Below are 57,671 nucleotides of genomic sequence, written 5' to 3'. Positions count from 1 at the left end.
CGAAAATCCAACGCCGTCAGTCACGAAAAGACTTGCCAGATTGATCTAACAGACTTCTCCAACGTCATTTGACCAGAAGCCCCCATCACTCACGTATTTTTTCACGTAATTGATGGGATGCTTCACAGTAAACACTCTTACGGAATGGGATGTGCTGCATTCAGGGCATTTCGTTCTGCCTGAAGTTCCGCGCCTTTTTTAGGGGTCGCCCGAGCCGTTTTAATGTCGTCTGCCGTAAAGCTAGGTGAAGGTTTGGTGTCTCCCAAAGAGGCAACATATGTCAGAACGGCGGAGATGTCGTCGTCAGAAAGGGTTTTCAACGAGGGCATGAACCCTGCATATGTGACGCCACCAGCTTGAATAGGCCCATGGAGGCCATTTAGAACAACGTCTGCCAGATATGTCTTGCCTTCAGGTGAGGAAGCGATTTTGTCAATGCGGCCTTTTAGCACGGGAAACTGCCCCGGCATGCCGACACCTCCTGCCTGATGACAGACAGAGCAATTGGCATTGTAGATCGCAGCACCATCTGATGCGGCCTTGGCAGAACCCGCCAGAACCGGGACAGTTGCCATAACGCCAGCAAGAAGAAGCAGGCTACGTTTAATCATGATGATTTCCCAACAATCACAGATGTAGAACAGTTACAGATTAGCGCACCTGTACCAAAACGCCAGATGGTGTCGATATCGGCTTATGCCGGGCTGCTTACGTCTCAGTACATAGTAGGATGGTACATCCATACGGAGCGAACCAAGTGCCATAAGCCCCAAGTTGAGCAGGCTACTTTAAACTGGGGCTAACTGACGACACACCGTCGTTTGTTCAATAGCTGCATAACAAGCAAAAATCTTCCGGCACAAGACGAAACAAGAAATTCTGTTGCCGTTTATTCACTCATCGCCCAGCCATATTACAGTGTATTATTTCCGTTTGTTCTTATTCCGTTTTTCTGCGCTTTTGCTTTCTTTTGTCGTATCGTGGACAAGTTGTTTGGTTTGTGGGGGAGTGTCAGCAGTCGCTTCGGTTAGACAAATGGACCCAGCCAGTTGCAGGATCGTGCTGATCCCTTTTTCAAAATCTGCAATATTCAAGCGTCGACGGCCCAGAACTGCGGCAAATTGGACTTGCATATCCGCATAAGCCTGCGTCATGGACCATAAAGTGAACATGAAGTGGGTTGAATCAACGGGCGCGCATAGTCCCTGTTTATGCCAATAATCAAAAACAACAGCTTTCTGCTCAACGTGCTCGCGCAATGTGCTATCAAGAAACGCGCGAACCCTCTCCCCTCCCGCCAGAAGTTCATGCATGAAAAGGCGTGATGCGTCTGGTTTACTGCGGGAAAATGCCATTTTCGAGCGAATATAGCCTTCCAGCCCCACTGCCGGTGTATGCTTGACGGAAATCCATTGATCAGCATCTGCCAGCCATCCTACCAGCAAACGTTGCAATGTGGCCCGGTACAGTTCTTCCTTGCTGCCAAAGTAATAAAGGATATTTGCCTTGGGGAGATCACACGCCTTGGCAATATCGTCTATCCGTGCGCCTGCAAAACCATAAGCCGAGAATATTTTCTCGGCAGCATTGAGAATTTGCTGAGTGTTATTACGTCGAGGGACACCGGGATTTCGCGGTAGGTCAGCTTTCTTTGTCACAGTGCCAAGAACCTTCAGAGCAAATGTATCTTTGCCATGTGATTAGCACTGAATCTTGCTACTGGGGTAGATGGAAAGCATAGGCGCTGGTTAGGCAACTCAAGCTTGGCGGTGCCCCTCCCTCAGGAGGCGACGTCAGCCAGCAGAACTTCTGAATCTTCCTTGGCGATGACAGTGAGCTCTGTAACGCTTTCAAGAGCCACGGCATCTCCTTCATGGAGAGTTTCGCCTTCAATAGTCACGCACCCAGACACCACCAGGAAATAAAGGTCGCGCCCGGGTGTGGTGCTGTACGCTGCGCCTTCCCTGCTCGGAATGGCCGCATGTAGAAGCCGCGCGCGCGCGTTTAACGCGATTGGTGCTCCCTCAACACTAGTTTCCTGTTCTTCCGGATCATCTTCTGGAAATCCGGAAGCAATGATCTGGAAGCCGCCATCCTCGTATTCTGAAAAAGAAGGACGCTTTTCCTGTGCTGGCGTTGTCCCCTCTATATCCGGGTGGAACCAGAACTGAATAAAGGATGCTCCTTGCTCCCCAGCTTTCCACTGCAATGTTGAGCAGCCCGTCCCTGTACTGATGAGATGGAGCCCTTTTGCGCGAATATCTTCTGCGGGAAAATCATCCACGGCCGTTGTGAGTGTGCCTGAGCGAACCCACGTCACGATATCAACAGCAGTTTCCGGCCCGATCTGATAAGAAGTGCGCGGCAGCAACGTAGCATTATTGACGGCTCGCAAGCGTCCTTCATGCGTATGGGCCGGGTCCTGATAATCAGCAAACGCAAAGTAGCAGCGAAGGATCTGGCCTCCAGAATGGCTTGTTCCTAGTGTGTCGGATCGTCTTATTGTCATCATTGGTATGATCTTATGCGTGCTTTTTGGGTGCTTTTTCCGGGTAGATATCTTGCCATCCACCTCCAATTGCACGGTAGAGATTGGCCACAGAGACAGCGACATGGGCTGTAGCATCCGCCAAAGCGCTCTGGGATGAAAGAAGCGCGTTCTGTAAAGTCAGAACATTCAGGAAGTCTGCTGCGCCCTGTATATACTGGGCTTTAGCCGTATCAACTGCAATTTCATTCTCATGCACGGCTTCAGCCAGTTCATCCCGTCGCCTTTGGGCTGCCGTAAAATCGGCCATGGCATCATCAATTTCCTGCCACGCTTTCAGAACGGTGCGTTGGAAAAGTGTTGCTGCTTCTTTCTGCTGGGCACGGCGCAAGTGGAGTTGGCCAGTCAAGCGCCCCCCTTCAAAAATAGGGAGCGTTGCTGTTGGACCAAACCCATACTGGCGAGACGCCCATGAGCCAAGCCCACTGAACTGCAATGCCTGAATATCCAGACTGCCCGAGAGCGTGACACGAGGGAAGAAGTCTGCAATGGCAACGCCAATGCTGGCTGTGGCTGCGTGCAGGCGGTCAGCCGCCATTCTGATATCTGGCCGACGTTCAGCCAGCTCTGAAGGCAGCCCTACCGGCACCGTAGCAGGTACAAGTGGAATATTGCCCGGTTTACCGAGTTCGGCGTCCAAAGCGCCCGGTTCACGCGCCACAAGAAAGCTTAGGGCATTCAGGCTATGTGTGGCCTGTGCCTTGAGGGGCGCAAGGCGTGATGTAAATGTATGCAGTTGCCCCGTTGCTTCTGCCACATCCAGCCGTGTGGCTGCGCCCTGCTGAAAGCGTAAGGTGGTTAGTTTTACGCTGTTGTTGGCTATGTCAATATTATGTTCCAGGATGCCAATCTGCGTCTGCGTCGCGCGCAGATCAATATAATCCTGCGCGGTTTCTGCCATAAGCGAGACCAGAATATCGCGACGCATTTCTTCCGTTGCGTGCATGGCTGCCGTCGCAGCTTCTACCTGTCGGCGAACATGACCCCAGAAATCGACTTCCCATGAAGCGTTCATGCCATATTGTGGCAGGTTGAAAGAAGGATTTCCCACGCTACCAGGTAACGCGGTAGGGCCAAACCCCTGCGTACCTGATGCAATGGTTCCGGCCCCTTCCCGCTCCATGGTCCCCAGCAGCCCTAAAACACCATTGGTACTGGCTCGTTCCCGTCCGTAAGAGGCGTTGGCTTCTGCGTGAGGAAACTGGGCTGCGCTGGCAATCCGTTTTTCTGCCTGACTTTGCATCAGGCGCAGGCTGGCTGCCTTGAGATCCAGATTGGATGCAGCAACCTCATTTTCCAATTGTGTTAACACGGGGTCATTAAAGACCCGCCACCAAGCCGGATCAGTGGATGCCGTGACAACCTGACTTTCTGCAGGGGGCTGTGTTGAACGCCAAGTGGTTGGCGCATGGACTTCAGGCTTGTGATAATCAGGCCCAACGGTACAGCCAGCAAGTGCAAGAGCGGAAAAGCCAGCAAGAAGGAAGCGTTTCATCATCTTACTGCCAGACATAACGGCTGTCATTGGCATGCGCCCCTTCAGGGGAAGAAGCCGTATCAATATTTGCCTCAACCGACATCCCCACGCGTACTTTTTCGGCAAGGGGTTGGCCGGGATCAAAAGTCAGTTTGACAGGGATACGCTGCACTACCTTGGTAAAATTCCCGGTTGCATTGTCTGGTTGAATGGGTGCAAACGCCACACCCGTTGCCGGAGCAAGTGAGTCAACATGAGCTTTAAGCGGTTGCCCGGGAAATGTATCCACCCAGATGGTCGCGCGCTGGCCTGTCTTGACTTTCGTCAATTGTGTTTCCTGAAAGTTGGCCAGAACGTAAGCGGCATGTGTGGGGACAACGGCCAGAATACCTGTGCCCGGATGCACATAATTCCCTACGCGTACCCCACGTTCGCCAACCACGCCGTCAATGGGTGCCGGAATGGTGCAATAGGAAAGGTTCAGTTCGGCCTGCTTCGCGTCGCCCTGCGCGCGCAGAAGAACACCTCGTGCCCGTTCAAGTTGTGCTTTCAAAACAGCTACCTGCCGGATGGAGGCATCAACCGCTGCCTGATCCCGGGCAATCGCTGCTTGTGCTTCTCTTTCCTGCGCTTCCGAATGCTGCTTCTGTTCGATGGTTCCTGCCCCGCCAGACGACAGATTGCGATATCGGGTTGCGTTCTGGCGAGCAAACGTCAGTTCCGCCTCATCGGCCTGTACAGCGGCGCGCGCTTGCGCGATAACAGAATCCTGCCGGGATATTTCAGCTTCCAGATTGGCAACATCACCCTGTGCCGCAAGAACATTGCCTCTCGCCACGTCAAGGGCCGCACGGTAGTCATCGTCCTCAATATGAGCAAGTTCTTCGCCGACGTGAACCTGCTCGTTATCCTGCGCGATCACCCGGTCAATACGTCCCGATACCTTAGGGGCAACAGTAGGAAAATCCGCTGTGACATAGGCATCGTTGGTATATTGATTTATGCCGTCACCGTTGATCAACCGTGTGCCGCCCCAGGCAAGGAGAGCAAGCACACCGGCGGCGCAACCGGCATAAAGAAGTGGTTTTTTGTAAATCATGATCGGTAATTCCGGATTAGCGTGCTGGGGTGGTTGGGGATGGCGCACGCGGAGGATAGACCCGGCGTGGCAGAACAAGGTTCATGGCGGCATAACCAAGACACACCCAGATCAGCAGATAGTAGATATCGTTCAGAGCCAGAACGAGAGATTGCTCATGGACATAGGTGTGGAAGACCTGCAGCGTGTTGTGGGCTACATGCGTGCTATCAGGTGATGTGGCGGAAAGCTGCTGGTTGATGGGATCACCCATGCCCTGCAAGGCAAGACCGTGAGTGCCATGATGATCAAGCAACATGGTGGAATGATACTGCTCGCGCCGACGGCTGAGTGCTGCAAACAGGGCAAAGGCAACAGCATTGGCCAAGCCCTTAAGCATGTTCACCATGCCCGAAATAAATGGACCATCCGCTGGCCCCATAGCCATGGTGGCCAGCATAAGTGTCGGGATGACGGTCATTGGCTGGCCAAAAACCTGAAGGATCTGGATGGGGTAAAAATTATCCCTCACCCAATCTACGGTGAGCCATGTTCCAAGCCACGCGGCTGTTGCCAGACAACACATTCCGCCAGCGAGCACGAAACGGCAATCCACTTTTCGGCTGTTGCAGATGGCAGCAATCAGCGGGAGCATGATAAGCTGTGGCAACGCAACTACCAAAGAAACCGGCGCCGCCTGTATAGGTCGATATCCACGTACCGCTTCCAGATAAGTGGCTGGAATGTCGCCCATAATAGCGCAGATGGCGAGAATGCCGACAAGTGAAAGCAAGGCTGCCTGAATGTTGCGCGAACGCCAGTACTGAATACGGAAATAAGGGCTGGGATGAAACGCCTCGTTGATGACAAATACGATGAACGCTGCTCCCCCCCACAATGCCAGATCAGTAATAATGGGAGAGCGGAACCAATCCAGGCGGTCGCCCTGATACAAAACAATCACCAGCGAGCAGATGGCTGGCAGACCGACAAGCAGACCGAACCAGTTGAATTTCTGGAACCGTTCAAAATGCATGGGGTCACGCGGCAGGCCGTAGGCCATCATCGCGATTGCAAGTGCTGCGGTGGGAATGATCTCCCAATAAAGCCAATGCCAGCCAACATGTTCGAACCAGAAGGCCTCCAGTGGCAATCCAAGGTTAGGCCCGAAAGTGGCGCTCATCGCATACCCACCAATGCCGAATACCCGGATCTCAGGGGGGAGATATTTCAGCATGACGGTCATCAACACAGGCGGTAGGCATCCGCCAGCCAAGCCCTGAAAGGCACGGAGAATACACAGCGACGTCACATCCGGCATGAATGGCGCGGGAATGGAAAACAACGCCATGATTGCCGTCATGAAGATGGAGAAACGGTAGATGGAAAACGTCATGTAGAACCATGGCGTAAAAGCCATGGCGGCAATATTGAAGGCCTCATAAATGGCGATAACCCAGGTTCCTTCATCGTGGCCGATATGCATGGCGCCACGAATGTCAGAAAGCCCGATTTCCGTTACATGCTCATTAAAACCAGCAACATGCACGGCAAGCAGCATGCCCAGACAACCAATGATTGTGCGCAGGCCAAAAGGCGGAATATATGAAGGCCGTGGTGGTGCCGCATGGATGATCGGCTCACCAGCAGCCTGTGCTGGAGTGACAGTATTCATGGAGCCACATGTTCCTGACCTTAAATGGCAGGACAACCCCTATTTCCGGAAAGCGACGACTTCGATTTTCGGAAGGGAAAGTTCTGGTCATTCCATCTGGCAACGTCTATTTCTGAAAGGATGAAAGGTTACGATCTCGACCTCCTGCGTTATCTTCAGGTGCTTGTTGAAGAGAAAAGCGTTTCTCTCGCGGCGCGTCGCCTGAAAGTCAGCGAACCTGCCATGAGCCGCCAACTGGCAAAGCTGCGGAAAGTCTTTGCTGACCCCATTCTGGTTCAGGCAGGACGGCGGATGATCCCGTCCACGTTTGCATCCGGTATTCTGGGGCGCGTTCAGGAACTGGTGCAGAACGCAGATACGCTGATCCAAACCCGTGCGCTGGCCAATCTGGCGAACATGAGCCCCACATTTACCATCCGCGCGAATGATCTTGTTGTGGCAGCACTTGCACTGCCCTTATTGCAGGCATTGAAAAAAGACTGCCCCAGCAGTGAAGTCATCTGGGCACCGGAGATTGAAACAGCCGCATCCGATCCCTTACGTGAAGGTGGTATTGACCTCTACATTGGCGCAACGGAATTGATGAAGCCTGAAATCCGGCGCCAGACACTCTTCCGGGACCGTATGCAGGGGTTGGTTCGTAAAGGGCATCCTATTCTGGATGCCCCGGTCACGCCCGAAAGCATGGTGCGTTATGATTATATCAGTGTCTCTCGTCGCGGACGGGCACATGGGCCTATTGATTGGGTATTGCGCAATCAGTTCGGTCTCACCCGCAATGTTCCCATGGTGGTGCCCAACTATCACTGCATGATTGAAAGTATGAAAAATACGGATCTTATTCTCGCGTTGCCGAGCATTGTCATTGATCATATATCGCTTGATGCACTTTCGTTGGCGTCGTTTGAGTTCCCCCTCTCTCTTCCTAATGTGGAAGCTTTTCAGGCGTGGCATCCGCGGCGTGATATGGATCCCATTCATCGTTGGCTTAGGGAAACATTGTTTCGCGTTTCTCGGCACGTATTTGGGAAAAGCAGCTTTTAAAGCATGCCGTGATGTTGGATTGGCTACTCATTGCAGATAATCAGAATATATAGTCCTAAAAAGCCAATTAAAAAAGATGTTTTCATGAAGCAATAACCATAATGCAGGCATATTTAATATAATAACGGTGTGAATAATATATAATTAATTTCCATAATAAGCGGTAATTGTGGGGAAGTTATCATGCTTCCTCTTCATTGAGGTTGTTTTATTTTCCACAATGTTACGGTAGAGAACTGTTGTGTGGTAAAAAGGCACCACACCCCAATGCTATAGGGGCGTGTCATAAAACTTTAAAAAAAGTCCTGTTTTTTCAAGTGTAAGGAGGGGCCGCGTTAAAACATTCGTTCTATGGAACCCGAGCCCAGCATGCAGAAATTTTTGGCCACATCCGCGTTAATCGGCTTTGCAACACTACCTTTTGCAAATGCGTTTGCCGCAGATACGCTGAGCCCTTCCTCTTCCACCAAGCCGCAGGCGCGGTCTGTCAAACCGGCAGTAGCGGCTGCGTCTTCTTCTCAGCCATCGATGATGGGGTCGACAGCGCCGACGGATCAGGCGCCTGAGAACCTTGATGTAAAAGGGGCGCGGCATCGGTCAGTGGGCGGCGGTCTGATGATCAAGGAAGACGCGGCCAAGTCACGCTCCACCGTCACATCCGAATTCATCCAGAAACAGGCCCCCGGCCTGAACCCCATGCAGCTTATTGAAATGCTGCCAGGCGTGAATACCACCTCCACCGACCCGATGGGACTTTCCGGCGGCCATGTCAGCATGCGCGGCCTGACCGAAAGCCAGATCGGCTTCACGCTGGAAGGCTTCCCCATCAACGATATCGGCAACTATGCCGTTTATCCGCAGGAAATCGTCGATCCGGAAAACCTGCGCACCATCAATGTGGAACAGGGCTCCGCCGATCTCGACAGCCCGCACATCAGCGCCACGGGTGGTGCGGTGAACATGTATCTGCTGGACCCCAAGGAGCGTCTGGGCGGCAAGATTGTCGGCTCCTACGGCAACTATAACGCCCGCCGTATTTTCGGCCGTCTTGATACGGGTTATGTCGGCCACACCAATGTGCGCGGCTATGTATCTTTCTCTGATGCTGTCGAGCAGTCCTGGCGCGGTCCGGGCGGCCAGAACAAGCTGCACGGTGAGACAAAATGGGTCAGCGAATGGGGCAAAGGCAACAAGATCTCCTTCTCTCTGGTGGGCAACCAGTCAACGGGCGTGCTGTTCCCCACCACCTATATGGATACGTGGCAGCAGAAGGGCATTCACAATGCCTACGCCTCAAAATGGGATCCTAAAAACCCCAGCTCCAACTATTATCAGTTGCACCGCAACCCCTTCACCAACATCTACGCCAGTGCGCCCTCCACCTTCACCCTGACCGACAACCTGACCCTGACCGAAACCCCCTATTTCTGGTATGGTAACGGCAATGGCGGCGGCGCCTACAGTGAAAGCCTGACAAAGCAGCAGTACGGGTCCCAGGCCATGACGGGCTCCATTGGTCCCTACAATGCGTCCAACACCAGTTCTCTGCTGCTGTATAATCCGTCAAACACGCAGACCTACCGCCCCGGCGCGGTCACCAAGCTGTCCCTGCATACGGGTATCAACCGTCTGTCCATCGGGTACTGGTTTGAATATTCCAAGCAGATCCAGACAGGTCCCTACAGCCTGATCGATTATGCTACCGGCAAACCTGAAGATCTTCTGGGTGGCGGCCCCAACCTGGTGCTCGCCAACGGGCAGACGGCACAGTATCGTGACACGCTGACCCAGACGCGCATTCACACCATGTTCATTGCGGACAGTCTTTCGCTTCTGCACAACCGTCTGACGCTGGAAGCGGGCCTGAAATATACGGTCGTCAACCGGCAGGGCCACAACTTCCTGCCAGACACCTCAACGGGGCCCTATATCAATGGCTCCTGGCAGCAGCCCCTGCCCGCCGCCTCCATCCGCTTCAAGATCAATGACGAAAACCAGCTGTTTGCGTCTTCAACCACAAACTTCCGTATTCCCATGAATACGTCACTCTATGATTCCGGCGCCTATTATGCGGGCAGCGGCTATTCCACCCATGCCAACGCCAACATGAAGCCCGAAATCTCCATTTCTGAAGAATTCGGCTGGCGTTATCAGGGACCGCTGGTGATGAGCTCCATCACCTATTTCCACTACAACTTCACCAACCGCCTGTATCAGCAGACCGTCACCATGGCCAATGGCGACTATTACAGCCAGAGCATCAATGGCGGGAACTCCCATGCTGATGGTGTGGATGTTGAAGTGGGCACCCGTCCCATCCTCTACCACCTGCGTCCGTATTTTTCGGCGGAATACATCAACGCCCGCACAGACAGCAACGTGGCCGCCGGCAGCGGAAGCGACTATGTATTCAGCAAGGGCAAGTTTGCGCCGCAGACCCCCAAATACTCACTGGCCTTCAATCTTGATTACGATGACGGGCACTTCTTTGCGGGATACGGCCTGAAATACATCGCCAAGCAGTATTCCACCTTCAACAATGACCAGCATATTCCGGGCTATCTGACCATGAACGTCAATGCCGGTTACCGCTTCAAGGACTGGGGGATCATGAAATCTCCCACCCTGCGCCTGAACCTGCGCAACATCACGGACCGCCACTATCTTGGCTATGTGAACGGCACCGCCGCCAACGCTCTGGCCACCACCGGCGTGTATGGCACCAAGATCAAGGGAGGCAGCAGCACCTACTCCATCGCAGCCCCCTTCATGGTCATGGGCAGTGCAAGCGTCGATTTCTAAAACGACGTCAACACACAAAAATGCCGGGGAAAAACCCCGGCATTTTTTATAAATAGAGAAAAACATAGATTTTTTTTGAAAGAAATTAACATTATGCCCAGAAAGGTTTCGTGTCTCTAAATTTTTTCCAGGCATGCTCAAGGGCATGCAATGCCGCTTTTCTGCGTTTTTTATTCAGGCTTCTGACTGAAGAGACGATTGAATAGATTTTAGTATGTGTTTTTCCTATCTCTTTTAATAAAGTGTCGGCGATAGCTGTATCGTTGATTTCTCCAAGATAGTGTTGCTGTTTTTTACAATGATCCATGTACGGTTTTACGTTTTTTCTAGCGTAAAAATTGGAAAAATAGCTTGCACTATAACGCAGTTTTTTTAAGGTTTTTCTAAGAGTGTGAAGTTCTTCTGCTGATAGGCGGCGGATATAGCTTCCCTGTTTTGTTATTTTATGATCAAGCGGTTTAAGAAGGTCTGGAACAAGAGTGTGCAAAGGTGTTCTCAGGAACATTTTTTTGCCAAGGAGGGGGTGACCTTCTATCCACGCCGAAAGTGAAATTATCAAGATTGTTAACGGTTTGGACTTTAGTTCCTGATGTAATAACTCATGAGATTTTCTTCTTTCTTCTTGTGCGATATCAATCAGAATTTTTTTAAGGCTACTGTCAGCAATTTCCATTAACATGTTTGGAAGCGTATCCTGACAAAATACATCCCAATCACGCGCCTTGCCCAGTAAGCGTCCGATACGACGCAACTCTTTCTGGAAATGCTTAAGAGTATGATCGTCCTCATAATGGGCGAACAAGCGCAGGATCGTCCGAACCTGACGGATTGCGACCCGCATCTGATGGATGCCCTCCATCTCGCTTTGTTCTACAGCAGGCAGATTCAGTATTATTCCGTTCAGGCCTGTTCTCGCCAAACTCCGAAACCCTCCGAGCAAGGTAATTTTCCGGCTTAAGTTTTGAAATTTTGTTTTTTTCGAAGGGGGCGCCGATCCCGTTAGTAGGAAATATCCTCTTTCTGCCTTTGAGAGAACGCCCAGGCGGAGCGGATTATCAGCCATAACTTTTAAAGCAAGATCATAAAGAGCTGTCACTGGCCCCCTTTTGAGCTCCAGTTCTAGTTCCTGAAGATCAGTAGCCTTCTCTCCGCTCCGAAGGACTCCGTCATCAAGGGAACATTCCACTAATGCCCCGTTATGTTCAAACGTATGGACTGTTCTGCGAATGTCGGTCGTCCAGACCGGAGCCAGTTTTCCTCTGAAATCCTTCCTCCAGTTCCGTAAAGGCGTGCCTGAAAGCAGATCAAGGTCAGGTTGTTCTGAAGTCACATGCCATTCCCATTCTTTGCGATGGAAATTCAACTGACGTTTGCTCTGCTGAGTTTTCAAGGTCTGAACATACTGCCCACCGGTCTGTCTGACCCGCAGAGAGAAGCCGACCTGCAACAGGTCAAGCTCTGGTGTATCATAATAGGCTGTTACCTGATGCATCTGAGCAGGTGCCGTTCCTGCGGCTTTTAATGCAATGGTATTCTCAAGCAAAGGATATGCATTAGATGGGAAAAGAAACTTCACTTCAATTTCCAACGGAACTGACGCTTTACTGGGAGCCATGGCTTTAATACGGCCCGCTACCAGACCGCTTTCCTGTTCATTTAAAGGAGATCATGAACAGCAAACGTCTCCGTTACAATCGGATGGCAACGGCGCAAAGATTTTCTTCGGAATGAGACTGCGATTGCAGTAGGAAGATCAATCCATACCCCTCAAGCTATTGTATTTAATGGATATATAAGGGCGGTGACTGGAAAACCGTATGACCGTGGATGGAGCCATGATTGCTCCATCGCTTGACATGATCGGCACTTTGCCGCAACAGCGTTGCACGTTGGTTCCGCTTCATAGATACGTCTGTAAAGCGGCTAAGAGGGAATGTGACAAGGCTCCTGATCAAAGGGAGCTACAAGCACAGCCGCCCCCGCGACCGTGACCGGAAAGATCGCTCTATGCCACTGACCAATCGTCGGGAAGGCGGGTGATCGTTGGGGAAACCCTGATTCCGCAAGCCGGGAGACCTGCCAGCAGACTATTCAACGGGCAGCCGGGGTGTGCTGCAACCGGTTGGACGTTTCTTGCTGCCCTTGACAGCTAGAGTTCCGCCCGTGGTGCCCCAGGTTGCAAGCAAGGCTGGGTCATGACCGCAAAACTCTTTGTTTGCACAACGTGCCGTGCGGGTGAGCCCGTAGTGGAAGGGCAGCCGGTGCCGGGAAGACGTCTTTATACCCTTCTTACCTCCCAAAGCCTACCCTCCGGCCTGGAAATCATTCCTGTGGAATGTCTCTCCGCCTGCAACAATGGGTGTGTGATTGCCTTAAGTGCTTCTGGCCGATGGAGCTACGTATATGGCAGGCTGACGGAACAGGATGTCCCTGACATTCTTGCCGGGGCGGAAGCCTATGCCGCTACACCTGATGGTCTGGTGCCCTGGCGGCAACGCCCACAGATATTTCGCAAACAAAGTCTTGCCCGCCTTCCTCCGCAGGAGAATTGAGATGACAGCCATGCCACACGTCGGAACAGGCCAGAGTACCCTTGAAAAAATTCCGGTAACCATCATTACCGGCTTTCTAGGCGCAGGTAAGACCACCTTGATTCGCCACCTCATGAGTCATCCTCAAGGGCGACGGTTAGCTGTTCTGGTCAATGAATTCGGGACGTTGGGGGTAGATGGAGAAATTCTCAAATCCTGCGCCGATGAAAACTGTCCTGCCGAAAATATTCTTGAACTGGCAAATGGCTGTATTTGTTGCACGGTGGCAGATGATTTTATTCCTACGGTCGAACGGCTTATGGCGCTTCCCGAACGGCCCGACCACATTCTGATAGAAACATCCGGTCTGGCACTCCCCAAACCGTTATTGAAGGCGTTTGACTGGCCTACTATCCGTTCTCGTATCACGGTAGATGGCGTTATCACGCTGGCCGATGCAGAGGCGGTAGCCGAGGGGCGTTTTGCTCCAGACACAGAGGCGGTGGATGCACAGCGGCAAGCCGACGATAGCTTGGACCATGACACACCTCTGGCTGAGGTGTTTGAAGACCAGCTTGCCTGTGCCGACCTTGTCCTCCTTACCAAGGCCGATCTGGTCGATGAGACCTGCCTTAACCGCGCACGGGATATGATCAATTCGCTTACTTCGCGTACCCTGCCCATTATTCCAATCAAGGATGGAACGATTGATCCGCAGGTTGTTCTTGGCCTCAATGCCCAGGCTGAGAACGATCTGGCTGCACGGCCATCTCACCATGATGGCGAAGACGACCACGAGCATGAAGACTTTGACAGCGTGGTGATTGATCTACCGGAAGTCACCGATCCTGCTGCCTTGGTTGACGCGGTACGCTCGCTTGCCCGCACTCAGCATATCCTGCGTGTGAAAGGCTACGTCGCCGTTGTCGGGAAGCCGATGCGGATGGTGTTGCAAGGTGTGGGAGAACGTGTGCGCACGCAGTATGATCGTCCTTGGGGTAAGGAAGCCCGGCGAACGCGCCTTGTGGTGATCGCGGAGCATGATCACGTTGATGCTGCTGCAATCCGTGCCATGCTGACAGGACAGACGCCCCGGAAGGGCTGACCCGCATGCATGTGATCTTCCGAGAAAAGCACGGTCTGGAAGAGACGGAAACGCCTGTCGATCTGGGGCAGAGTCCGGCGGATTTAGTGGTGCTCTCCTTTTCTGATAGTGATCTTGGTGCGTTTGCTGCCGGGTGGCATGCTTCCAAAGGAGGTCTCCCCTCCTTAAGGCTGGCCAATCTTGCGGCCTTACGGCATCCGCTCTCGGTAGATACCTATATTGAAAGCACTCTTGTTCAGGCCAAAGGGATCTTAATTCGCCTGATTGGCGGTGCCAGTTATTGGCAGTATGGGCTGACGCAGGTTGAACAACTGGCGCGCGAAAAAAATATTGCTCTTGCCGTGCTCGCGGCAGACGGACGGGCGGATCCAAGCCTGTCTGCCTGCTCCACTGTGTCTGAAAGCGTCCTGCATGAAGTGACAACCCTGTGTGACATAGGCGGAGCCGAGGCTGCACAGTCAGTTCTTGCTCACTTGGCTGTGGCGGCTGGCCTGAAAGCTAGGTGCGATGTCCCCCCCCGGGTCATACCTGATGCAGGTTGGTATGACCCGGATGTAGGCGTTGTCTCGTGCGTTTCGCGCAGCGCTGCCCCGTTGGCTGTGGTGACGTTTTATCGCGCTTATTTAACCGCTGCGGATACAGAGCCCGTTGACGCGCTGATCAAGGCATTGCGCGAACGGGGTTTTCACGCAATGGGGCTGTTTGCCTCTTCCCTCAAGCATCCTCAGGCGGCCCACTGGATAGACAAGACCCTCCGTGAAAACGCTGCGGCACTTATCATCAATGCGACAGCCTTTTCTGCCCGGGGCGAAGATGGACGTTCACCTCTTGATGCAACGGGATGTCTGGTTTTTCAGGTTGCGCTCTCCACGGCAAGACAACAGGATTGGGCAAGAGCCGAGCGCGGCCTTTCTCCGGCTGATCTTGCCATGCATGTTGTCCTGCCCGAAGTGGATGGGCGTATATTCGCGGGTGTCATCAGTTTTAAAGCTGTTGAAGAACAAGATTCTGACCTTCAGTTTTCCCGTGTCGTGCATCGGGCTGATGCCAACCGTATTGCGGCTGTGGCAGATCGCGTTACCGCGTGGCACAGACTCGGCTCAACGCCTCTGGCGCAGCAAACACTTGCGATTGTGCTTTCAACTTATCCCGGACGGCCGGAGCAGTTGGCTCACGCAGTAGGATTGGATGGACTGGCTTCAACAGACGCTATTCTAGTCGCTCTGCGGCAGGCAGGGTACGCCGCATCTTCAAAGATACCCCCGTTGGCTCAGGTCCTTCAGCAGACTAAGCAGACCTGGCCTCTGGAGGCCTACTACACCGCGTTGAGCGGCTTGCCGTCAGAATTGCAACGTGACCTGAAAGCCTCATGGGGAGACGCTAAAGATGATCCCCTGGTGCAGGGTGGTGCATTCCATTTTCCGGCGGTTCGTTTGGGTGCAATCTTCGTGGCCCTGCAACCGGAACGCGGGAGTTTATGCCAACGGGAAAACGACTATCACGACCTGACACGCGTCCCCCGACATTCTTACGTCGCTTTCTATTTGTGGTTAAGGGCTCAGGGTGTGCATGCGCTGGTGCATATGGGTGCACATGGCACGCTGGAATGGTTACCGGGCAAGGCTGTCGCACTCTCCAGCACCTGTTGGCCGGAAGCGCTGATCGGCTCACTTCCTGTTATCTATCCCTTCATTGTCAATGACCCGGGAGAAGCAGCGCAGGCCAAGCGACGGATTGGAGCCGTAACACTTGGCCATCTTCCTCCTCCTCAACGATCCAGTTCCCTGCCGGAGGGACTGCTACGGCTGGAACGCTTACTTGACGAATATTCCACGGCTGAAGGCCTAGACCCGGCACGTCGTGACAGGCTGATAAGCGCGATACGGGCGGAGGCGCGGGCCAGTCGAGTGGAGCAGGATCTAGGCCTTCCGGCCAACGCAGCCGCAGCAGAAGCAATCGTGCGCATTGATCGCTTTGTATGCGACATAAAGGAAAGTCAGTTTGGTGATGGCCTGCATATCTATGGCCAAGGCTTCGGCGAACGTGAAGGTCTGCTGACGGCGTTGGCGGGCCGTCAGGTTGCACCGGGCCCATCAGGATCTCCCCATCGGGGGCGGGCCGATGTTCTGCCTACTGGCCGTAACCTGTATGCAATTGACCCAAGGAGCGTGCCAAGCCGTGTTGCGCATGCGCAGGGCGTGCGTTTGGCTGAGGAATTGCTACGTCGCCATTTGCAAGATCATGGGGACTGGCCGCAAGGGCTGGTTGTTGATCTGTGGGGTTCTGCCACCATGCGCACCGCTGGTGAGGAATTTGCCATGGCGCTCCATCTGGCCGGGCTTGCCCCGCAATGGGATGCGGGTTCGGATCGTGTTGCGGGTTTTGAAATTTTGCCCCCTGCCCTTCTGGGCCGTCCACGTATTGATGTCACGCTGCGCGTGTCAGGGCTGTTCAGAGATGTCTTTCCCGGTCTGGCGCAGATGTTTGAAGTCGCGACCGCCGCATTGGCAGAACGAGACGAACCGGAGGCTGAAAATCCTTACCGGATGCGCGGCCCTCGTGTTTTTGGCCCCCGGCCGGGAAGCTACGGGCTGGCCATGGAGGGAGTGCTGGAAAACTATAGTGAGGACGGTCGCAATGCTGCGGGAGAGGCATGGCTGAGTGCCTCTGAATGGGCCATTGCAGCCAACGGAAACATATATCAGGACCGAGCCGCATTGGAAAAACGACTATCTTCAACGGATAGTGTTGTCCATGTTCAGGATCTTGCCGAAACGGACCTTCTTCTTTCATCCGACTATGCGGCCCATAAAGCTGGTCCCGCTGCTGCCATGGCCCACATAGGCAATGTAGCCCCCACTCTGTATCATATCGACGCCACACAGCCACAAACACCGCGTGCCCGCCTGCTGCGTGAAGAGATTGCCAGAGTTGTTCGAGCCCGTGCCGGTAATCCGCAGTGGGCCAATGGCATGATGCGTCATGGCTTTCGGGGGGCGGCGGAAATTGCCGCAACGCTTGATAATCTGGCTGCCTTTGCAAATTTGACCCGTGACGTGCCAGTTCACCTCTTTGATATTTATTATCAGGCCACGTTAGGCCGGGATGATCTGGTAGCGTTTATGGCGCAGGAAAATCCGGGAGCACTAACTGCTATACGCGAGCGTTTTCATGCCCTTGCTGAGGCAGGTTTGTGGAACACGCGAAGCAACATCATTGCAGCCAGCCTGCAGGGCACACCATGAGCACGCTGATCGTGAAAGGATGGTGCCCAGGGGGACTGCGCCCCATGCTGTCGGGCGATGGACTTCTCGTGCGTGTGAAGCCCCTGATCGGGCGTCTGACGCAAACGCAGGCTGCTGGTATTGCCTATCTGGCTGACCAGTGTGGCAATGGGCTTATTGATTTATCCGCTCGCGCAACACTGACTATTCGTGGTGTAACCGACCAGACTTATGATCGGCTGATAACTGGCCTAAAAGAACTCAATCTGATTGATCCCACACCCGAAGCAGAGGCGAGGCGCAATTGTATTGTGACGCCCTATTGGGAAAACGGGGACGGTACAGCAGAACTAGCCGAAGGACTGGCCAAAGCATTGCAGGGACAACAGGGGTTCCGCCTGCCCGGCAAGTTTGGATTTGCTCTTGATACGGGCCCCTTCCCTGTGCTGCGCGCCGTTTCGGCAGATATTCGGATTGAACGCGACACGAACGGCATGCTCCTTTGTCGTCCCGATGGAGCAGATACCGGAGCGCATGTCACGCCGGATAGTTTGGTCCAAACAGCTATTTCCCTCGCTGAATGGTTTGTGACCACGGGCGGGCGCACTCGCATGGCCGCACATCTAGCCGACGGCGCTGTCCTACCCTCTGCCTTTACGGTTATGAAAGAGGCTTCGCATAGAAAAATACCTCAGCCGGTTCCTCATGTTTCTTCTGCCGGTGTGCTGGTTGGTTTCGCGTTTGGGCAGCTACAAGCAGTCACACTTGGAGCGCTTGCCACACACTCTCCTTTGCGTCTCACTCCGTGGCGTATGTTGCTGCTGGAGGGGCAGACACAAGCACCGGCCTTGAATGATATCATTACCAGCCAAAATGATCCGTTGCTGCGTGTGGCCGCCTGCACAGGTGCCCCCGGTTGTTCTCAGGCCTTGCTGCCTACGCGTCACTTGGCCCATGCTTTGGCCCCTTACGTGCCGCAGGGGCAGAGCCTGCATATCTCTGGCTGCTCAAAAGGGTGTGCCCATCCGAATGCAGCGTCTGTGACACTTGTCGCTCAGGAACGTGGTTTTGCTCTTGTCCGAAACGGGAATGCCTGCGCTGCATCCTATGAACGTACGTTCTCTCCTGCAATGCTATTAGAAGACCCTGATGCCCTATTCCTATGAAACCAATGGTTCGGTTATTTACCGTCACTCCTTCGCTATCATTCGTAAGGAAGCCAATCTGGCGCGGTTCAGCCCAGAAGAAGAACGGGTTGCTGTAAGAATGATTCATGCGGCTGGAATGGTTGGTCTTGAGGAGTATCTGGTTTTTTCGCCCAAGATGGCCGTCACCGCACGCGCTGCACTTGAAGCAGGAGCCCCTGTTCTGTGTGATGCCCGTATGGTTAGCGAAGGTATCACCCGCGCCCGTCTCCCGGCGGATAATGCCGTTCTCTGCACATTGCATGATCCCTCCATTCCTGCTCTTGCCTCACAAATGAATAATACGCGTTCGGCGGCAGCACTGGAGCTGTGGCGCCCTCATCTGGCGGGAGCGGTGGTGGCGATAGGGAATGCCCCTACCGCCCTCTTTCATTTGCTCAATATGCTGGAAGATCCCTCCTGCCCGCGTCCTGCGGCCATTATTGGTTGCCCGGTGGGTTTTGTTGGAGCGGCGGAATCAAAGGAGGCTCTTGCTACAACGCCTGATCTATCTTTTTTGACCGTGCGTGGACGGCTGGGTGGATCGGCAATGACCGTGGCGGCAGTCAACGCCTTGGCCAGTCGAGCGGAATAAGCAGATGGCTGGTAAAATTATCTGTGCAGGCTTGGGGCCCGGAGCACCAGACCTGCTAAGTGTAAGAGCTGATCGTGTGATCCGTTCTGCCCGACATATCGCATATTTTCATAAGGCGGGTCACAGGGGACAGGCGCGGCAGATTGTTGACGGCATGCTGATGCCAGACGCGATGGAATATCCGATGGAATATCCCGTCACGACTGAACTTCCGGTGGCCAGCGTAGCGTATCGTCATGCGCTGGCAGAGTTTTATGACAGGTGGGCTGACAGGCTGGCTGATCTGGGATGTAAGCATGAAGTGGTGATTCTGTGCGAAGGAGACCCGTTTTTTTATGGCTCCTTCATGCATCTGCATATTCGTTTGCAAGACCGTGCCGCGATTGAGGTCATCCCCGGTATTACCGGCATGACAGGCTGCTGGAACGCCATTGGCACTCCCATGACATGGGGGGATGACGTCCTGACAGTGTTGACCGGCACAATGCTGGAGCGGGATCTGGTAGAACACATGCAGACTGCCGATGCGCTGGTGGTCATGAAAACGGGTAGAAATCTTCCCAAGATCTGTCGTGCGCTGATGCAGGCCGGCCGTCTGCATGACGCTTGGCTGGTTGAACGTGGCACCATGCCGAACCAGAAGATTATCCGTCTGGCAGACGCAGATCCTAACAATTGCCCTTATTTTGCAACGGTGCTGGTGCATGGACAGGGGCGCAGGCCTGACTTTGAAAAAAAGGCCGCGCAATGACAGGAACCTTGATTGTTGCCGGGCTCGGGCCCGGCGATGAAGCGCTCATAACGCCAGAAGTGACCGTTGCCCTTGCTGAAGCGACGGATGTGGTGGGCTATATTCCCTATGTAGCGCGCATTGCTGAACGTGAGGGGCTGACGCTGCACGCTACGGACAACCGCGTTGAACTGGAGCGCGCTACGCACGCACTGGAAATGGCCGCTTCAGGTCGTAAAGTTGTGGTTGTGTCGTCAGGTGATCCCGGCGTTTTCGCCATGGCTGCCGCAGTATTCGAAGCCATGGAACGTGCCCCACATCTGTCTAAGGTAGACGTTCGTATTTTACCGGGTATCACCGCGATGTTGGCGGCCGCCGCCAAGATAGGCGCACCGCTTGGTCATGATTTTTGTGCCATAAATCTTTCGGATAATCTCAAGCCTTGGGCCATTGTTGAGCGAAGGCTCCGTCTTGCAGCACAAGCAGATTTTGCAATGGCGTTTTATAATCCGCGCTCTGCAAGCCGTCCGCATCAATTCACGCAAACGCTTGATATTCTAAGGGAAGAGTGCGGGCCGGAACGGATTATTCTGTTTGCGCGTGCTGTCACCACTCCTCAGGAACAGATCAGGGCAACAACACTGGGAGAAGCGCGTCCTGAAATGGCCGACATGCGTACGGTGGTTCTGCTAGGGAATGCCTCAACACGGTCTATCGGGCGGTATGTTTATACACCAAGGCATGCAGGATGACCCAGCCACTTCATAACGTCCTCTGGCGTGCGGGCAATGACACGCGGCGGCATAACAGGCCGATCGATCAGAATGACGGGCAAACCCAATGCCCGCGCCGCGTCAAGCTTGGCACGGGCGCCCATGCCGCCAGCATTTTTTGCAACAACATGGGTTATGCAATGGTGTTGCATAAGAGCCGTGTCGCCTTCCTCCGTAAACGGGCCACGCGCAATAACGACATTCGCATTGGCCAACGGCAGCGGAGCCTCTGGGGAGTCAACCAGACGCAGCAGATATTCATGCTGTGGGCGCGTAGCAAACACACGGATCAACTGTTTACCGATAGCCAGAAAGACCTTGGCGGGCATAACGGGCAAGGCTGCAACAGCATTGACCACGTCTGGCACCGTAAGCCAGTTATCTCCCTGCTTCGGTATCCAGGGGGCGCGCTCAAACGCAAGCAGAGGAACGTCAACTTTAGCACAGGCAGTAATTGCGTGTTTGCTCATCTGGGCAGCAAAAGGATGGGTCGCGTCAATTACACGAGTTATGCCTGTGTCGCGCAGATAAGCCGCCAACCCTTCCGGGCCGCCAAACCCACCAACGCGCACAGGCAGAGGTTGCTGACGTGGGGCAGCGGTTCTGCCGGCGTAGGAAAATATGGCATCCACGCCGGCCTGCGCCAGAAGACGCGCCATCAGACTGGCTTCTGTGGTGCCGCCCAGCAAAAGAACGCGCATTATGGCTAACTCCCCGGCTGCCCCTTGGCTTATCATCATCGGTCTTGGTGAAGACGGAATGGCAGGTTTACCCGCAGCGCGCCAGACTGAACTAGCCAACGCTGAGCTGATTTTTGGTGGCCCCCGTCATCTGGCATTGATTAATGCGGGCGACCGTGGCTGCCCATGGCCGGTCCCATTTTCCATTGATCCCGTTCTGGCTGCCCGTGGTCGGAAGGTCGTTGTGCTGGCATCAGGAGACCCCTTCTGGTTTGGTGCTGGCACCCGTCTTGCAGCTAACCTCTCACCAGAAGAATGGATTGCGCATCCGGCTCCCTCCACTTTCTCTCTTGCGGCGAGCAGGCTGGGGTGGGCGCTGGAGCATGTGGCGTGCATAGCCCTGCATGCGGCACCATTTGAACGGTTAAAGCCCGTTCTACATTCCAAAGGGCGTATCATCTGCTTGATACGAGATGGCTCTGCTGTTGGTTCCTTGGCCAAATGGCTTACGGAACAGGGCTTTGGGTCCTCAACGCTCCACATAATGGAGGCACTGGGCGGACCGCAGGAACGTATTCGCACTGTGATATGTCAGCAGTTTGCTTATACTGATGTAAGAGCTCCCGTTGCTGTCGCGCTTACTTTGTGTGGTCCTGCGGGACTAAGTCGTGCGTCCGGCCTGCCAGACAATACGTTTCTCCATGATGGACAGATTACGAAACGGCCTATCCGCGCTCTCACCCTTTCCACGCTAGCTCCCCGACCGGGAGATCTGTTGTGGGATATCGGTGCAGGGTCCGGATCAATCTCTCTGGAATGGTGCCTGGCGAGTGGACAAGCTATTGCTGTAGAACCGCGAGCAGATCGTGCAGCAAATATTCGCGCGTCAGCCAGTGCCTTAGGTCTAGAGCCGGTCATTCAGGTGGTGGAAGGTCGGGCACCGCAGATACTTCACGATCTACCGACACCCGATGCCGTATTTATTGGCGGTGGTGCCAGCTCTGCAATGCTGGAGTATGTGTGGGAAAATGTTCCTTCGGGCACGCGCATTGTAGCCAATGGCGTGACGCTGGAGACAGAAGCGCTCCTGGCCACATGGTATGGGCACAAGGGGGGAGATCTTTTGCGGATAGAATTGGCAAATGCTGCCCCTTTAGGGACTATGCAGGGCTGGATTCCGGCGCGTCCCATCGTGCAATGGAACATCGTAAGATGAAAGTTGCTGGTTTTGGTTTTCGGGAGGCAGCTACCCTCACCTCGCTCAGGAACGCATTGGATGCAGCACGCGGCCACGAAAGCGTTGGGGCTGTGGCCACGCTTGCGCACAAGGCATGCACGCCAGTGTTTATCGCGCTGGCTGAAGAACTGGGCGTGCCTGTTCGTGCAATCGCAATGGAAACGCTGGCAGGCATCAGCACGCCTACCCGCTCAGAGCGAATCATGCTGCGTTTTGGAACTGGTTGTATTGCAGAAGCTACGGCATTGGCTGGTGCCGGGTTTGGGGCGCGTCTGATGGTGCGTCGTACTGTTTCAACCGATGGCATGACAACCGCGGCTATTGCGGAATTAGCATGATCAAGTATGGCCGGAAATCTGACTCAGAAGGACACCATGGCATGACTGTTCACTTCATTGGTGCCGGACCAGGAGCCCCAGACCTGATTACCCTGCGTGGACGCGATCTGATAGCAGCCAGTCCAGTCTGCCTTTATGCCGGGTCTCTGGTGCCGGAGGCTCTGCTTGACTATTGCCCTCCGGGGGCGCGGATCATCAACACGGCTCCTCTTTCTCTGGACGAGATCATTGCGGAAATTGAAACGGCATATGCAGCCGGCCAAGACGTTGCTCGGCTGCATTCTGGTGACCTCTCCGTATGGTCGGCTATGGGAGAACAATTACGCCGCTTACGCGCCTTAGGAATTCCTTATGATGTAACGCCCGGTGTTCCTTCCTTCGCTGCTGCCGCTGCTGCGTTGGGAACCGAACTGACTTTGCCGGGCGTTGTTCAGTCGGTCGTGCTGACACGTACGTCTGGGCGCGCAACATCCATGCCACCAGCCGAGAACTTGGCAGCCTTCGCAGCGACCGGGGCAACGCTTGCCATTCACCTGTCCATCCATGTGCTGGACCGCGTCGTGGCGGAACTGACGCCTCATTATGGAAGCGATTGTCCGGTTGCCATTGTCTGGCGTGCCAGTTGGCCGGATGAGCGTATTGTTCGTGCTACCTTGGAAACACTTGGTGGTGCACTGGCAAATGAGCTGGCAAGTGAACTTGAACGGACGGCCCTTATTTTGGTTGGTAGATCACTGGGGGCTACGGATTTTGAGACAAGTCGCCTCTATGCTGCGGATTATGACCGCCGTTTCCGTCCTCTCGGCACTACTCCACGCTTTCCAGAGACAACGTGATGCCTGATCGCCCGAACTGTCCTGGTCTGATTATTTCAGCTCCCGCTTCCGGCGCGGGCAAGACCATGGTGACTCTGGGTATTATCGCTGCGTTGAAGGCTCGTGGGCTTGATATTCAGCCGTTCAAGAATGGGCCGGATTATATAGACCCCGCTTTTCACAAGGCCGCGTCTGGTCGCGTTTCCTTCAACCTTGACAGTTGGGCCATGTCTGCGGAGCGGCTTTCTGGCCTGATCGGGGATCTGGCCGATGCTGACCTGATGATCGCGGAAGGCTCAATGGGCCTGTTTGACGGTGTGGCAGAAGCGGGCGAAGCCGGGAATGGTGCCAGTGCAGATTTGGCAGCATTCACTGGGTGGCCGGTTCTGCTCGTGTTGGATGTTTCCGGGCAGGCGCAGTCTGCCGCAGCTATCGCCCATGGCTTCGCAACGTTCTCTCCAGATGTCAGACTGGGCGGGGTTATTCTCAATCGGGTAGCCAGCCTACGGCATGAAGCTTTGATCCGTATTGGCATGGAAACGGCAGGGCTCCCTGTAGTGGGTGCTCTCCCTAGGCACGGAGCTGTGACGTTACCCGAACGGCATCTCGGTCTGGTGCAGGCTGAAGAACAACCTCACCTCGCCTCACTGTTGGACGAACTGGGCCAGTTCATTGCCGCGCATGTGGATATGGACCTTATTCTGGCCATGGCTGGCAATACTCATCAGCTTAGCGCCACGTCCGTCAGCATATCTCCTCCGGGTCAGCGTATTGCTCTGGCAAGGGATGCGGCCTTTTCATTTATTTATCCTCATCTTCTTGAAGGGTGGCGCGCTGCTGGGGCCGAAATTGTACCGTTCTCTCCCCTTGCTGACGAAGCACCAGATCCAGCTGCAGATGTCTGCTGGCTTCCCGGTGGTTATCCGGAACTGCATGCGGGCACTCTGGCAACAGCAACTCATTTCCACCAAAAATTGCGAGAATTTGCGCTCACCCGGCCTGTTCATGGGGAGTGTGGCGGCTACATGGTCATGGGAACAAGCTTGATTGATGCGCAAGGAGTAAGCCACCGCATGACTGGGCTGCTTGGTCTGGAAACATCTTTCGCCAAGCGCCGTATGCATCTGGGTTACAGGCTGGTCACCCTTACTGCCCCCATTCCCGGCTACAATGCGGGGCAGCGTTTGCGTGGGCATGAATTCCATTATGCCAGCATTACAAATCAACCTGATAACACGCTGGCTCTGGCAGTCGATGCGAATGGTAACGCCGTGCCAGAGGCGGGTTCACGCCGAGGTCTGGCAACTGGCACGTTTTTCCATCTGATTGCCCCAGCAACATGATCCGCATTACCTGTTCCCGGCGGAGGGCTCCAGCTGGATGACTGCAGCACACCGTCTCTCTGCCGTATTCCCCAAGCCTTACTTACTGAACAGTTCCTTCCAAAGGCTATCTAAAGGAGCGTTTGGCATGCGCGCCGTAAATACATGCTTGCGCCGGCAAATACGTATTTTCGGGAAAACAATCATGCCTTCGACAGCATCCTTTATGGAACATCTACTGACCCTCCTGAGGAAAATCGTTCATGCTTGATCTGGTTCTTGTTGGTATAGGAACGGGAAATCCTGACCACTTGACCTTGCAGGCGGTACGCGAACTCAATGCGGCCGATCTCATTCTTATTCCCCGCAAAGGTCCGAACAAGGCGGATCTGGCCGATCTGCGACATACAATTTGTGAGCAGGCTCTGACCAATTCGGCCTGCCGTATCGTAGAGTTCGAGATGCCGCGTCGTGATGTTGCTGATCCGAATTATCGTCATGGCGTGCTGCAATGGCATGATGCGATTGCCCGCGTATGGCAGGAAACCATAGAGGTTAATTTACCCCAAGGCGGTACAGTCGCTTTGCTGGTATGGGGAGACCCTTCTCTTTATGACAGTACCCTGCGCATTGCCTCCAGGCTTCAGCCCGCTCCAAGAATACGCAGCATTCCGGGAATCATGTCTCTTAATATGCTGGCTGCAGCCCATACGATCGCCCTTAATGATATAGGCGCACCGTTTACTGTCACAACCGGGCGTCAGTTACGCGATCATGGCTGGCCTGAAGGAAGCAATACGCTCATTGTCATGCTGGATGGAGAGTGTTCTTTCCAGCATATCCCCTCACAAGATGTCATTATCTATTGGGGTGCGTATGTTGGTATGCCAGAACAGATTTTGCTTTCTGGCGCTTTGTCGGAAATTGGACCGGAGATCATTACCACTCGTGCTCAGGCACGTGCGCACCATGGCTGGATCATGGATATCTATCTTCTTCGCCGTAAAATCCCAGAACAATAAAAGCCCTTCATCAGTTACGAAAAACGGTATGGTTGATGTAGTTGGCGTCATTATTGGCATGATGGGGTAGAAACGATCATAGAGCTTGAGTAACCGCCCCTACTGCCTGACCGTATAGGGGGAACTGACAACATCTGTCTGACACGTTCTGGTACAAGCCGACAATCTCAAATACGGGCGGAATATCCTTGTTTCCGTGCGTGTCTGTATTGAAATCATCGTAATTCCACGCTTATAAAGGGCGCATAGTCGATGGTTCCGTGCAAACGGATGAAAAGGGAATGCTGTATGCTTCGGCTGGACATGATGTCCGGAAGTCAGTCAGCAACTGCCCCCGCAACTGTTGGCGGTGAGAGTCTGTTTGTTATGTTTCCTTGCAGAAACAGGTCACTGGTTCGTTTGGACTGGGAAGGCTAAGCAGAACTCCGTGATCCGCGAGTCAGGAGACCTGCCATCGTCGTGATAAGCCCGGATACCGGTCGGGGATGGCCGTTTTCCAGAAAGACAAACGATGGAAACCTTAACTCCGTTCATTCTTTTGCCGCACACACACAGATATTTCCATATCCAGATGCGCCAGAGCACCGCATTGCGCTGATTCACATCAGCGTTTTCTCTTCCCCATTTTTATAATGGCTAATGGCCCGCTCTTCTGCGTCTGCTCTTTCCTGCGCGTTTGGTCTTCTATTCGCTGGCTCTGCTATCGAAAATCTGTGTTGGCCTTCTTCTTGGGTCAAATTGATCAGAAACGTTCCATCATACACGCATGATACGTACTTACGCTTTGGAAGACCGTCAGGCCTCTGCCGTGCCGCAGGACCATCATGACCGTTTGTCTTCATCTCCCATTTTTCTTTGTTCATACAAATTGTACCGTCCGTTACAAGTTATCTTTCTTTCCCACAGTCATTTTCTTTGCTGGTCTTACTCCATTCTTCGGGCACGCATTGGCAGCGGGGTTATCACCGTCGGTAGAGCCAAAGAAAAGAGCTGAACAGGTTGCCCCCGCCACAAAAAAAGACCGTCCTAACCCAACAGGCGCGCCCCACCGTCCGTCTACTGCACAGGATGTCAGGAAGGTCACCTCCACAGACGGCGCCTCTGAAACAATTCAGGTAACGGCCTCCCGGCATGATCTGTTGGGGCGGGCTGGCACGGCGAGTGAAGGCTCCCTGACTGCACGCGAAATCCAACTTCGGCCTGTGTATCGTGTCGGTCAAATTCTGGAAGCCGTTCCCGGACTGGTGGTGACCTCCCATTCCGGTGAAGGAAAGGCGAACCAGTTCCTGTTACGGGGCTTTAATCTGGATCATGGTACAGACCTCGCAACATTTGTTGATGACATGCCAGTTAACGGTGTCAGCAATGCTCATGGTCAAGGTTATACAGATCTCAATTTTCTTATCCCAGAGGTGCTGGCAGGCGTCGATTATACAAAAGGGCCATTTCACGCCGATATTGGAGATTTTGGGGTTGCTGGCTCCGATCATATGAAACTGGCGGATGACATTCCCCGGCAGATCAGTCTGAGCGCGGGAACTCTGGGTGATTATCGTGCCTATATCGGTGGTACAACCCATTTTTCCAATACCGGCCGGTGGGTCAATGCCTTCACCCTTTCCCATTCTGATGGTCCATGGAGGTATCCAGATAATGCCCGCAGCATGCGTGCTCTTTCACGGTATACCTACGGAAGCACCAAGAATGGTTTTGATCTTACCGCCATGTTCTACCGCGGCCAATGGCGAGCAACCAATGATCAGCCACTTGATGCATATCGGGAAGGATTGATTGGGCGCTATGGCTCTTTAGACCCCACGGATGGAGGTTTTTCCGAGCGTTATAGCCTTTCTGCTCATTATCATCTTGCACGGGATAACTGGAAATGGGTGACCAGCGCTTTTGCTGTGCATGATCGGCTGACATTGTGGAACAATTTTACCCATTATCTGGATGATCCAGTCAATGGAGATCAGCAACAGCAAGATGAAACACGTACAACTGTTGGGGGGAGCAGCGTCTATTCCCGTCAGGATCACGTCGGCCTGATCCAAACAGAAACACGGGTAGGTGTGCAGGGGCGATATGATTTTCTGTATGTGGATCGTCGTCACACACACCAGCGCATTACGTTGCCAAACTGCCCATCTAGTCTTGAGGCCACAGTTCCCTATCTGTGTAACGCGGACACCATTAATCTCGGTGCGGTGGGACTGTTTGTGCAAAACACCACGCACTGGCTGCCGTGGCTGCGAACAGTGGTGGGTCTTCGGGAAGACTATCAGGGAGGCACGGATAACAACCTTGTCGATAATAGTCTGACCCGAAAACACCAGTGGCTGTTTCAGCCCAAAGGTAGCCTTGTCTTTGGGCCTTGGAAAAAAACAGAATTCTACCTGAGCGGAGGACGTGGGTTTCACTCCAACGATTTCCGGTCTGTTTCAGGCTCTTATGCGTCGGACGAATTTACAAAAGGATCAGTCCACGTTCCCCTCATGACATCTGCCGTTAGTGGAGAAGTGGGTGTACGCACCACGCCTTTTTCTCATCTGCATGTTCAGGCTGCGGCCTTTATGATCGATTTTGATTCTGAGCTGAGCTACGATGGTGATGCCGGTGTCACCTCTCCCGGCCCTGCCAGCCGCCGACAAGGTGTGGAATTTTCCGCTCAGTACAACCCGTTCACCTGGCTTGAATTCAATACCGATCTGTCATTTGCCAAAGCGCGCTATCGCGCAAAAAATCTTTCCAGTTACGGTATTGATGGCACCTATGTCACCAATGCACCCAGTTTTGTGTGGTCATTTGGGGTCATGGTGGACCGCGGTCCCTGGTATGGGGGCTTACAGGTGCGGTGGCTCGGTGGCTATCCCTTGGTGGAGGACAATAGTTTACCGTCCAAAGGATATCAGGAGGTGAATATGACGCTTGGCTATCGTTTCAATAAAACCATCAAGCTGGAAGCCAGCGTGTTCAATGTTTTCAATACACGCGCTTACGCCGCGCAATATGCGTATGATTATCGTCTTACACCAACAGCAGCCATACAATCAGGTGCAACTGGCCATCCGCTTGAACCAATTTCTGCGCGTTTGGCGGTTACGGCAGATTTCTGAGCCTACGTTTTCCTGACTTCTTTCCAGCAACAAGGGAAGTTTCATGATAGTTTAATATGACATAGCTCTTTGTTTGTTCAAGATTTCCTCTCCCCAACTAATGGTAGGCGGGATGATGGTAGGGAAGGAAGCAGAGGCAGGGATGCATAGGCACGATATGCAATCATCATTCATGGATGGTGCCCTGCCCGGTTTAGACTTTCTCCCCACTTCCTGCCATTCTTCCCTCGTGCATGATATTGGTTGCTGTGTATTTCATTAGGAGGTTCTGAACACGTGGGGTCATTTTGTATCCGGGCCACACGTCATGCCGTTCTAGCTCTTGTTCTCGCGGCCAGTATGAACAAGGCTGATGTGGTGTCTGCCGCAGATATACCCCTTACCACTGATATTCTGCCATCCGGTGTGCCTCTTCCAACGCCCGCCCCGGGCTTTGTACAGCCTCCGGAAGATTCAAACACAGAACTGCTCGGAAATGCTGGCGGCGCTCGAGACTGGCTTACCCGGCAAGGGGTAAGAGTAACCATCCAGGATGTTGAGGAATTATGGGGGCTTGCTGGCGGAGGTCTTCATCCCGGACCAACATATGATGGGATGACCGCCGTTGCCGTTTCTCTGAGTACTCAACAGGCCTTCGGGTGGCAGGGAGGCCTTCTGAACGTCAGTGCATTGCAGATCCGGGGGCGATCACTCACCAATGAACGTCTCGGTGCACTCAATGCTGTCAGTGGTTACGATGTCGGGCGTTCCACCCGCCTTTTTGAACTCTGGTATGGGCAAGGTTTTTTCAACAACCGGCTGGATATCCGGGTGGGTACTATTGATCTGGATACCGAATTTCTGGTCAGCCAGAACGCGTCCTTCTTCCTGAACTCAAGCTTCGGGTGGCCTCTTTCAACATCAAGCAATCTCTATTCCGGGGGGCCTTCCTGGCCTTTCTCTGCTGTGGGCGCTCGGGTCAAGTGGACCCCTGCCCCTCCTCTGGTTCTGATGGGCGCGATTACCAATGATAATCCTACCCGTGGGCCTTTCTATAGCAACGTCAATCCCACAACGCGGGATCCAACGGGAACATTATTTTCTACAAGTGGCGGAACGCTTTTTATGGGCGAGGCCCAGCTTTGGATGGATATGGCCCGAAGACTGGCAGGAAAAGACGCCCCAGCCCTGCCCGGAACCTGGAAGATAGGCGGGCTGTATGACACCGGCCGCTTTCCTGATCAGCGATATGACAATCAAGGTAATCTGTTGGCGAGCGCCATCAGCACCGGTATTCCGCGTTATCATCATGGGAACTGGATGGCATATGCCCTCCTTGACCAGATGATCTGGCGTAAAACAAAAGAGTCCGGCAAGACAATCAATCTGTTTGTCAGAACCATTGTGAGTAACGGTCAAAGAAACCGCTTTTCGGTTGAAATACAGAGTGGCCTGACTTTTGATGAACTTCTTCCTGGGCGGCCTGATGATACAATTGGTCTTGCCTGGGGAACCAGCCTTTACGGGCATCAGGCCATTCGGAGTGCACATGATGCAGTCCGTCTGGGGACGAGTGTACCCTATCAGTTAAGACCAGAGCACCATATTGAACTGACATATCAGGCAGCGGTTACCCCCTATCTGATCCTTCAGCCCGATTTTCAATATTTTCTGAATGTTGGCGGTGTCAGTCGTGACCCTGACACAGGGCGTGCTATTCGTAATGGTGTCGTCACCGGATTGAATATGACCACAACTTTTTGAAATATATGGACGAAATGAAGTTTCATAGAAGTTTCAAGCTTCTATCATTTCCCACCTGATAAGATGCCATATCAAAGCCACGAGAGTGTTGGTGAAGGGTAAGCAATGTCTGACGATCAGGATTTAAATCTCGCATCTGCAACCGAATGTGAGCGGGAAAAAATTCGACGCGAAATCATAGATGATCTGGATGAGGAGTTTGAACTTTCTCTGGAAGAGGAAGTCGTTGGCGGCGCCACCAGCGCTGCTGACCGAGCCTTTCGCCGTACCTACTTTCGTGAACTGATCCGCCTTCAGGGCGAACTGGTCAAACTTCAGGACTGGGTGAAAGCTACAGGCCATCGTCTGGTTGTCATTTTTGAAGGACGAGACGCTGCAGGTAAAGGCGGCGCTATCAAACGCATTACCCAGCGCCTTAACCCGCGTATCTGCCGCGTCGCGGCCCTACCCGCTCCTAATGACCGTGAACGGACCCAGTGGTATTTTCAGCGCTATGTGTCCCACCTGCCTGCGGCTGGTGAGATGGTTCTGTTCGACCGGAGTTGGTACAACCGTGCTGGTGTTGAGCGCGTTATGGGTTTTTGCTCGGATGACCAGTATGAAGAGTTTTTCCGGTCTGTACCGGAATTCGAGCGTATGCTGGTTCGCAGCGGCATTCAGATCGTAAAATATTGGTTTTCCATCACTGATGATGAACAGGAAACCCGGTTCCAGGCCCGAATTGAAGATCCATTGAAGCAATGGAAATTGTCACCCATGGATCTGGAGAGCCGCCGGAGGTGGGAAAACTACACCCTTGCAAAAGAAACCATGCTTGAGCGTTCCAGCATACCGGAGGCTCCTTGGTGGGTTGTGCAGGCGGTGGACAAGAAGCGGGCTCGCCTGAACTGCATTTCTCACCTTTTGTCTTTGGTGCCGTATGAAGCTGTTCAGCACCCAGACGTTGTGCTTCCTCCCCGTGTTCATCATCCCGACTACGAGCGGCAACCCACGCCAGATTCCATGATTGTTCCAGAACTTTACTAAATCAATGCAAATACTGTCGGCCAGAAAAATGCTTTGCGGCAGAAAGTAATCCATTCTGGCCGACAGACATTCACCAGTAAAATGTAGATGATGGATACCTCCCCCTCCCTTCTTGGGGGGAGGTATCCATCACTTTTCTTTCAATTTCTTTCAAAAGTCATACCTATCAAATTCTGTCTGCCATTATGCGTCCTTTAATATCGACGGCAGAGGTACCAGCCTATCATCTCCTGTGCATTATGTAGGTAACTATGGTCGTAGTAGGCAGCGCACGCTCAAGAGCGTCTATACGCGAGTTGATCGCTTTCAGTGGGTCATGACATTAAGCCATACGCGTCTAATAAACAGCCATTTCTCCCATTTTATCAGATAGTTGGAAATAACATGTGAGATGTGGAGAGTTCATTCAGAGGCTGAATCTCTCGCCAGCATCTTTATTGCACGCGCTGTCAGCCGTTGCCTCCAAAAGGTCATTCCTCTGTCTGCAACGTAATTGACACAAAATAGCTGTAATCACGTGTCTATTAACGAGATTACCAGCAATACCTCTCCCGGCAGTTCCGAAGAAGGAGAAGATGTGGTGTCTCTTGGAACCATAAACAGATTTGGTTTGGGGGCCAGCGGTCCGGAACAGCCGCTACTTTCCATAAAGGACTGGCTCGCCAGCCAACTGCATACGACTGACAAGGCTTCATTCACTGGTGTTGGCAGTTGTGCGGACGCCCTGATCATGTTGCGCACCCAACGCATGAACAAGATGCAAGGGGATCCGCTGATCAAACCAATCTTTCAGGCTGAAGTGACAACTCAACTCAATAACGTGCTGACCTCCCAGCAGCCGTTCCGTGAGCGGTTGGCATGGTTCTGGTTCAATCATTTTACAGTCAGTCTTCGTCAGGGCAGCACGCGCGGCATTGTTGGAGCTTATATGCGCGAAGCTATTCGGCCGCATATTACAGGGCGGTTCGTAGATATGCTCGTGGCTGTCATGCAGCACCCTGCGATGCTCATGTATCTTGATAATGCCTCATCCATTGGTCCGTCCAGCCCGGTGGGCAAGCATTATCATCGTGGATTGAACGAAAATCTGGCACGAGAATGTCTGGAACTGCACACTGTATCACCGGCGGCAGGATATACTCAGGCTGACGTCACCTCCTTCGCAGCTATTCTGACAGGGTGGACTGTGGACATGAAAGCTGACCGCCCCGGTTTTGCATTCCAGCCCGGCAAGCATGAGCCAGGAGAAAAAACCGTAATGGGACAGACTTTCCCTGAAGGAGAAGTTGGCGGATTACAGGCACTGCATTTCTTGGGAACGCACCCCTCAACGTATCGTCATATTGCAACAAAACTTGTGACGCATTTTATTTCCGATACTCCTTCTCCGCAGGATGTGAGCCATATTTCTGGGGTGTTGCATGATACGGGAGGCGATTTGACCATGGCTTCCGTGGCCTTGGCGGATCTTCCGGGGGCTCAAAGACCTCCAGGCAAGTTTCGTTCTCCCATGGATTATGCAACAGCAGTCATGCGCGCTCTTTCGCTCCAGGATATCTCCACGCAACCAGACGACCCGCATTCCTCGTCCCATACCCTCTTTTCTGCGTTCGCCGGTCTGGGGCAACCGCTGTGGACGGCACCTTTGCCTAATGGTTGGAGTGACCTTGCAACAGACTGGGCCGCTCCGGCCGACATGCTGGCGCGCACGGACTGGGCTTGGCGTATGGCAGCACATGTCCGATCGGAAGATCCAATGGACATTGCTCACGCAACGCTGGGTCCTGCGCTCCGTCAATCAACGGTTACGGCCATGCGTCAGGCGGGGGCTCGGCAGGATGCCTTGACACTGCTGTTTTCCTCCCCTGAATTTCAGAGGCGTTAACATCATGAAAATCCACCGTCGCACCGCGCTGCTAGGGTTGGCTGCCAGTTGGACACTTGGTAGCACTTCATTGGCTTTAGCCGGACAGACAGCCAACCTGAATGACCCGAGATTTATTGTTATTATTCTTCGTGGGGCACTGGACGGCATGGCTGCTGTAACGCCTTATGGAGACCCTTATCTCGCTTCCCATCGTAGCCCTTTGCTTCTTCCTGAACCCGGACAGGAACATGGGATGTTTGATCTGGGAGGATTTTATGGACTGCATCCTGCTTTGGCCGGAATGCACGAACTCTATACCCAAGGCCAGCTTCTTCCCATCCATGCGGTAGCAGGACATTACCGCAGTCGTTCTCATTTTGAAGCGCAGGATTACCTTGAAAGTGGCGCTGACGAACGAATGGCGAGCGGATGGCTTAACCGCGCGGTCATGGCTCTCTCACACTCCCAAACAAGTGGGCCGGACGGTTACGGCTTGGCAATGGGTCTGACGGTTCCCCTCCTTCTGCGTGGGAAAGCCCGGGTTGGAAGTTATGCTCCAGCAGGAAGCCATCACCCGGATGCAGACCTGTACAATCAGATTGCTGCTCTCAATGCAAATGACCCCCTAACAGGCCCCGCACTCCGAAGTGCCCTGAAAGCACGTGGGTTTTCTGAGGTTGTGGTAGGAACACGCTCGCATCAACCCCATGCGGGCAAAGGGCCAAAACTCGACACATTTACAACACTTGCCACAGCAGCGGGACAGATGATGGCAAACCAGAAAGGCCCTCGCATCGCTGCGCTGGAAATTGGAGGGTGGGATACACACGCCGGACAGGTCGGCCGACTTAACGGTCCGTTGGGGCAACTCGATAGAGGAATTGTTGCCCTTCGTGATAGTCTTGGCGCCGCTTGGAATCATACAGCGGTGCTTGCCATGACGGAGTTTGGCCGTACTGTTCGTATGAATGGAACAGGTGGTACCGATCATGGGACAGGAACAGTCGCCTTTGTTGCGGGAGGTTCGGTAGCAGGAGGACGGATCGGCGGCACATGGCCTGGTCTGAAACCGTCACAACTCTTTGAGAACCGGGATCTTGCTCCCACAACAGATCTTCGCGCGGTGGCAGCAGGTCTCCTCTGCGAACATATGAGGCTACCTGAACACCAGCTTGCCCAAATATTTCCGGGTGAACTCCCTACCCCGCTTTCGGGTCTTACCCGCGTAACATAGCTCCCTGCCGCGACCTGATGATTTGCTTGCGTCGTTCAGTTTTGGGCTCAAGATCAGTCTAACGCCGCAAAATTAACCCTAGTGACATAGTGGGGGGAGCTGGGGCTGAAAAATCCAGATTTTGTTCAATTTCCAGCAAATGTCTTGACATTAACCGGGCAGCTTCGGGCCATGTCCGCGCATTTACGGCAGACAATAACAAATCATGATCGGCTTTCAGACAACATGTGGCCTGCTGACGTTCGTAAATGGCTATGATCAGAGATGTCCGCAAAATTAATTCTGAAATGATATCGGCAATCACGGTGTTACCCAGGCCACGTGCCAATTCCAGATGAAACCGACCGGACCAACGGATCATTGCAACAGAATCATGGGCCGCGTGCGCGCGATGTTCTTCCTCAATGACCTGTTGCAAGAGATCCCTTTTCTCTTCCGTCAAGGGTTGGCAGGGGCGCTCCATGACACCTACCTCAATCATTCGACGCGCAGCCAAGACTTCTCGGGCTTCCACGGCGTCTGGTGACGCTACAAATGCGCCGCGTGATGGCTGAATAACAACAATACGTTCCCGCGCAAGCGCCAGTAGAACGCGACGGATACGCCCGCGAGACGACGCAAAAATCTCGGCCAACTGCTCTTCAGGCAATCGGCTTCCCGGCCCCAGCCTCCGCTCAAGAATAGCGTCACGTAGCGCCTGTGCCACAACGCTTTCTTCAGGAACCAACCCTTCTTCCTGCAACGTCACCCCACTCCCTAACATAATTTTCTTTCTCCCCAGTTTATAACCTCCCCCCCTAAACGCGTGCGGGTCAGTTTGCATTGTCAACGATAATTGTTAACAATGATTCGTCTTTTGCCTTCCGATTCATTTCTTCTTCCCGGGCGAGAAAGTTCCGGCCTTCCAATGACCAGATCAGAAACGGACCCCATGCGGCATCTTCTTATTCTTAATCCCAATACCGATACAAGCCTTACGCAAAAACTGGCCGTCCGCGCACGGGCACAGCTTCCCGGCAACACCTCTATCAGCAGCACAACAGCTTGTCTGGGCGCTTCCTATATCGCTTGTCGCGCTTCTTTGGCTATTGCGGCGCATGCCACACTTGATGCTTTTGCTCGTGAATATGAAAGAAATCCTGCCCTTGCCCAACCCGATACAACCGTGCTGATTGCCTGTTTCGGCGATCCAGGTCTTGCCGCCCTACAGGAAATTACCCAGTGTTCTGTTACAGGTATGGCGCATGCCTCTCTCCAGTCCTGCCGTAACAAAGGCGGCCGCACGGGCATTATTACAGGCGGAGATGCCTGGAAGCCGTTAATAGAAGAACTTGTCGCTACCACAAATTTTGGTCCCACTATAGCAGGTATCCGGACACTGCCTGAAAGCGGTGAACATGCCTCAAAATCCTTGGAGAAGACTGTTCAGGCTCTTCAGGAAAACGCACTTGATCTTATCCACCACGATCATGCCGATCACATTCTTGTGGCCGGCGCTGGTCTTGCCGGATTGGACAAAGTTCTTTCTTCCCGCATACCAGTGCCAGTTTACTGCTCATTTGCTGAGAGCATCGCATATATTGCGGCATCGTCCTTTGGGCACAAGGTCACAAAACAGGCTCCCCTGACAACAACAGGTCTTTCTGTTCCGCTGTCTCAATTTCTCCAGGGTCCCATCATCTAAGAGAAAAATTGTTAACATTGTTTGTTGACATATTTCGTCAACACTGTTCATTCTGTTAACGCAATATATGGAGTCCGGAACAACTTCCGGTGTTCATTTCTCCCACTCGCGCTTACCCCGCGCCGCAAGGATTTCCCGGATGCGTCGGCTCTTCCCCCGAAACAACACATTCCATGCGACCCTTCTGGCCAGCATCATGCTCTCTCCCATAGCCGAAAAATTTCTCTCGCCGCCCCTTACTGCAAAAGCCGCCACTACGCGCACTCCCCGCCACTCTTCTGCTGTAGGCGTAAGGGCTTCTTCCAAACCACATATGGCTGGGGCAAAATCCAGCAAACCTGTCAGAACATCACCTGAACTTATCGATGTAAGTGCTGCGGTTTCTCCTTCTGGGGTAACACGCCATGCTGCTGGCGGTGGCCTGATCCGATTACAGACCGCTCCTAAGGCGCGTAGCACTGTCTCACAGGACTACATCGCCAAACAGGCACCTGCTCAGAACGCTTACAACTTTGCTAAGATGATGCCCGGAGTTGTCGTCGCCAACACAGATCCGGCCGGACACGAAAAATCCGCCCTCTCCATGCGGGGTCTCACGCAGGACGAAATTGCCAATACCTATAATGGTATGCCTCTTTCCAGTGTGGGCGGTTATAATCTTGATCTTGCGTGGATTGTGGATAGTGAAAATATTGGCACCGTTTCCGCCCAGCCAGGTTCATCCAACCTCGATACAGCCGCCATTAATGGGTCTGGAGGCATGTTCACGCTAACCACCCGTGATCCGTCCAGGAAATTTGGTGGGCTTGTGGATTTTGGTGCTGGATCACGTGACTACACACGCCAGTTTGTTCGCATTGACACTGGTGAGTGGGGCCATTCCGGTATTCGCTCTTTTATTTCCGCCTCAAACCAGCATGATTCTTTTTATCGCGGCCCTGGTCAGGAAAGTTTTCAACATCTCGACTTTCATATTCTGAAAGAGTGGGATTCAGACAACAGAATCTCTCTTATTGGTGGTTTCATGCGCGGCCTCGCGGGGAATGAGCCCTATTGGAGCACCACCATGGCAAACTGGCACAAGCAGGGATGGGGAAACCAGCTTGCGCGATATTATAATCCCAATGAGCAGAACACGGACTATTGGAAGCAGAACTGGCTCCATTCACGCACATACAATATTCTTGCGCCCTCAAAATTCAGGGTCGGAAAAGTCAGATTCGAAGTTACGCCTTACACAGCTTATAATTATAAAGTGTACGGTGCAGGAACAGATCTTGGGAACACGGTCTATTATGGTAATCAGCAAATTACCGCCATGGTTATTCCGGGTCAGTTGCCTGGTACAAATTCGGGCAATGCAGAATCTTATTCAAGCCTGAATGAAATGCGTGGCGGCGTTGTTACCAAAGCAACGCTGGATCTTGGTGCTAACCATCCCTATTTTGGTTACTGGTTTGATTATGATAACTCCACATCACTCACCGGTTATACTGGTGTTAACAGCGATGGCTCTCCCACCACGCCTTGGGGATGGTCAAGTAAAACTCTGAAAATGCCCAATGGTCAGAATTATTATACCGCAAATTATAGCGATATAACGACCACACGCGCTCTTTTCGCAGGGGACACACTTAAACTATTTCATGATAAACTTGTTATAGATGGTGGTATGCGTGTCACAATGATTAATCGGAATGCGACACAGCGCCTGCCCGGCTTGCCTTACAAGATTGGTCTTAACGAACTTCAATTGTTGCCGCAACTTGGCGGACACTACCAGATCAATCGCAACTGGCAGGTTTTTGCCGGAGTGGCCACCGGAGCTAAAGCTCCGCCCGATAGCTATCTGCTGACAACCCTGAATCCCAACACTGGAGCCTACGCTTCCAAAGGGAGTAATTCTGTCAAAGAAGAATATTCCATATCTGAAGAGGCCGGTGTCAGATATAACGACTCACTCTTTGTCGGGTCTCTTACTTATTTCCACTATAATTTTACAAACAGGCAGATTTCAACTTACGGTTATCTTGGTAATCAGCAGATTGCGGAAAATATCAATGCTGGTGGCCAGACCAGTGACGGGGTGGATGTTGAGCTTGGCACCCGTCCCTTTTATCATTTTCGTCCTTACGTCTCCGCACAGTATCTCCACTCCGTCATCAACAATAATATTCGTGTTGGCAATGACTACCTTCCAACAAAAGGGAAAACATCCACCAATGCACCGAAATGGACGACCTCCCTTGGCATAGACTGGGATAACGGAACATTTTTCTGGAATTTCAACCTCACTTATTTTTCTCGCCAATATTCCACTTTCATGAATGACGAATATTTGCCCAAACTTGTGACTGAAAACCTGACACTTGGCGCACGCCTTAAGAAAGATACGTGGCTTGGGCGTCAGCTTTCTTTCATGAAATCTCCAGAAATTATGCTTTGGGTCAACAACCTTGCCAACGTGAAATCTTATTCTGCAATCAACAGCGTAAAACTTAATGCACATACGACACGCGGCATTTTTGGATCTGAAATCAGCGGCAGCGCTCCCACTTACAATACCCTGAGTCATTTTTATGCTATCGTAACGTTCCGTACTGGTTTCTGATGTGACGCGGGACAGTTCTGGCATAACTGTCCCGCTTTTTTTCCTGGCTGGAGAAACTTCCTGATGTCTGAGCCCGCTTCGTTTTCTCACAGCAGGCACGTTGAACTTAATGCAAGCCTTTCCAATAGCGCACTTCTCCCGACAACGGAGAGAACCTGGTCGTGGTTTGATTATCTCTCTTTCTGGATGTCTGATGTTCACAGCGTTGGTACATATGTGACACTTGGTAACCTGTTTGCCAGTGATCTACCGGGAATGGCCGTTGCCATTGGGCTTCTTGTTGGCATTCTCCTGGTGCAGATACTCTGTAATCTTGTCGCTGTTCCCAGTCAGCAAACAGGTGCGCCTTTCCCAGTTATCTGCCGTGCCTCTTTTGGGGTTAAGGGGGCTCTTATTCCGGCTTTCGTACGCGGTGTTATCGCAGTTTGCTGGTATGGCATCCAAACGTGGCTGGCCTCAAACGCGCTCGTCGTCCTTATTCTGAAATGCGCTCCCGCTCTCTCCTCTTGGGCTGATATTGGCCAACATGTCCGCCGTCAGGATCTATGGGACGAAATTGGTGAATTGAATAATGGAGGATTTCTGGCTCATCGTAACGACGAAGGAGTGAAGTATGAGCCAGAAATCCTTGCCGGAGACGACATCGGGGGAACGGTTGATCCGCGATATCCGCCGGGCGACGCGTCGGCAGTATTCGGCGGAAGAGAAGATCCGCATTGTGCTTGATGGCCTGCGGGGCGAGAGCAGCATAGCTGAGCTGTGCCGCCGTGAAGGTATTGCCGAAAGCCTGTATTATTCCTGGTCGAAGGAGTTTCTTGAAGCCGGGAAGAAACGACTTGCGGGCGATACGGCGCGTAACGCCACAACCAGTGAAGTCCGTCATCTGCGTGACGAGGCGCGGGCCCTGAAAGAGGTCGTGGCCGAGCAGACACTGGAACTGCGCCTGCTTAAAAAAAGCATGATCGGGGCTGGGGGAGACCCCGCATGAGATATATGGCTTCGGAAAAGCTCGAGATCATCCGCCTTGTCGAGCAATCAGCCCTGCCGGTTCGGCAGGTTCTCGGCAAGATTGGTATCCCGCGTTCAACCTTTCACCGCTGGTGCGATCTCTATCGGACGGGCGGCCCGGAAGCCCTGGCGGACAAACCCTCTGGACCCAATCGGATATGGAACCGCATCGCGGACGATATCCGTGCACAGATCATTGATCTGGCGCTGGAGACGCCGGAACTGTCGCCTCGTGAAATTGCCGTGCGGTTCACCGACGAGCAGGGCTATTTCGTCTCGGAAGCCTCGGTCTATCGCCTGCTCAAGGCCCATGACCTGATCACCAGTCCGAAATTCATCGTCATCAAGGCGGCGGAGAGCTTCCATACAAAAACAACAGCGCCGAACCAGCTCTGGCAGACGGATTTCACCTATCTCAAGGTTATCGGATGGGGATGGTTCTATCTGTCGACCATCCTTGATGATTTCTCACGCTACATCATCGCCTGGAAGTTGTGCACGACCATGGCCGCATCCGATGTGACGCAAACGCTGGAACTCGCCTTGCAGGCATCAGGGCTTCATCAAGCCACGGTCAGACACCGGCCGCGACTGCTCTCCGATAACGGCCCCTGTTATGTTGCTGACGAACTCGCGAAATGGCTAAATCAGAACAGCATCGATCATGTGCGTGGCGCTCCCAACCATCCCCAGACACAGGGGAAGATCGAACGTTGGCACCAGACGCTCAAGAACCGCGTGCTTCTTGAGCATTATTATCTGCCTGGAGATCTCGAAAGCCAGATCGAGGCATTCGTCGAAAACTATAATCAGCGCCGCTATCACGAGAGCCTCAACAATCTCACGCCGGCAGATGTCTGGTTCGGACGGGGGCAGACAATCCTGCTCGAACGTGAGCGCATCAAAAGAGCTACCATCCAGAAACGACGCTTGCTTCATCAGCAGCGTGCCGCCTAAACATCATAATCAGATGGGCCAGACCCTCCGTTATTTCACACCATCCATAGTCCCAAATCTTTCGACGACGGACAGGCCAACATAGTTTGGCGGGCCTGTCTGCACTTGGCTGGCTCGCTTTTCTGGCCCTTTGGTTACTTCAGGCTGCCGTCTTCTGGCGTGGTATAGAGTCTATAAAACATTTTACGGAATGGGCCGGTCCCCTTATTTATGTTGTTATGCTTGCATTGGATTTATATCTTCTGCAACGTGTTGGTTTTATTCACGGCTTACATGCCATCAAGCAAAGCCTTAGCTTTACCAGCGTGGAGACATCCTCCCGAGGTGCTTTTTCCGCTTTTATCATGACGATAACCCTTACTATTTCTTATTTTTCGGCTCCCATGCTTAATTTTGGTGACTTCGCACGTTACGCAAAAAATATAAAGGATATCCGACGTGGTAATTTCTGGGGGTTACCAGTCAATTTTCTGGCTTTTACGGCTCTTACGCTTTCCACAATCGCGTTGACTGTGCCCGCATTTGGCGTTCGGATTACAGATCCGGTTGAAACAGTTTCTAAAACTGATAATGTGACCGTTATCATTATTGCGATACTTGCTTTTATGATTGCAACGGCTGGTATTAATGTAGTGGTGAATTTTGTCTCTGCTTCTTTTGATTTTTCAAATCTTGCGCCTGAAAAAATCAGTTGGCGAGCAGCTGGACTATTGGCTGCATTTCTCTCGGTTTTTATAACGCCTTGGAATTTATACAATAGTCCTGCCGCTATGCATTTCACTTTGGACTTTCTGGCCAGTCTAATTGGCCCATTTTATGGAATTATTATAGCTGATTACTTTATTGTGAGCGACAGATCAATTTCGGTGCCAGATCTATATTCTCTTTCTCCTAAAGGGCTTTATTGGTACGAAAATGGCATAAACCGCTCTACGGTCCTGACGCTCTGCTTGTCAGCAAGTCTTGCAAATGCTTCCGGGTTTCTTCCTATCTTGGCAGATTTCCCTGGCATTTCGTGGTTTGTTGGATGCGTTGCAGCTATCCTGCTTTATCCATGGCTTAGTTCGGAAAACCCTGAGACCACCCAGAAAGCGAAATATCGTTCCTGAGCATGGGAGCGCATTCGTCATCTGATCGAGAGCCCATAAAGGTAATCTGGTGCAACCGCACTTCATCAGAGCTGGCATGTATAGAGCAACTCTTCCGTATGGATGTGGGCCACACACTCATTCGGCCCCACCCGGAAAACCATCTCGAGGGTCGCCCCCCCCCTTTTTTATCGCCTTAAAATCTTAACTTATTGATATTGATTGCTAAAAAGTCGAATAAGGTTTTCCTAACCATTGACCTCACGATGGCTGGCATTGATCAGATAATTCACGCGTTTGTTTGGCCGCAATATATACTGCGTAGACCATACACGCCTTGAGCGTCATGATCAGATCAAACGAATTATGAGTTTCTTTTTTCTGGTCAGCCTAAAACGTGGAACAATATGTCTTCCCGCACGTTATAAGCGCCATTAGACCCTTTGTCCCCAATTACAATCAGCCTCTGATTTTCCTCTAAAACCCAAGATTTTTTGTTCTTCTGTGATGCTATGTGATCAGGGAGGAAGCACTGTGAAACTTCAGCCTGTTAGGAGCAAAATTGTCTTCGGCACAGTTGCTGATAAACACTCCTTCTTGGAAAGGACAATTACCGTTATAATAAATAAATCTTTTGATTAGGACCACATTATTCCTTTTGAAGGTTATTTTCTAATACAGGTTTCTGCGAAGTAAAAAAATATTACGAAACAGGTAAATAAATAATTTTTTGAAAACAAAAACAAGAAAAACAGTTCATTTTCCACATAAATAGGACGGAGTAACGGCATGGATGCTTCTAAGGCTTCCCTTGAGCAAGAAGGGCCTACTGCCGGCTACTCCAATACCTCCTTATGGAGGCGTATGTTCAGATTGAACATGCCGGAGTATTGGCAAGATGATTGCAAGCCTATTAAAAGTGAAATCTTCGGCATCGAGCGTCTTGAGGCTCATGCTCGTAGCTTGGCTACCGCCCAGACGATTGCTCACAAAGCCAGCGCAAGCAGCCACCCCTTAAAACATCGTCTTGCTGAAAATGGGGTATTCCTCCGTAAAACAGATCTTGCCATTACTGAAGCCTTGCAAGCAGGAAAGCAACTTACGCCCGCCGCACAATGGCTTGCCGACAATTATGCGCTTATTGACATGCAGATCAGGGAAACAAGCCTTGATCTGTCGCCTGCCTACTATGCGCGCCTCCCTAAATTGGCGAGTGGGCCCTTTGAGGGTCTTCCACGCGTGTTTGGTGTCACATGGGCCCTTATCGCGCATACAGACAGCCACTTACAACCTGATATCTTATGTCGTTATCTTTTGGCTTATCAAAGTGTTTCGCCTCTTACAGTTGGAGAGCTTTGGGCTGTTCCTATTACATTACGTATTGTTCTGATTGAAAATCTGCGCCGCACGGCGCATGCCATTATAGAAAATAATAACAGCCGCCGCGCTGCGGATAGTCTTGCTGACACACTGGAGGACACTCGCAAAGAAAAGAAACCAGATATTCAGAAGGTTCTTGCTTCCATTGACCCTGTAACGCTCACACCAGCTTTTGTCGCACGCCTTGTTCACCGTTCAAGGAGGCTGGATGCAGAAAAAGACCCGGTTCTCGTCTGGCTTGGGCAACGTCTGGCCGATAAAAAAAGCAGTATAGAAGATACTGTTCGGGATGATTTACAGGAACAAGGGGCTTTCAACGCAACAATTCGCAATATTATAACCAGTCTGAGGATGATTGCTGGGCAGGACTGGTCAGAGATCTTTGAACAGGTGTGCCTGATTGATAAGGCGTTTGCAGACTACCCAAGCTTTACGGAATCCGATTTTGCAAGCCGGGATCTTTACCGAAAAGCCATTGAAGATCTGGCGCTCGGTAGCAAGGAATCAGAACTTGATATTGCGTATCGTGCAATTGCGTTAGCAAAGAAAGCACAGTCAACAAATCCGGCTGACCCTCGCAGAAGTGACCCTGGCTATTATCTTCTTATGGAAGAACGTTTTATCCTTGAAGAAGAAATCGGATTTCGTTCTCCTCTTTCCAGAAAGCTTGTGCGCAATTTTTGCCGCCATGGAATTACAGGCTACAGTATTGCTGTTTTCCTGCTCTCCTTCTTTTTTCTCAGTATCCCCATCTCCATTTCGGAAGGTCAGTATTCTCCTCCCCTCTGGTTAGCTGTTATTATAATATGTGCCAGTATTCCTACATCGGAAGCAGCCATAGCCTGTATTAATAGGCTGGCTCTTCGGGCAGTAAAAGTCACCATGCTGCCGGGCCTTGAACTGTTGCAAGGCGTGCCAAGCCATTTGCGGACTATAGTGGTCATTCCAGTTCTTCTGACAAATGAAAGAACTATCAAGGAACTTCTGGCAAGACTGGAAATGCATTATTTGGCCACTCATGACAAAAGTGTTCATTTTGCACTCCTGTCAGACTGGAAAGATTCTGATGATGAGCATGCTCCAGACGATGACGTGCTTCTGCAACAGGCTGCTGACGGCATAAAGCTGTTCAATCAGCGTTTTGGCTCTTGTGAGAGCGGCGACAGATTTTTGCTTCTTCATCGTCGTCGTATCTGGAGCGAAAGCGAAGGCGTCTGGATGGGGTGGGAACGCAAGCGCGGAAAACTTCATGAACTCAACCGCCTTCTCCGTGGTGCAACAGACACCACGTTTCTTGAAGACCCTTACCGTCATATACCGCAGGGTGTACGCTACGTCATCACGCTGGATGCAGATACACGCCTGCCGCTGGAAACGGTTAGGCGACTGGTCGGGAAAATTGCCCACCCGCTTAACGTCGCCCAGTTTAACCCGGAAACAAGGCGTGTGGAAAAAGGCTACGCTATTCTGCAACCGCGTGTGACCCCATCCTTACCGGTCGGACATCAGAGCACATTATTCCAAAAAATTTATTCTACATCCAGCGGAATTGACGCTTATTCTGCTGCTATATCAGATCTTTATCAGGATATGTTTGGAGAAGGATCCTACGCAGGAAAAGGCATTTATGACATTGATGCCTTTGAAGCAGCACTGGCGGGACGTGTGCCTGAAGCCTCCCTGCTGAGCCACGATCTATTTGAAGGTATTTTTGCACGGGCTGGACTGGCTTCTGATATAGAGGTTGTGGAAGAATTTCCAACGGATTACTTGGTTTCCTCTCAACGCCTTCATCGCTGGACGCGCGGAGACTGGCAACTTCTTCCGTGGATCATCTCAGGTACAGCCAAAACAACCCACCCGCATGACCGTCTGTCCGGGATTGCACGCTGGAAGATGCTTGATAATCTGCGCCGAACTCTTTGGGCTCCTTTTACGCTTCTCACACTGCTCGCATGCTGGTTCCTTCTTCCTGAAAATGCAGCCATCTGGACGCTTTTTGTTCTTGTAATGGCCGGTCTCCCTGCGTTCCTGCCGGTATTGCCCTACATTTTCCCTAGGCGGGAATGGATCACACTTCGTAGTTATCTCAGCGTCATTGCGTCTCATGCAGCGAATGCTGGCATCATGACTGCGCTTAACCTGACTTTTATGGCTCATCAGGCTTTTCTGATGGCTGATGCGATAAGCCGTACACTTGTACGCGTGTTCATAACACGCCGTTTCCTGTTGCAATGGGTTCCAGCAGCTCAAACCGTTAGCCTACTGGAAGCCGGCATGAAGGACTATTACATCCGGATGCTTCCTGCGCCGGTTTTTGCAGGTTTGATAACAGCCTACGTTGCATGGTCCGAACCTGAGACGTTGCTTTTATCCGGTCCTCTGGCGGTATTGTGGGGTCTATCGCCTGCGCTTGCCTTATGGACCAGTCGTTCTCCAATCATTCCCTCCCAGTCTCGTCCATCCAGAACAGACATCAGGACCTTACGCCTTGCAGCACGTCGGACGTGGTTTTTTTTCGAAACGTTTGTAACGCCATCTGACAATATGTTGCCGCCAGACAACTTTCAGGAAGATCCAAGCCCCGTTCTTGCCCGACGCACTTCTCCTACCAATATTGGCCTCTATCTTCTGTGCACCATCAGCGCACGAGACTTTGGGTGGTGTGGCCTGCAGGAGACTGTTGAGCGACTGGAAGCGACCCTGAAAACAGTTGAAAAACTACAGAAATATCGCGGTCATTTATATAACTGGTATGATACGGAAACCCTTTCTCCCCTAAATCCGCTTTATGTCTCCACAGTTGATAGCGGTAATCTGGCTGGCCATCTTATAACTGTTGCCAGCACATGCCGGGAATGGTTGACCCAAACACCCCCCAATGACGACTGGCGGGCGGGGCTCTCTGATGCCATTACAATCGCCATTATGGAAATAACTTTCCGAAACGGAGAGCGCCTGCCGCTTACCAAACAGCAGCGTGTTCTTCTTCGATCTCTTGGAAAACTGAAAAGTGATGTTTTATCTGCTCCTAAAGATAAAACAGATCGTTCTTTGGCCTCTCTTATCAAACGGGCTGAAACGATTGCCACGCATGCAGCACATCTGTTTCCAGCAGCTAAAAATATGGCTGAAATATCGTCCCCAGACCCTTTATTCTGGGCTACCACTCCCTTGCGTGCTTTGGAAAGTCATCTTCGTGATCTCAGTCCCTCTATGCAGGCAGGGCTATCGAGGCGCCTGCAGGCTCTGGAGCACCAAGCCCGTCAACTGGCTGACGATATGGATTTCAGTTTCCTGAGAGATTCTTCCCGAAAACTGCTCTCCATAGGCTTTCTGGTTCCGGAAGACGCTATGGATAGCAATTGTTATGATCTTCTGGCTTCCGAGGCACGATTGGCTGTCTATTTTGCCATTGCCAAAGGCGATGTCCCCGCAAGGGACTGGTTTCGGTTGGGGCGAGCCATTACGCCTTCTGGCAGCGGGGCAGCCCTTATATCCTGGTCCGGCTCTATGTTTGAATATCTCATGCCCTCATTGGTCATGCGCGCTCCCATAGGTAGCCTTCTACAGGAAACCAATGCGCTGATTGTTCAACGTCAGATTGCTTACGGACAAAGCAGGAATATTCCGTGGGGTATTTCTGAATCGGCGTATAACGTGCGTGATCTTGAATACACCTATCAGTATTCAAATTTTGGCGTGCCCGGACTAGGTCTGAAGCGCGGTCTTGCACAGGATATGGTTGTCGCCCCTTATGCCACCATGCTGGCTGCTATGATTGATCCGCAGAAAGCCGTGGCCAACCTCATCATTCTGGAAAAAATCGGTGCACGCGGTCGATACGGATTTTATGAAGCGTTGGATTATACTCCTGAGCGTGTTCCGGAAGATCAGACAGTTGCGATTGTTCACGCTTACATGGCGCACCATCAAGGAATGTCCATTCTCGCCGTTGCCGATACCGTCCTGAACGGCATCATGAGAGCACGTTTTCATGATGATCCTGTCATTGCATCTGCAGAATTGCTTCTGCAGGAGCGTGCACCTGACAAGGGTGCGGTTGCCCGCCCTTTACCTACCGAACAAGCTCTTCCGCCTGTCCCTTCGAATACGGCTGCGCGTGCCGGCCGCTATTATGACACAGCTTACACGCAGGAGCCTGTTACACACCTTCTTTCAAACGGACGATACACCGTTATGCTGACATCTGCCGGTTCTGGCTACAGCAACTGGCAAGGGCAAATGCTAACCCGTTGGAGAGAAGACCGAACTCTCGATCATTACGGGGCCTATTTTTATCTGAAAAATCTAAAGACAGGCTATATTTGGTCATCTGGTATCCAGCCTTGCGGCACGATACCAGATGACTATCTTGTCGCGTTTCATGAGGACCGTGCAGAATTTTCACGCCGGGATGGCTTTATGACAACCACGCTGGATATCATGGTTTCAGCGGAGGATGATGCTGAGGTCCGGCACCTCACGCTTTCCAATACGGGTCATGAGACAGTGGAAATCGATATCACATCGTATGCTGAGTTGGCTCTACTCTCTCAGGATGCGGATCTTGCTCATCCCGCCTTTACGAAACTGTTCGTGCAGACTGAATATCTGCCCGAAACCAAAGCCCTTATTGCGACGCGCAGACGGCGAAGCCCGGATGAGCCGGAAATTTGGGTCGCACATCTGGTTGTCTCCAAGCTTGCTGTCAGTATGGAAACAGACCGTGCAGCCTTTATTGGTCGAGGCCGTACCCTTCGTTCACCTGCTGCCATGACAGGGAAAAATGCTTTGTCCGGGCGGACAGGCACCGTTCTTGATGCGTCTTTTTCTCTTCGCTGCCGGGCAACACTTAAACCTGGGAGCACAACCCGGATTTCTTTCTGGACGATGGCCGCCTCATCACGCGAAAAGCTTCTTGACCTGATAGATACGCACAAGGACGCTGCCGCTCTTGACCGTGTAAGGACACTTGCCTGGACACAGGCACAAATCCAGTTAAGGCATCTCGATATTACCCCCCCTGAGGCAGATCTGTTTCAACGTCTGGCTGCGCATGTTCTCTTCTCTGGTTCTTCCTTGCGGGCTCCTTCCGAAAAAATCAGGCTCGGCGCCGGTCCGCAGAAGGCGTTGTGGGAACATGGCATTTCAGGTGATCTTCCTCTTGTTGTTCTAAGTGTGAAGGAAAATTCAGATACAGATATTGTTCGTCAGATCCTGCTGGCACATGAATATTTCCGCCTGAAACAACTGGCTATTGATCTTGTTATTCTAAACGATCATCCGTCTTCTTATATGCAAGATCTTCAGACCTCGCTGGAAAATCTGGTGCGTTCTCTTCCTAAAGCGGCAACAGGCGGTGGCTCTGTTCGCATTTTGCGAACCAACCTTCTTGCTCCAAGTGCCTTGGCCTTGCTATTGTCTGTCGCCCGCGTTGTTTTAAAAGCAAGGGATAGTCTTGCAGAACAGCTTGATCTGGCTGAATCCCTAGCCGCTCAAATCCCGCCATCCTTTCTACCCAGTTCGTCTTCCACTCCGGAAGTATTTGATATTCCGAGTATTCCTGAATTGGAATTCTTCAATGGATACGGCGGGTTTGCAGACAATGGTAAGGCCTACGTTGTGGTGATGGCACCAGGAAAAACGACGCCTGCTCCTTGGATTAATGTCATCGCCAACGAGAACTTTGGTTTTCAGGCAACGGCAGAGGGAAGTGGCCATACATGGGCACTCAACAGCCGGGAACATCAGATCACACCTTGGTCCAATGACCCGGTGAGCAACCCGCCTGGAGAGGTTTTCTACCTTCGTGATGAAGAAACGCGTACCCTCTGGTGTCTGACTGCGGCCACGCGACGAGATGCCGCAGCGACTTATGTCACCCATCATGGCCGAGGCTATACCCGGTATGAGCGGATAGCCCACGGTATTGCCTGCACCTTGCTGCAATATGTCCCGACAATAGATCCTATAAAGCTCTCGCGCATTCAACTTCATAACCTTTCCGGACATCCCCGCACCTTGTCCATAACAAGCTATGTGGAATGGGTGCTGGGGAGTTCCCGCACGAAAGCTGCATCTTTCATAACAACGGAAACTGACCCTGAAACGGGGGCGCTTTTTGCGAGAAACCGTTGGGATGACACGTATGGAACCCGCGTGGCGTTCGCCGATCTTGGTAGCTACGTCACAACAATCGCAGGTGATCGGACTGGTTTTATTGGGCGTAATGGCTCACTGGACAACCCCAGAGCCTTTACGCATCCAGATGGCTTGCAAAGCGTGACAGGAGCAGGGCTTGATCCATGTGGTATCGCGCAAACCCTTGTGACTCTTCCTGCAAATGGCCGGGTGGAAATTGTCTTTCTTCTGGGGGAAGCTGCGGATGAGACCGAAGCTAGAAATCTGATCACCCAGTATCGTAATGCAGATCTTGATGTCGTTCTTCAAACGGTTACGGAAAAATGGAACACAATATGCCATGCCGTTCAGGTTAGAACGCCTGATAGAAGCATGGATATCATGCTGAATGGCTGGCTTTTGTATCAGACCCTCTCCAGCCGCGTCTTGGCTCGCGCAGGGTTTTATCAAGCGAGTGGAGCCTTTGGCTTCCGCGATCAGCTTCAGGACGGAATGGCGCTTGCCTTATCCTCTCCAGCACTTGTTCGGACCCATCTTCTCCGTGCTGCATCCCGTCAGTTCGCTGAAGGAGATGTTCAACACTGGTGGCTTCCCCAAACCGGCGCAGGCGTGCGCACCCATATTTCCGATGACTGCACCTGGCTTGCCTGCACTGTTGCCCATTACGTTGTGACCACAGGGGAGACCGCAGTTCTGGACGAAACGGTCGGCTTCCTTGAAGCCCCTCTTCTCCCCCTGACAGAACATGACCACTTTATGGTTCCTGCCCTCTCTTCTGAAAAAGCCACGTTGTTCGAGCATTGTGCCCGGGCACTTGATCACAGCCTTTCCGTTGGCACGCACGGACTGCCGTTGATGGGCACCGGGGACTGGAACGACGGCATGAACAGGGTGGGAGAACAGGGCCGTGGAGAAAGTGTCTGGCTTGGCTGGTTTCTTTACAGCACGCTCAAGACGTTTATCCCTCTTGCTCTTGAACGCCATGATACCGTACGCGCCACACGATGGCAGAACCACACGGAAAAACTCGCCTGTGCCTTGGAACGCGCATGGGATGGAGACTGGTATATCCGTGCCTACTTTGATGACGGCACCCCTCTCGGTTCTCATAACAACACGGAATGCCAGATTGATGCCATTTCACAATCGTGGGCTGTTCTGTCCGGCGCGGCCTCTCCAGAACGGGCGCACCACGCCATCCACTCCGCCCTTCAGCGTCTCGTTCGCCCGGATGACGGACTGATCCTCGTTCTCACGCCCCCCTTTGATAAAGCGACACCCGACCCAGGTTACATCCGGGGCTATCCGCCTGGTGTGCGGGAAAATGGTGGTCAGTATACGCATGCAGCCCTCTGGACTGTCATGGCCATTGCCGCGTTGGGAGACGGTAATCAGGCCCACGCCCTGTTCAGCATGATTAATCCCATCCACCACAGCCTCACGCAGGAGCAGTCTGACCGTTACAAACTGGAACCTTATGTTGTTGCGGCGGATATCTATTCTGAGCCCCCGCACAATGGACGAGGTGGTTGGTCATGGTACACCGGATCAGCAGGATGGATGCAGCGCGTAGGAATTGAATCCATTCTTGGTATTCGTATTGAAGGTGAAAAACTTTTAATCACCCCCTGTATTCCCAGGGAATGGCCTGAATTTGAGGTGACACTCCGCTGGCGAAGTGCTCAGTATAAACTCCTAATCAAAAACCCTAACGGAGTAAGCTACAACACACCTCGCTCCATTGTGGTGGACGATGTTTTGCTGGAAAATACAAATACCATTCTCCTGCGCGATGACGGGGTATTACATCTGGTTACCATTACTCTTTGAAAGATAATTGAGATTCTCTTCCATGATCTATCATTCCGAGCTTTGGAAATCGCATAGAGTTTTTTACTCTCCTTACTCATGTTGAATGAGGTGCGTGCAAGCACCCACCTGCTGCGACAAGCCTAACGTGTGGACCGGAGAGTAACATTACTTGAAAAAGTAGCAATCATTGCCGAAGCGCCATCATGCACGTTATGGGTGATGGCTGGTAGAAGTGTCAGCGTCTCCATCGGCCGAAAGGCCACCACCCATAGTTCCGCCCATGCCTCCTCCTCCCATTCCTCCAGCGCCTCCGCCACCTTTTCCTCCGCCATCTTGACTACCTGCTCCTTTTTCACGCCCTCCGGAGCCGCCGGAAGGTCGACTGGGGCCTTGGCGGGGAAGCTCAAGGTCCGACGGTATGCGTTCAATATCCAGTGCTTTACGAATGAAATCTCGCAAAGCCACAACCAGATCATGTGTATGAACATTTCGGCCCTGAGCTAGCTCAGAGGCAGCCCGCACGGCCAGACGCACATGCTCTTCTGTTCCAAGGAGAATGATATCTGAAAGAGCGGATTCAACCGCGTCTCGGATACGCCGGGCACGTTCCGAACTGCCTGATAGCTCAAGGGAGGCTATATCCGGTACGTCACCGTTACGCTCTTTTATATCCTTTAAGTGGAGCGGACTAACGCTAAGATCGCCCGTAAAGGAGCCTCCCAATGTTTTATAAGCCGCAATCAACGTTTTGACGCGCTCATTGATTTGCCGGTTTAAACGTTCTCTGCGCTGCTGAATTGTCAGCATCATGAGCAGCCGAACACCTACGCCAAGCAAAGTGAGTAAGACCAGCCCAATAATGGTTATCAGGGTGCTATGCCACGAACTAAAATCCGCATTATGCAAAGTAAGTTCCTTCTGCTTTTCCGTTTGAGAGTATGATCAGTCAGAAATTTCAGATCACTATAATATCTGTCGTGCTGTTTAGCATGCAGCCTCCCTCATGAAGAGGCGACGTTGCAGTAGCCGTCACCATAACATATGTGGCAGTACCCTACCCTGCGCTCAGCAATGGGCGAAGGACGTGTGTTCCCAACCTGACAGAGATTAAGAGAGCGTCTTCATCTGATTACCCAAGAAACAACTATCAGATGAGAGCAAATTCATAAGGATGAACGAGCGGAGATTTCGTCTTAGTCAATCAAGAAATCAAGCGCGTAGGATGCCTGATCGACTAACCGCTTTTGCCCCAAAATATGTAGAGATGGGTCATGAGGAACCAGACAGTTCACCAGCCAAACTGTATCAGGACCGGAGCCACGATTAAGATAGGCCAGATGATAAGAGCCCTTCTTTAGAAAAGTCCGGACGTTAAATTGCAAACTGATCACGCCGGTTCCTGCTTTTAATTCGACAATGGCGGGAAACGTGCTTACCGCCAGCCGTAGCGGGAGAGTTTTCCCATTCAGCGAAAAAGTCAGTCCCCTAGCTACCTGCAAAGCATACGCATGTTGCTCTTGGGGTGTAAGAATTCCATTGCCGTTTTGGTCAATTTGCTTGAGCACTCTTTCAGCCACGTCCACGCCTGGCGTCAGCCTTAAGCGGAGTGTAACAAGATCTTGCGCCAGATCAATCGTGGTTGCTTGGAGATATTCGTCCAGCCGATGCGCTGATGCCGAAGAAAACGACGTCATGAGAACGATAGCAGCGAGTAGCCCTTTTTTTCCGAGGCTCATGGGAGCGTAAACCGGCTGCCATAACTGTTTGTCGGATCACGATAGACCGTATGCACATGCATAGTGGGATCATCACCGACACCTTGCGGCGAGAATTCGATCAGGAGGCGCGGCCCCTGTATCCGGTAGTAGGATGAACCATTTCGGTCCGGTTCATGCGTCGTCGGACCGCTCCATGCAAACCAGGTTTCGTCCAGATCGTCTCTGATCTCCTTCAGGCGTGGTGCAGCATACGTATCATTAATGATTCCTGCCCATTCGCTGATCACTCCCATCAACATGTCCTTTTGAGCAGTTGTCAGGAATGATCCCTTTAATCCTTCGGGAACAATCGTCTCACCATCATGGCCCGGCCCCTGAACCAGATCTTCTACCTTGTAGCTCAAAATAGCCTGTTGGCGTTGTTTCTCGTTCAGAGAGTCCAGAAACGTGAACGCCTTGTCGTTCTCACCAGCCAGAACACGCACAGTCTTGCCACCTGCCTGATAGAGTGCTGGCTGCGCCCCAGTCAGCGTTGGGGTCATCACGCCGTGTGCACCGTCGATAACAATATTCAGCCCCAGATGATGGCCACCGAACTGAACCATCCATGGAGCTGTCTCTGACGGCTGACCAAAGATTGCAATGGTATAGGCTGCCTTGCCTGAAGCGAAAGGTGTGCCACCGTCGGCAAGCGCTTGATCGGACCCCATGATGTCCAAAACCTTCTGATACCCCTTCGTGCTCAGAAGGGTGGCCAGAAGATGCAACGCGGCCTCACGTTGCGTTGCCGTTAGCTGCCCCATTCTTATGCCTGGACGAGGCACATCACTGACCGGAAAATTTGACCAGACTGCTGTCCCGTATTGTTCACCAATAAAACCACCCGGCGGCCCCATTCCCGGCCCGCGTGCCGTTGGGGATGCGGCCTTCGCATCCGTCACGGGTTGCACGGGCTGGTTGGGTGCGCTCCTGCGGAAGCGGGCCAAGGTGCCGTGTTTAAGTGGGGTAAACGGAAACTGCACAGAGGCACGTCTCTGCGCATCAAAGGTTGTCAGAAATGATTTTGCTGCCGTCATCGCCGATTGCGTCTGATTGGCGGGCATGTTTGTTACCGAAGATGTTGGGAGCGATTCAGCCTTTAATGTGGGGGACCCATATGCCGTAATAAGCGTGATAATTGGAAGCAATCCGCTAACCACAAAAATAGAGTTCCGCATCAAATTCCTACACCATTGTGCTGACCTACAGTCAGTTACATCTTCATTCCTCGGGCCGGAAAGGCGAAGCCACTCCGGCGCTGGTTTCTCACATAGTCTTATCTCTTATTTCTCAGTATCTTCAAAGCGGCTCACCTCAATTCCTGTGCCGACCGGCAAAAGAACGCTGGACATGCCCGGCAAAGCACGAATTGCACGGCCATAACGTTTCACGTCTTCCGTTCCGGGCCGGATCATGTTGTCAGCCACAACAATCGCGCCCTCATTGAGGTAGGGGTAAAATGCCTCCAGGCAGGGAGCATACAGATCCTTCCACAGATCGACGAAAACGAAATCTACCTTTCCAGACAATTCCCTGATCATTTGCACGGCGTCGCCAATACGGAAATCGATCCACCCTGCCAGACCAGCCTGTTCGGCCATCTTCTTTGCGTAAGCGCTTTTGTATTCGTGCAACTCCATCGTAATCAGCCGTCCTCCAGACGCGCGAGCAGCATCTGCCAGCCAGATACCGGAATAACCAAAAGACGTGCCAAGTTCGAGGATAGTTGGCTTCTCCAGGCTTCGGGCAAGGATATTCAGAATCTGCCCGGTCTCCGGCCCAATAGCACGCATGCGCTGATCCTGACCTCCATCGCGACCGCCGGGGGCTTCTGTCCGAGGCCCGGCACGCTCCTCGTGCATCCGTGCGTGATAGCGATCGAGAACTGCTGAAATCTTCTCGTCCATCATCATATTTCCCTTCAGGCGAGTTGCTGGCAACTTTGTGAAATCGGGCACTTTTCTACCCGGGCACGGAGACTGATTTTTCGAGGGAGGCGGGTTTTTCTTTTTAATTCAATGGGATATTCTTAAATTTTCTAGGCGCCACGCAGTCCTTGTCTCTCGTTGTTTACGCATGAACCTACAGAACCTAAGTGTGCATATCACTAGAATGTTAGTGTTACCGTCCCAACATCGGGGGCTAGGTGAAAGTGTCTTAAGTTTCCCTGCCTGCGGTCTGAAATGCGGGTGAAACCCTCCTATTTTCGGGCAAGCACAGCTTTCAGTCTGGTCGCGTCCGTTTTCACTTCAAAACCGGGGCCTCCGGGTTGAAACGCAATGGAGCTTGCCAGATCTCCCGTGATAACCGGATCAAACCCTGCTGCACGCACAAGATCTGCGACAGCCCTCACAGCAGAAGGATCGTCACCTGCAATCGGAACAGCCAGCAGAGGCGGACGACGATGAGCCTCCGTGCGCAGAACGCTCATATCAATGGAGTTAAAACCGCGCACGACGCGAGCGCCGGGAAAATAATGCTGGGTCGTGATGCCTGCTGCATCATGCGCGGCAGTAGCGGCAATGGCACCGTCCCGAGACGGATAGAAATTGCTCGGATCAAGCAGAATTTTCCCCTTTACTACCCCACTTAGTTGCTTACCAAGTGCTGGAATTGCTCGGTAAGGCACGGCCAACACCACAACGTCACCAAATGCAGATGCCTGCTCCGGTGTACCCGCGGAAGCAAGGGAGCCAAGTTGTGCCGCCTGCTGCTGCGCTTCATCCAATGATCGGGCTGAGAGCATGACGTGATATCCTGCGTCCACCCAGAACTTGGCAAGTGTACTGCCCACCTGGCCTGCACCAATCAATCCGATTTTTAACGGTGCGCTTTCTGCCCGACAGAGCCATGGGAAGATAAGGCTGGATAGCCCGACAAGCATTGTTCGTCGCGTAATATAAGTCACTGGTATTTCCATAATTTACTGACCGAGCCACCCGCCCCTTCAACAGGGTCAGATGCCGGGAACGGCAAACTCTCCAAACGAAGACGTTGTGCAGCGTCAGGTTTCTGACGGACAATGTCGAACTCTTGGCCGGGTGGATAGGCCCCTACCACCTCAAACGCAGCATCCGATTCCAGATTCATATGCCCGGTTCCGGCCGGGAGAAGCGCAATATCGCCAGCCTGCACATCTACCTCACGCGCGCCCGGGCCACCGAGCATGAGCTTCGCCGTTCCTTTGGAAAAACCAAGCACTTCATGCCCCAACGTATGGTAATGATGAAATGAATAAACGCCGTTCCGCCACTGGGGCGGCCATCCATTCTTCTGAAAGAGTTCTTCAAACGCCGCAGCCGGATCATCCCCACCTGTGGGCAGCGCATTACGATAGAGGATAACGGGTAATACAGAATTGTTAGGCACCCAGCTATTTGGATGCAAAATGAAACTTTCAACCCGCACTGGGGTCGCCGCACCTGCGGCACGAACGCCTCCCTCGCCCAGAGAAAGGCCAAGCCCGGCAAGGACGGAATTGAAAAAGCGTCTCTTCATTGTTCATACTCCTTCTCTTGCCCCTTCAGTCTTCCTTTTGTCAGGAAAAGGTTTCAAGAGATAATCTCGCTTTTCACGGGGATATGTATGAAGACGTGCGCGCTAAATCGGCCTTTTTGGGGCCTTGCACCGACTTGGCGCAATTGGCGGCCAGCAGGCTGTTAAAGTCGTAAAATTGATAAATGTGTCATGTTCAATAGCTTTTCCTATGCAGAACACGTGGTACGCTTTGCTCCTTGTATAAAGCCATATTACGCTCGTTACCCCGGTTTCTAGCGCTTTATGAAAGCCCGTATCCGGCTATCCGCATGTGGATTGACATAATGGAAGACGGCTGTGGCACGGATCTGATCGTGATCAAAAGGCTCGTTGGCATGCACGGATCGATATCCCCAAAAGAAATAGACATTCCCGGGTTCTAGTTGCACGCGAACCGGTTTTATGAGCTTCAAAAGCATCGCTTTTTTCAACAGGCGTTGCGTCAGTCGATTATCCAGCAGAACCTTATCGAAAAGATTAGTCAGATAAGTGTTTCTGATCGGTCGTCGGTTAGGAAACATGATCAG

Annotated in this window: 42 protein-coding genes and 2 riboswitches (1 of these 44 running past the window's edge); of the genes, 25 read left to right on the top strand and 17 right to left on the bottom strand. The window is 52.4% G+C overall.

Annotated features, from left to right (window positions below):
• Positions 1-137: 137 nt before the first annotated feature.
• From ASN_RS16530 to ASN_RS16505, 6 genes are all read right to left on the bottom strand, one after another.
• A complete protein-coding gene (locus ASN_RS16530) occupies positions 138-611 on the bottom strand; it encodes a c-type cytochrome (RefSeq protein ID WP_058988863.1) in 474 nt (157 codons plus the stop codon).
• A gap of 312 nt (positions 612-923) precedes the next feature.
• Positions 924-1,658 (bottom strand): TetR family transcriptional regulator C-terminal domain-containing protein, encoded by a 735-nt coding sequence (locus ASN_RS16525; RefSeq protein WP_058988862.1) that lies wholly within the window; start codon positions 1,656-1,658, stop codon positions 924-926.
• Between the two features lie 122 nt (positions 1,659-1,780).
• Positions 1,781-2,512, bottom strand: coding sequence for a pirin family protein (locus tag ASN_RS16520; protein WP_058988861.1), 732 nt, complete (start codon positions 2,510-2,512; stop codon positions 1,781-1,783).
• A 10-nt stretch (positions 2,513-2,522) separates the two neighbouring features.
• Positions 2,523-4,043 carry an efflux transporter outer membrane subunit gene (locus tag ASN_RS16515; protein WP_058989425.1) on the bottom strand — a complete coding sequence of 507 codons (1,521 nt, stop codon included), beginning with the start codon at positions 4,041-4,043 and terminating at the stop codon, positions 2,523-2,525.
• A gap of 4 nt (positions 4,044-4,047) precedes the next feature.
• Positions 4,048-5,124, bottom strand: coding sequence for an HlyD family secretion protein (locus ASN_RS16510; RefSeq protein ID WP_058988860.1), 1,077 nt, complete (start codon positions 5,122-5,124; stop codon positions 4,048-4,050).
• 16 nt (positions 5,125-5,140) lie between these two features.
• Entirely contained in the window at positions 5,141-6,778 is a 1,638-nt protein-coding gene (locus ASN_RS16505; RefSeq protein WP_058988859.1) for an MFS transporter, read from the bottom strand.
• A gap of 120 nt (positions 6,779-6,898) precedes the next feature.
• Here ASN_RS16505 and ASN_RS16500 point away from each other — a divergent pair, with 120 nt between their 5' ends.
• Together ASN_RS16500 and ASN_RS16495 are read left to right on the top strand one after the other, a co-directional pair.
• Positions 6,899-7,822 (top strand): LysR family transcriptional regulator, encoded by a 924-nt coding sequence (locus tag ASN_RS16500; protein ID WP_058988858.1) that lies wholly within the window; start codon positions 6,899-6,901, stop codon positions 7,820-7,822.
• 528 nt (positions 7,823-8,350) lie between these two features.
• Entirely contained in the window at positions 8,351-10,624 is a 2,274-nt protein-coding gene (locus ASN_RS16495; RefSeq protein WP_407922306.1) for a TonB-dependent receptor, read from the top strand.
• A 91-nt stretch (positions 10,625-10,715) separates the two neighbouring features.
• On the opposite strand, the gene ASN_RS16490 is transcribed toward ASN_RS16495, so the two are convergent.
• Entirely contained in the window at positions 10,716-12,239 is a 1,524-nt protein-coding gene (locus ASN_RS16490) for a CYTH and CHAD domain-containing protein (protein WP_058988856.1), read from the bottom strand.
• Between the two features lie 258 nt (positions 12,240-12,497).
• A riboswitch (cobalamin riboswitch) is annotated at positions 12,498-12,722 on the top strand.
• A 97-nt stretch (positions 12,723-12,819) separates the two neighbouring features.
• Between ASN_RS16490 and ASN_RS16485 the strand changes: the two genes are divergently transcribed.
• The 7 genes from ASN_RS16485 to cobJ are packed head-to-tail and all read left to right on the top strand — an operon-like array spanning position 12,820 to position 20,745.
• Positions 12,820-13,176, top strand: coding sequence for a DUF1636 family protein (locus ASN_RS16485; protein ID WP_058988855.1), 357 nt, complete (start codon positions 12,820-12,822; stop codon positions 13,174-13,176).
• A gap of 1 nt (position 13,177) precedes the next feature.
• Positions 13,178-14,260 carry a cobalamin biosynthesis protein CobW gene (gene cobW / locus ASN_RS16480; protein WP_082666747.1) on the top strand — a complete coding sequence of 361 codons (1,083 nt, stop codon included), beginning with the start codon at positions 13,178-13,180 and terminating at the stop codon, positions 14,258-14,260.
• A 5-nt stretch (positions 14,261-14,265) separates the two neighbouring features.
• Entirely contained in the window at positions 14,266-17,505 is a 3,240-nt protein-coding gene (cobN, locus tag ASN_RS16475; protein WP_058988854.1) for a cobaltochelatase subunit CobN, read from the top strand.
• Positions 17,502-18,650 (top strand): precorrin-3B synthase, encoded by a 1,149-nt coding sequence (gene cobG, locus ASN_RS16470; RefSeq protein ID WP_082666746.1) that lies wholly within the window; start codon positions 17,502-17,504, stop codon positions 18,648-18,650. The genes cobN and cobG overlap by 4 nt, the downstream gene beginning before the upstream one ends.
• A complete protein-coding gene (locus tag ASN_RS16465; protein ID WP_058988853.1) occupies positions 18,634-19,263 on the top strand; it encodes a precorrin-8X methylmutase in 630 nt (209 codons plus the stop codon). Before cobG ends, ASN_RS16465 begins: the two co-directional genes overlap by 17 nt.
• Before the next feature lie 4 nt (positions 19,264-19,267).
• Positions 19,268-20,014: a precorrin-2 C(20)-methyltransferase gene (locus ASN_RS16460; RefSeq protein ID WP_058988852.1), complete on the top strand. Its 747-nt coding sequence runs from the start codon at positions 19,268-19,270 to the stop codon at positions 20,012-20,014.
• A complete protein-coding gene (cobJ, locus tag ASN_RS16455; RefSeq protein WP_006557183.1) occupies positions 20,011-20,745 on the top strand; it encodes a precorrin-3B C(17)-methyltransferase in 735 nt (244 codons plus the stop codon). The genes ASN_RS16460 and cobJ overlap by 4 nt, the downstream gene beginning before the upstream one ends.
• Here cobJ and ASN_RS16450 read toward each other — a convergent pair.
• Positions 20,721-21,467, bottom strand: coding sequence for a cobalt-precorrin-6A reductase (locus ASN_RS16450; protein WP_058988851.1), 747 nt, complete (start codon positions 21,465-21,467; stop codon positions 20,721-20,723). The two genes, cobJ and ASN_RS16450, sit on opposite strands and share 25 nt — an antisense overlap.
• A 1-nt stretch (position 21,468) precedes the next feature.
• Between ASN_RS16450 and ASN_RS16445 the strand changes: the two genes are divergently transcribed.
• From ASN_RS16445 to cobF, 5 genes are all read left to right on the top strand, one after another.
• Complete coding sequence (locus ASN_RS16445) at positions 21,469-22,662, top strand: bifunctional cobalt-precorrin-7 (C(5))-methyltransferase/cobalt-precorrin-6B (C(15))-methyltransferase (RefSeq protein ID WP_058988850.1); 1,194 nt, start codon at positions 21,469-21,471, stop codon at positions 22,660-22,662.
• On the top strand, positions 22,659-23,021 hold the full coding sequence (locus ASN_RS16440) for a cobalamin biosynthesis protein (protein ID WP_006557186.1): 363 nt from the start codon (positions 22,659-22,661) through the stop codon (positions 23,019-23,021). Before ASN_RS16445 ends, ASN_RS16440 begins: the two co-directional genes overlap by 4 nt.
• Before the next feature lie 41 nt (positions 23,022-23,062).
• Positions 23,063-23,857 (top strand): precorrin-4 C(11)-methyltransferase, encoded by a 795-nt coding sequence (cobM, locus tag ASN_RS16435; protein WP_058989422.1) that lies wholly within the window; start codon positions 23,063-23,065, stop codon positions 23,855-23,857.
• Entirely contained in the window at positions 23,857-25,179 is a 1,323-nt protein-coding gene (locus ASN_RS16430; protein WP_058988849.1) for a cobyrinate a,c-diamide synthase, read from the top strand. Before cobM ends, ASN_RS16430 begins: the two co-directional genes overlap by 1 nt.
• 242 nt (positions 25,180-25,421) lie before the next feature.
• Positions 25,422-26,180: a precorrin-6A synthase (deacetylating) gene (gene cobF, locus ASN_RS16425; protein ID WP_058988848.1), complete on the top strand. Its 759-nt coding sequence runs from the start codon at positions 25,422-25,424 to the stop codon at positions 26,178-26,180.
• A gap of 236 nt (positions 26,181-26,416) precedes the next feature.
• A riboswitch (cobalamin riboswitch) is annotated at positions 26,417-26,650 on the top strand.
• Positions 26,651-26,779: 129 nt separating this feature from the next.
• Here cobF and ASN_RS20010 read toward each other — a convergent pair.
• A complete protein-coding gene (locus tag ASN_RS20010) occupies positions 26,780-27,043 on the bottom strand; it encodes a hypothetical protein (protein ID WP_058988847.1) in 264 nt (87 codons plus the stop codon).
• Between the two features lie 84 nt (positions 27,044-27,127).
• Between ASN_RS20010 and ASN_RS16415 the strand changes: the two genes are divergently transcribed.
• The 5 genes from ASN_RS16415 (at position 27,128) to ASN_RS16395 (ending at position 35,166) form a co-directional block, all read left to right on the top strand.
• Positions 27,128-29,296 (top strand): TonB-dependent receptor, encoded by a 2,169-nt coding sequence (locus tag ASN_RS16415; protein WP_058988846.1) that lies wholly within the window; start codon positions 27,128-27,130, stop codon positions 29,294-29,296.
• 276 nt (positions 29,297-29,572) lie between these two features.
• Positions 29,573-31,039 (top strand): carbohydrate porin, encoded by a 1,467-nt coding sequence (locus ASN_RS16410; protein WP_058988845.1) that lies wholly within the window; start codon positions 29,573-29,575, stop codon positions 31,037-31,039.
• A gap of 105 nt (positions 31,040-31,144) precedes the next feature.
• Positions 31,145-32,065: a polyphosphate kinase 2 gene (ppk2, locus tag ASN_RS16405; protein WP_058988844.1), complete on the top strand. Its 921-nt coding sequence runs from the start codon at positions 31,145-31,147 to the stop codon at positions 32,063-32,065.
• A 517-nt stretch (positions 32,066-32,582) separates the two neighbouring features.
• Complete coding sequence (locus tag ASN_RS16400) at positions 32,583-33,950, top strand: DUF1800 domain-containing protein (protein ID WP_231948290.1); 1,368 nt, start codon at positions 32,583-32,585, stop codon at positions 33,948-33,950.
• A 4-nt stretch (positions 33,951-33,954) separates the two neighbouring features.
• Positions 33,955-35,166, top strand: coding sequence for a DUF1501 domain-containing protein (locus ASN_RS16395; protein ID WP_058988843.1), 1,212 nt, complete (start codon positions 33,955-33,957; stop codon positions 35,164-35,166).
• A gap of 58 nt (positions 35,167-35,224) precedes the next feature.
• Here ASN_RS16395 and ASN_RS16390 read toward each other — a convergent pair whose 3' ends face one another.
• A complete protein-coding gene (locus tag ASN_RS16390) occupies positions 35,225-35,929 on the bottom strand; it encodes a GntR family transcriptional regulator (RefSeq protein ID WP_058988842.1) in 705 nt (234 codons plus the stop codon).
• A gap of 168 nt (positions 35,930-36,097) precedes the next feature.
• On the opposite strand from ASN_RS16390, the gene ASN_RS16385 reads away from it, so the two are divergent.
• From ASN_RS16385 to ASN_RS16360, 6 genes are all read left to right on the top strand, one after another.
• Entirely contained in the window at positions 36,098-36,850 is a 753-nt protein-coding gene (locus ASN_RS16385) for an aspartate/glutamate racemase family protein (RefSeq protein WP_050942244.1), read from the top strand.
• Between the two features lie 313 nt (positions 36,851-37,163).
• Positions 37,164-39,461: a TonB-dependent receptor gene (locus ASN_RS16380; protein WP_231948289.1), complete on the top strand. Its 2,298-nt coding sequence runs from the start codon at positions 37,164-37,166 to the stop codon at positions 39,459-39,461.
• Between the two features lie 63 nt (positions 39,462-39,524).
• On the top strand, positions 39,525-40,187 hold the full coding sequence (locus ASN_RS19060) for a cytosine permease (RefSeq protein WP_082666745.1): 663 nt from the start codon (positions 39,525-39,527) through the stop codon (positions 40,185-40,187).
• Positions 40,075-41,426, top strand: a protein-coding gene (locus ASN_RS16370) for an IS3 family transposase (protein ID WP_099048284.1) whose coding sequence is annotated in 2 segments (ribosomal slippage) — positions 40,075-40,411 and positions 40,411-41,426 — 1,353 coding nt in all. Because the reading frame shifts where the segments join, the coding sequence is not laid out codon by codon here. Before ASN_RS19060 ends, ASN_RS16370 begins: the two co-directional genes overlap by 113 nt.
• Positions 41,427-41,512: 86 nt before the next feature.
• Complete coding sequence (locus ASN_RS16365) at positions 41,513-42,535, top strand: cytosine permease (protein WP_058988840.1); 1,023 nt, start codon at positions 41,513-41,515, stop codon at positions 42,533-42,535.
• 768 nt (positions 42,536-43,303) lie between these two features.
• Positions 43,304-51,868 carry a GH36-type glycosyl hydrolase domain-containing protein gene (locus ASN_RS16360; RefSeq protein WP_058988839.1) on the top strand — a complete coding sequence of 2,855 codons (8,565 nt, stop codon included), beginning with the start codon at positions 43,304-43,306 and terminating at the stop codon, positions 51,866-51,868.
• A 192-nt stretch (positions 51,869-52,060) separates the two neighbouring features.
• Here ASN_RS16360 and ASN_RS16355 read toward each other — a convergent pair whose 3' ends face one another.
• From ASN_RS16355 to ASN_RS16325, 7 genes are all read right to left on the bottom strand, one after another.
• Positions 52,061-52,756 (bottom strand): hypothetical protein, encoded by a 696-nt coding sequence (locus ASN_RS16355; protein WP_231948288.1) that lies wholly within the window; start codon positions 52,754-52,756, stop codon positions 52,061-52,063.
• A gap of 287 nt (positions 52,757-53,043) precedes the next feature.
• Entirely contained in the window at positions 53,044-53,586 is a 543-nt protein-coding gene (locus tag ASN_RS16350) for a hypothetical protein (protein WP_058988838.1), read from the bottom strand.
• Positions 53,583-54,671 carry a DUF3500 domain-containing protein gene (locus ASN_RS16345; RefSeq protein ID WP_407922287.1) on the bottom strand — a complete coding sequence of 363 codons (1,089 nt, stop codon included), beginning with the start codon at positions 54,669-54,671 and terminating at the stop codon, positions 53,583-53,585. Before ASN_RS16345 ends, ASN_RS16350 begins: the two co-directional genes overlap by 4 nt.
• Before the next feature lie 219 nt (positions 54,672-54,890).
• A complete protein-coding gene (locus ASN_RS16340) occupies positions 54,891-55,520 on the bottom strand; it encodes an O-methyltransferase (protein ID WP_197603305.1) in 630 nt (209 codons plus the stop codon).
• Between the two features lie 287 nt (positions 55,521-55,807).
• Positions 55,808-56,515: an NADPH-dependent F420 reductase gene (locus ASN_RS16335; RefSeq protein WP_330937289.1), complete on the bottom strand. Its 708-nt coding sequence runs from the start codon at positions 56,513-56,515 to the stop codon at positions 55,808-55,810.
• On the bottom strand, positions 56,512-57,105 hold the full coding sequence (locus ASN_RS16330; protein ID WP_058988835.1) for a hypothetical protein: 594 nt from the start codon (positions 57,103-57,105) through the stop codon (positions 56,512-56,514). The genes ASN_RS16335 and ASN_RS16330 overlap by 4 nt, the downstream gene beginning before the upstream one ends.
• A gap of 272 nt (positions 57,106-57,377) precedes the next feature.
• Positions 57,378-57,671 carry the end of a hypothetical protein gene (locus ASN_RS16325; RefSeq protein WP_006557208.1) on the bottom strand. It continues 543 nt past the right edge of the window, so the window shows 294 of its 837 coding nt (coding positions 544-837); the start codon falls outside the window, past its right edge; it ends in the stop codon at positions 57,378-57,380.

The sequence above is a fragment of the Acetobacter senegalensis genome (assembly GCF_001499615.1).
Taxonomy (GTDB): domain Bacteria; phylum Pseudomonadota; class Alphaproteobacteria; order Acetobacterales; family Acetobacteraceae; genus Acetobacter; species Acetobacter senegalensis.
The sequence above is the reverse complement of the archived record's forward strand: the minus strand, read 5'-3'. Positions and strand labels throughout refer to the sequence as shown.

Excerpts from the sequence above, each read along its gene's own strand:
- ASN_RS16360 (WP_058988839.1), top strand. The coding sequence starts at position 43,304 with ATGGATGCTTCTAAGGCTTCCCTTGAGCAAGAAGGGCCTACTGCCGGC.
- ASN_RS16510 (WP_058988860.1), bottom strand. The coding sequence starts at position 5,124 with ATGATTTACAAAAAACCACTTCTTTATGCCGGTTGCGCCGCCGGTGTG.
- ASN_RS16515 (WP_058989425.1), bottom strand. The coding sequence starts at position 4,043 with ATGAAACGCTTCCTTCTTGCTGGCTTTTCCGCTCTTGCACTTGCTGGC.
- ASN_RS16350 (WP_058988838.1), bottom strand. The coding sequence starts at position 53,586 with ATGAGCCTCGGAAAAAAAGGGCTACTCGCTGCTATCGTTCTCATGACG.
- ASN_RS16500 (WP_058988858.1), top strand. The coding sequence starts at position 6,899 with ATGAAAGGTTACGATCTCGACCTCCTGCGTTATCTTCAGGTGCTTGTT.
- cobN (WP_058988854.1), top strand. The coding sequence starts at position 14,266 with ATGCATGTGATCTTCCGAGAAAAGCACGGTCTGGAAGAGACGGAAACG.
- ASN_RS20010 (WP_058988847.1), bottom strand. The coding sequence starts at position 27,043 with ATGAACAAAGAAAAATGGGAGATGAAGACAAACGGTCATGATGGTCCT.
- cobG (WP_082666746.1), top strand. The coding sequence starts at position 17,502 with ATGAGCACGCTGATCGTGAAAGGATGGTGCCCAGGGGGACTGCGCCCC.
- ASN_RS16485 (WP_058988855.1), top strand. The coding sequence starts at position 12,820 with ATGACCGCAAAACTCTTTGTTTGCACAACGTGCCGTGCGGGTGAGCCC.
- ASN_RS16330 (WP_058988835.1), bottom strand. The coding sequence starts at position 57,105 with ATGAAGAGACGCTTTTTCAATTCCGTCCTTGCCGGGCTTGGCCTTTCT.
- ASN_RS16495 (WP_407922306.1), top strand. The coding sequence starts at position 8,351 with ATGATGGGGTCGACAGCGCCGACGGATCAGGCGCCTGAGAACCTTGAT.
- cobJ (WP_006557183.1), top strand. The coding sequence starts at position 20,011 with ATGACAGGAACCTTGATTGTTGCCGGGCTCGGGCCCGGCGATGAAGCG.
- ASN_RS16505 (WP_058988859.1), bottom strand. The coding sequence starts at position 6,778 with ATGAATACTGTCACTCCAGCACAGGCTGCTGGTGAGCCGATCATCCAT.
- ASN_RS16340 (WP_197603305.1), bottom strand. The coding sequence starts at position 55,520 with ATGATGATGGACGAGAAGATTTCAGCAGTTCTCGATCGCTATCACGCA.
- ASN_RS16445 (WP_058988850.1), top strand. The coding sequence starts at position 21,469 with ATGGCTAACTCCCCGGCTGCCCCTTGGCTTATCATCATCGGTCTTGGT.
- ASN_RS16395 (WP_058988843.1), top strand. The coding sequence starts at position 33,955 with ATGAAAATCCACCGTCGCACCGCGCTGCTAGGGTTGGCTGCCAGTTGG.
- ASN_RS16345 (WP_407922287.1), bottom strand. The coding sequence starts at position 54,671 with ATGCCCGCCAATCAGACGCAATCGGCGATGACGGCAGCAAAATCATTT.
- ASN_RS16450 (WP_058988851.1), bottom strand. The coding sequence starts at position 21,467 with ATGCGCGTTCTTTTGCTGGGCGGCACCACAGAAGCCAGTCTGATGGCG.
- ASN_RS16530 (WP_058988863.1), bottom strand. The coding sequence starts at position 611 with ATGATTAAACGTAGCCTGCTTCTTCTTGCTGGCGTTATGGCAACTGTC.
- ASN_RS16385 (WP_050942244.1), top strand. The coding sequence starts at position 36,098 with ATGCGGCATCTTCTTATTCTTAATCCCAATACCGATACAAGCCTTACG.
- cobF (WP_058988848.1), top strand. The coding sequence starts at position 25,422 with ATGCTTGATCTGGTTCTTGTTGGTATAGGAACGGGAAATCCTGACCAC.
- ASN_RS16520 (WP_058988861.1), bottom strand. The coding sequence starts at position 2,512 with ATGATGACAATAAGACGATCCGACACACTAGGAACAAGCCATTCTGGA.
- cobW (WP_082666747.1), top strand. The coding sequence starts at position 13,178 with ATGACAGCCATGCCACACGTCGGAACAGGCCAGAGTACCCTTGAAAAA.
- ASN_RS16460 (WP_058988852.1), top strand. The coding sequence starts at position 19,268 with ATGGCTGGTAAAATTATCTGTGCAGGCTTGGGGCCCGGAGCACCAGAC.
- ASN_RS16380 (WP_231948289.1), top strand. The coding sequence starts at position 37,164 with ATGGCTGGGGCAAAATCCAGCAAACCTGTCAGAACATCACCTGAACTT.
- ASN_RS19060 (WP_082666745.1), top strand. The coding sequence starts at position 39,525 with ATGTCTGAGCCCGCTTCGTTTTCTCACAGCAGGCACGTTGAACTTAAT.
- ASN_RS16430 (WP_058988849.1), top strand. The coding sequence starts at position 23,857 with ATGCCTGATCGCCCGAACTGTCCTGGTCTGATTATTTCAGCTCCCGCT.
- ASN_RS16440 (WP_006557186.1), top strand. The coding sequence starts at position 22,659 with ATGAAAGTTGCTGGTTTTGGTTTTCGGGAGGCAGCTACCCTCACCTCG.
- ASN_RS16390 (WP_058988842.1), bottom strand. The coding sequence starts at position 35,929 with ATGTTAGGGAGTGGGGTGACGTTGCAGGAAGAAGGGTTGGTTCCTGAA.
- ASN_RS16490 (WP_058988856.1), bottom strand. The coding sequence starts at position 12,239 with ATGGCTCCCAGTAAAGCGTCAGTTCCGTTGGAAATTGAAGTGAAGTTT.
- ASN_RS16465 (WP_058988853.1), top strand. The coding sequence starts at position 18,634 with ATGCCCTATTCCTATGAAACCAATGGTTCGGTTATTTACCGTCACTCC.
- cobM (WP_058989422.1), top strand. The coding sequence starts at position 23,063 with ATGACTGTTCACTTCATTGGTGCCGGACCAGGAGCCCCAGACCTGATT.
- ppk2 (WP_058988844.1), top strand. The coding sequence starts at position 31,145 with ATGTCTGACGATCAGGATTTAAATCTCGCATCTGCAACCGAATGTGAG.